53 protein-coding genes and 2 pseudogenes (1 of these 55 cut by a window edge) are annotated in these 56797 nt (G+C 60.4%); 22 read left to right on the plus strand and 33 right to left on the minus strand.

Going from position 1 to position 56797, the window contains the following annotated elements; translation table 11 throughout:
• Positions 1-81: 81 nt before the first annotated feature.
• From trmB to KGB21_RS23805, 4 genes are all read right to left on the minus strand, one after another.
• Positions 82-807 (minus strand): tRNA (guanosine(46)-N7)-methyltransferase TrmB, encoded by a 726-nt coding sequence (trmB, locus tag KGB21_RS23790; protein ID WP_223506906.1) that lies wholly within the window; start codon positions 805-807, stop codon positions 82-84.
• Positions 808-816: 9 nt separating this feature from the next.
• Positions 817-1611 (minus strand): thiazole synthase, encoded by a 795-nt coding sequence (locus KGB21_RS23795; protein WP_032884143.1) that lies wholly within the window; start codon positions 1609-1611, stop codon positions 817-819.
• A 60-nt stretch (positions 1612-1671) separates the two neighbouring features.
• Complete coding sequence (gene thiS / locus KGB21_RS23800) at positions 1672-1872, minus strand: sulfur carrier protein ThiS (protein ID WP_007953386.1); 201 nt, start codon at positions 1870-1872, stop codon at positions 1672-1674.
• Positions 1873-2060: 188 nt separating this feature from the next.
• The gene (locus KGB21_RS23805) at positions 2061-2432 is read right to left on the minus strand and encodes a DUF423 domain-containing protein (RefSeq protein WP_034147561.1); all 372 of its coding nucleotides are present in this window, start codon (positions 2430-2432) and stop codon (positions 2061-2063) included.
• A gap of 74 nt (positions 2433-2506) precedes the next feature.
• Between KGB21_RS23805 and mtgA the strand changes: the two genes are divergently transcribed.
• A complete protein-coding gene (gene mtgA, locus KGB21_RS23810; protein WP_034147562.1) occupies positions 2507-3229 on the plus strand; it encodes a monofunctional biosynthetic peptidoglycan transglycosylase in 723 nt (240 codons plus the stop codon).
• 175 nt (positions 3230-3404) lie between these two features.
• Here the strand turns inward: mtgA and rpoH are convergent, their stop codons facing one another.
• From rpoH to ftsY, 4 genes are all read right to left on the minus strand, one after another.
• Positions 3405-4259 (minus strand): RNA polymerase sigma factor RpoH, encoded by an 855-nt coding sequence (gene rpoH, locus KGB21_RS23815; RefSeq protein WP_007897890.1) that lies wholly within the window; start codon positions 4257-4259, stop codon positions 3405-3407.
• A gap of 112 nt (positions 4260-4371) precedes the next feature.
• Entirely contained in the window at positions 4372-5394 is a 1023-nt protein-coding gene (gene ftsX, locus KGB21_RS23820; RefSeq protein WP_034147563.1) for a permease-like cell division protein FtsX, read from the minus strand.
• Entirely contained in the window at positions 5391-6062 is a 672-nt protein-coding gene (gene ftsE, locus KGB21_RS23825; RefSeq protein ID WP_034147564.1) for a cell division ATP-binding protein FtsE, read from the minus strand. Before ftsE ends, ftsX begins: the two co-directional genes overlap by 4 nt.
• Complete coding sequence (ftsY, locus tag KGB21_RS23830; protein ID WP_223506907.1) at positions 6059-7561, minus strand: signal recognition particle-docking protein FtsY; 1503 nt, start codon at positions 7559-7561, stop codon at positions 6059-6061. Before ftsY ends, ftsE begins: the two co-directional genes overlap by 4 nt.
• Before the next feature lie 343 nt (positions 7562-7904).
• Between ftsY and KGB21_RS23835 the strand changes: the two genes are divergently transcribed.
• From KGB21_RS23835 to KGB21_RS23855, 6 genes and pseudogenes are all read left to right on the plus strand, one after another.
• Positions 7905-9260: a M16 family metallopeptidase gene (locus KGB21_RS23835; protein WP_034147566.1), complete on the plus strand. Its 1356-nt coding sequence runs from the start codon at positions 7905-7907 to the stop codon at positions 9258-9260.
• Positions 9253-10743 (plus strand): M16 family metallopeptidase, encoded by a 1491-nt coding sequence (locus tag KGB21_RS23840; RefSeq protein ID WP_034147567.1) that lies wholly within the window; start codon positions 9253-9255, stop codon positions 10741-10743. The genes KGB21_RS23835 and KGB21_RS23840 overlap by 8 nt, the downstream gene beginning before the upstream one ends.
• Positions 10743-11357, plus strand: coding sequence for a 16S rRNA (guanine(966)-N(2))-methyltransferase RsmD (rsmD, locus tag KGB21_RS23845; protein WP_223506908.1), 615 nt, complete (start codon positions 10743-10745; stop codon positions 11355-11357). The genes KGB21_RS23840 and rsmD overlap by 1 nt, the downstream gene beginning before the upstream one ends.
• A gap of 63 nt (positions 11358-11420) precedes the next feature.
• On the plus strand, positions 11421-12419 hold the full coding sequence (locus tag KGB21_RS23850; protein ID WP_223506909.1) for a hydrolase: 999 nt from the start codon (positions 11421-11423) through the stop codon (positions 12417-12419).
• Positions 12420-12422: 3 nt separating this feature from the next.
• A pseudogene (locus KGB21_RS29675) lies at positions 12423-12515 on the plus strand (AraC family transcriptional regulator); the annotation flags it as partial.
• A 40-nt stretch (positions 12516-12555) separates the two neighbouring features.
• Positions 12556-12843, plus strand: a pseudogene (locus KGB21_RS23855) (helix-turn-helix transcriptional regulator); the annotation flags it as partial.
• Between the two features lie 94 nt (positions 12844-12937).
• Here the strand turns inward: KGB21_RS23855 and KGB21_RS23860 are convergent.
• Positions 12938-13792, minus strand: a complete 855-nt coding sequence (locus tag KGB21_RS23860; RefSeq protein WP_223506910.1) for a sulfurtransferase — start codon at positions 13790-13792, stop codon at positions 12938-12940.
• Positions 13793-13824: 32 nt separating this feature from the next.
• Complete coding sequence (locus KGB21_RS23865; protein ID WP_223506911.1) at positions 13825-14496, minus strand: TetR/AcrR family transcriptional regulator; 672 nt, start codon at positions 14494-14496, stop codon at positions 13825-13827.
• A 146-nt stretch (positions 14497-14642) separates the two neighbouring features.
• On the opposite strand from KGB21_RS23865, the gene KGB21_RS23870 reads away from it, so the two are divergent.
• The 5 genes from KGB21_RS23870 to KGB21_RS23890 all read left to right on the plus strand — a co-directional run bounded on the left by KGB21_RS23870 (position 14643) and on the right by KGB21_RS23890 (position 19393).
• The gene (locus KGB21_RS23870) at positions 14643-16073 is read left to right on the plus strand and encodes a coniferyl aldehyde dehydrogenase (protein WP_223506912.1); all 1431 of its coding nucleotides are present in this window, start codon (positions 14643-14645) and stop codon (positions 16071-16073) included.
• Between the two features lie 28 nt (positions 16074-16101).
• Positions 16102-16647 carry a hypothetical protein gene (locus KGB21_RS23875; RefSeq protein WP_034147573.1) on the plus strand — a complete coding sequence of 182 codons (546 nt, stop codon included), beginning with the start codon at positions 16102-16104 and terminating at the stop codon, positions 16645-16647.
• Between the two features lie 121 nt (positions 16648-16768).
• Positions 16769-18364 (plus strand): GMC family oxidoreductase, encoded by a 1596-nt coding sequence (locus KGB21_RS23880; RefSeq protein WP_223506913.1) that lies wholly within the window; start codon positions 16769-16771, stop codon positions 18362-18364.
• Between the two features lie 115 nt (positions 18365-18479).
• On the plus strand, positions 18480-18959 hold the full coding sequence (coaD, locus tag KGB21_RS23885; RefSeq protein WP_007939322.1) for a pantetheine-phosphate adenylyltransferase: 480 nt from the start codon (positions 18480-18482) through the stop codon (positions 18957-18959).
• 182 nt (positions 18960-19141) lie between these two features.
• The gene (locus KGB21_RS23890; protein WP_003195146.1) at positions 19142-19393 is read left to right on the plus strand and encodes a YfhL family 4Fe-4S dicluster ferredoxin; all 252 of its coding nucleotides are present in this window, start codon (positions 19142-19144) and stop codon (positions 19391-19393) included.
• A gap of 120 nt (positions 19394-19513) precedes the next feature.
• Here the strand turns inward: KGB21_RS23890 and KGB21_RS23895 are convergent, their stop codons facing one another.
• Genes KGB21_RS23895 through KGB21_RS23905 form a run of 3 tightly spaced genes read right to left on the minus strand, consistent with a single transcriptional unit; the run spans position 19514 to position 21560 of the window.
• A complete protein-coding gene (locus tag KGB21_RS23895; RefSeq protein ID WP_223506914.1) occupies positions 19514-19834 on the minus strand; it encodes a multidrug transporter in 321 nt (106 codons plus the stop codon).
• 53 nt (positions 19835-19887) lie between these two features.
• Positions 19888-20700, minus strand: a complete 813-nt coding sequence (gene mutM, locus KGB21_RS23900; protein ID WP_034147576.1) for a bifunctional DNA-formamidopyrimidine glycosylase/DNA-(apurinic or apyrimidinic site) lyase — start codon at positions 20698-20700, stop codon at positions 19888-19890.
• A 44-nt stretch (positions 20701-20744) separates the two neighbouring features.
• Entirely contained in the window at positions 20745-21560 is an 816-nt protein-coding gene (locus KGB21_RS23905) for an HDOD domain-containing protein (RefSeq protein WP_223506938.1), read from the minus strand.
• Between the two features lie 336 nt (positions 21561-21896).
• Here KGB21_RS23905 and KGB21_RS23910 point away from each other — a divergent pair, with 336 nt between their 5' ends.
• From KGB21_RS23910 to ilvD, 3 genes are all read left to right on the plus strand, one after another.
• Complete coding sequence (locus tag KGB21_RS23910) at positions 21897-23093, plus strand: class I SAM-dependent rRNA methyltransferase (protein ID WP_034147578.1); 1197 nt, start codon at positions 21897-21899, stop codon at positions 23091-23093.
• 206 nt (positions 23094-23299) lie between these two features.
• Positions 23300-24502 carry an MFS transporter gene (locus tag KGB21_RS23915; RefSeq protein WP_223506915.1) on the plus strand — a complete coding sequence of 401 codons (1203 nt, stop codon included), beginning with the start codon at positions 23300-23302 and terminating at the stop codon, positions 24500-24502.
• Positions 24503-24760: 258 nt separating this feature from the next.
• Positions 24761-26602 (plus strand): dihydroxy-acid dehydratase, encoded by a 1842-nt coding sequence (gene ilvD, locus KGB21_RS23920; protein WP_008048311.1) that lies wholly within the window; start codon positions 24761-24763, stop codon positions 26600-26602.
• Positions 26603-26812: 210 nt separating this feature from the next.
• Here ilvD and KGB21_RS23925 read toward each other — a convergent pair whose 3' ends face one another.
• Entirely contained in the window at positions 26813-27868 is a 1056-nt protein-coding gene (locus tag KGB21_RS23925; RefSeq protein ID WP_223506916.1) for a haloacid dehalogenase-like hydrolase, read from the minus strand.
• Between the two features lie 240 nt (positions 27869-28108).
• Here KGB21_RS23925 and KGB21_RS23930 point away from each other — a divergent pair, with 240 nt between their 5' ends.
• Positions 28109-29500 carry an L-cystine transporter gene (locus KGB21_RS23930; protein ID WP_223506917.1) on the plus strand — a complete coding sequence of 464 codons (1392 nt, stop codon included), beginning with the start codon at positions 28109-28111 and terminating at the stop codon, positions 29498-29500.
• Between the two features lie 115 nt (positions 29501-29615).
• Here the strand turns inward: KGB21_RS23930 and KGB21_RS23935 are convergent, their stop codons facing one another.
• Positions 29616-30128, minus strand: coding sequence for a dihydrofolate reductase (locus tag KGB21_RS23935; RefSeq protein ID WP_223506918.1), 513 nt, complete (start codon positions 30126-30128; stop codon positions 29616-29618).
• Positions 30129-30213: 85 nt separating this feature from the next.
• Here KGB21_RS23935 and KGB21_RS23940 point away from each other — a divergent pair, with 85 nt between their 5' ends.
• Complete coding sequence (locus KGB21_RS23940) at positions 30214-31584, plus strand: DUF2868 domain-containing protein (RefSeq protein ID WP_223506919.1); 1371 nt, start codon at positions 30214-30216, stop codon at positions 31582-31584.
• Positions 31577-32941 (plus strand): GTPase/DUF3482 domain-containing protein, encoded by a 1365-nt coding sequence (locus tag KGB21_RS23945; RefSeq protein WP_034147584.1) that lies wholly within the window; start codon positions 31577-31579, stop codon positions 32939-32941. The genes KGB21_RS23940 and KGB21_RS23945 overlap by 8 nt, the downstream gene beginning before the upstream one ends.
• Before the next feature lie 124 nt (positions 32942-33065).
• Here KGB21_RS23945 and KGB21_RS23950 read toward each other — a convergent pair whose 3' ends face one another.
• The 7 genes from KGB21_RS23950 to KGB21_RS23980 all read right to left on the minus strand — a co-directional run bounded on the left by KGB21_RS23950 (position 33066) and on the right by KGB21_RS23980 (position 41538).
• A complete protein-coding gene (locus KGB21_RS23950; protein WP_223506920.1) occupies positions 33066-33533 on the minus strand; it encodes a hypothetical protein in 468 nt (155 codons plus the stop codon).
• A 43-nt stretch (positions 33534-33576) separates the two neighbouring features.
• Complete coding sequence (locus tag KGB21_RS23955; RefSeq protein WP_223506921.1) at positions 33577-34143, minus strand: phosphonate degradation HD-domain oxygenase; 567 nt, start codon at positions 34141-34143, stop codon at positions 33577-33579.
• Positions 34144-34304: 161 nt separating this feature from the next.
• The gene (locus KGB21_RS23960) at positions 34305-35330 is read right to left on the minus strand and encodes a putative 2-aminoethylphosphonate ABC transporter substrate-binding protein (protein ID WP_034147587.1); all 1026 of its coding nucleotides are present in this window, start codon (positions 35328-35330) and stop codon (positions 34305-34307) included.
• A gap of 38 nt (positions 35331-35368) precedes the next feature.
• Positions 35369-37093, minus strand: a complete 1725-nt coding sequence (locus tag KGB21_RS23965; RefSeq protein WP_223506922.1) for a putative 2-aminoethylphosphonate ABC transporter permease subunit — start codon at positions 37091-37093, stop codon at positions 35369-35371.
• A complete protein-coding gene (locus KGB21_RS23970; RefSeq protein ID WP_223506923.1) occupies positions 37093-38169 on the minus strand; it encodes a putative 2-aminoethylphosphonate ABC transporter ATP-binding protein in 1077 nt (358 codons plus the stop codon). The genes KGB21_RS23965 and KGB21_RS23970 overlap by 1 nt, the downstream gene beginning before the upstream one ends.
• A 227-nt stretch (positions 38170-38396) precedes the next feature.
• Positions 38397-39260, minus strand: coding sequence for a LysR family transcriptional regulator (locus KGB21_RS23975; RefSeq protein WP_223506939.1), 864 nt, complete (start codon positions 39258-39260; stop codon positions 38397-38399).
• Positions 39261-39276: 16 nt separating this feature from the next.
• Positions 39277-41538: a heavy metal translocating P-type ATPase gene (locus KGB21_RS23980; RefSeq protein WP_223506924.1), complete on the minus strand. Its 2262-nt coding sequence runs from the start codon at positions 41536-41538 to the stop codon at positions 39277-39279.
• An 85-nt stretch (positions 41539-41623) separates the two neighbouring features.
• Between KGB21_RS23980 and cadR the strand changes: the two genes are divergently transcribed.
• A complete protein-coding gene (gene cadR / locus KGB21_RS23985; RefSeq protein ID WP_223506925.1) occupies positions 41624-42073 on the plus strand; it encodes a Cd(II)/Pb(II)-responsive transcriptional regulator in 450 nt (149 codons plus the stop codon).
• Positions 42074-42210: 137 nt separating this feature from the next.
• On the opposite strand, the gene KGB21_RS23990 is transcribed toward cadR, so the two are convergent.
• The 3 genes from KGB21_RS23990 to KGB21_RS24000 form a co-directional block, all read right to left on the minus strand.
• Positions 42211-43182, minus strand: coding sequence for a thymidylate synthase (locus tag KGB21_RS23990; protein ID WP_223506926.1), 972 nt, complete (start codon positions 43180-43182; stop codon positions 42211-42213).
• A 48-nt stretch (positions 43183-43230) separates the two neighbouring features.
• Entirely contained in the window at positions 43231-44043 is an 813-nt protein-coding gene (gene lgt / locus KGB21_RS23995; RefSeq protein WP_034147593.1) for a prolipoprotein diacylglyceryl transferase, read from the minus strand.
• A gap of 76 nt (positions 44044-44119) precedes the next feature.
• On the minus strand, positions 44120-44902 hold the full coding sequence (locus tag KGB21_RS24000; protein ID WP_034147594.1) for a sulfite exporter TauE/SafE family protein: 783 nt from the start codon (positions 44900-44902) through the stop codon (positions 44120-44122).
• Between the two features lie 133 nt (positions 44903-45035).
• On the opposite strand from KGB21_RS24000, the gene KGB21_RS24005 reads away from it, so the two are divergent.
• Positions 45036-45782, plus strand: a complete 747-nt coding sequence (locus KGB21_RS24005) for an NRDE family protein (protein ID WP_223506927.1) — start codon at positions 45036-45038, stop codon at positions 45780-45782.
• 127 nt (positions 45783-45909) lie between these two features.
• Here KGB21_RS24005 and ptsP read toward each other — a convergent pair whose 3' ends face one another.
• Together ptsP and KGB21_RS24015 are read right to left on the minus strand one after the other, a co-directional pair.
• Entirely contained in the window at positions 45910-48189 is a 2280-nt protein-coding gene (ptsP, locus tag KGB21_RS24010) for a phosphoenolpyruvate--protein phosphotransferase (protein ID WP_034147596.1), read from the minus strand.
• Between the two features lie 22 nt (positions 48190-48211).
• On the minus strand, positions 48212-48691 hold the full coding sequence (locus KGB21_RS24015) for an RNA pyrophosphohydrolase (protein ID WP_007897732.1): 480 nt from the start codon (positions 48689-48691) through the stop codon (positions 48212-48214).
• Positions 48692-48834: 143 nt separating this feature from the next.
• Between KGB21_RS24015 and KGB21_RS24020 the strand changes: the two genes are divergently transcribed.
• Entirely contained in the window at positions 48835-49491 is a 657-nt protein-coding gene (locus KGB21_RS24020; protein WP_223506928.1) for an HAD family hydrolase, read from the plus strand.
• 112 nt (positions 49492-49603) lie between these two features.
• Here KGB21_RS24020 and KGB21_RS24025 read toward each other — a convergent pair whose 3' ends face one another.
• Both KGB21_RS24025 and ilvA read right to left on the minus strand, forming a co-directional pair.
• Entirely contained in the window at positions 49604-50029 is a 426-nt protein-coding gene (locus KGB21_RS24025) for a DUF2269 domain-containing protein (protein WP_034147598.1), read from the minus strand.
• A gap of 39 nt (positions 50030-50068) precedes the next feature.
• Complete coding sequence (ilvA, locus tag KGB21_RS24030; protein WP_034147599.1) at positions 50069-51583, minus strand: threonine ammonia-lyase, biosynthetic; 1515 nt, start codon at positions 51581-51583, stop codon at positions 50069-50071.
• Positions 51584-51909: 326 nt separating this feature from the next.
• Here ilvA and rpiA point away from each other — a divergent pair, with 326 nt between their 5' ends.
• Positions 51910-52584, plus strand: coding sequence for a ribose-5-phosphate isomerase RpiA (gene rpiA, locus KGB21_RS24035; RefSeq protein ID WP_034147600.1), 675 nt, complete (start codon positions 51910-51912; stop codon positions 52582-52584).
• A 123-nt stretch (positions 52585-52707) separates the two neighbouring features.
• Here rpiA and KGB21_RS24040 read toward each other — a convergent pair whose 3' ends face one another.
• The 4 genes from KGB21_RS24040 to KGB21_RS24055 form a co-directional block, all read right to left on the minus strand.
• Complete coding sequence (locus KGB21_RS24040) at positions 52708-53625, minus strand: SdiA-regulated domain-containing protein (protein WP_034147601.1); 918 nt, start codon at positions 53623-53625, stop codon at positions 52708-52710.
• A gap of 118 nt (positions 53626-53743) precedes the next feature.
• The gene (locus KGB21_RS24045; RefSeq protein ID WP_223506929.1) at positions 53744-54670 is read right to left on the minus strand and encodes an SdiA-regulated domain-containing protein; all 927 of its coding nucleotides are present in this window, start codon (positions 54668-54670) and stop codon (positions 53744-53746) included.
• A 250-nt stretch (positions 54671-54920) separates the two neighbouring features.
• Entirely contained in the window at positions 54921-55586 is a 666-nt protein-coding gene (locus tag KGB21_RS24050) for a fumarylacetoacetate hydrolase family protein (protein WP_008026071.1), read from the minus strand.
• Positions 55587-55622: 36 nt separating this feature from the next.
• On the minus strand, positions 55623-56797 hold the 3' portion of the coding sequence (locus tag KGB21_RS24055) for an FAD-binding oxidoreductase (RefSeq protein ID WP_034147603.1). The gene runs 220 nt beyond the window's last position; the window shows 1175 of its 1395 coding nt (coding positions 221-1395); the start codon falls outside the window, past its right edge — the gene reads right to left on this strand; its stop codon occupies positions 55623-55625.

Below are 56797 nucleotides of genomic sequence, written 5' to 3' on the forward strand. Positions count from 1 at the left end.
GGCGATGGTGTGTCAGTGGACATTGATGTGTCTGACACCCATCGCCAGCAAGCCGGCTCCTACAGGTTTGGATCGTGACGCTTAGGACTGTTTTTCGAACTTCAAATCCCACACGCCATGCCCAAGTCGTTCGCCACGGCGTTCGAACTTGGTGATCGGCCGCTCGGCCGGGCGTGGTACGCACTTGCCGTCTTCAGCCAGGTTGCGATAACCCGGCGCAACGCTCATCACTTCCAGCATGTATTCGGCATACGGCTCCCAGTCGGTGGCCATGTGCAGAATGCCGCCAACCTTCAACTTGCTACGCACCAGCTCAGCGAACGATGCCTGAACGATACGACGCTTGTGGTGACGGCTCTTGTGCCACGGGTCCGGGAAAAACAGCATCAGGCGATCCAGGCTGTTGTCGGCGATGCAGCGGTTAAGCACTTCAATCGCGTCGCAATCGTAGACCCGCAGGTTGGTCAGGCCCTGAGTCAGCACGCCATTGAGCAACGCACCCACGCCCGGACGGTGCACTTCCACGCCAATGAAATCCTGCTCCGGCGAAGCGGCGGCCATTTCCAGCAGCGAATGGCCCATGCCGAAACCGATTTCCAGCGAGCGCGGTGCCGAGCGACCGAACACCTGGTCGAAGTCCACCGGCGCGTCGGCCAATGGCAGCACGAACAGCGGCGTACCCTGCTCCAGGCCTTTTTGCTGGCCTTCGGTCATGCGCCCGGCGCGCATCACGAAACTCTTGATGCGGCGGTGTTGGCGCTCGTCGCCTTCTTCCGTCTGGATTGGCGTGTCGTTCGATTCAGTCATCAATGGCTCTTACTTGATCAGACCATCCAGCGGCGAAGAGGCGCTGGCATAGAGTTTTTTCGGCATGCGGCCGGCGAGGTAGGCCAGGCGGCCCGCGACGATCGCGTGTTTCATGGCTTCGGCCATCATGATCGGCTGCTGGGCGTGGGCGATTGCCGAGTTCATCAGCACCGCGTCACAGCCCAGTTCCATGGCAATGGTAGCGTCGGAAGCGGTACCGACACCGGCATCCACCAGCACCGGGATCTTGGCTTCTTCAAGGATGATCTGTAGGTTGTACGGGTTGCAGATTCCCAGGCCCGAACCGATCAGACCGGCCAGCGGCATCACCGCGATGCAGCCGATTTCCGCCAATTGACGAGCGATAATCGGATCATCACTGGTGTAAACCATCACGTCGAAGCCTTCCTTGACCAGCGTTTCAGCGGCCTTGAGGGTTTCGATCACGTTGGGGAACAGGGTTTTCTGGTCAGCCAGCACTTCCAGCTTCACCAGGTTGTGGCCATCGAGCAGCTCACGAGCGAGGCGGCAGGTGCGCACGGCTTCGATAGCGTCGTAGCAACCGGCGGTGTTCGGCAGGAAGGTGTAGCGATCCGGCGACAGCACTTCGAGCAGGTTCGGCTCGCCCTCGATCTGGCCAAGGTTGGTGCGACGCACGGCGAAGGTGACGATCTCGGCACCCGAGGCCTCGATGGCCAGACGGGTTTCTTCCATGTCACGGTACTTGCCGGTACCGACCAGCAAACGCGACTGGTAAGTACGACCGGCCAGGACGAAAGGCTTGTCGCTACGAACGATGCTCATGGGAAATCCTCTGTAGGGGTGAGGGTCTTGCAGAATTCTCGGCCCATACGGGCCAAACGGCTAGCCGCCGCCGATGGCGTGCACGACTTCCACGTTGTCGCCGTCGTTGAGCGTGGTGTCTGCATGCTGACTGCGCGGAACGATATCCAGATTGAGCTCGACCGCCACCCGGCGTCCGGTCAAGTCCAGACGGGTCAGCAGGGCCGCAACGGTTTCACCGTCGGGCAGTTCAAAGGATTCGCCGTTCAACTGAATGCGCATGCCGGATGCCGCCATCATTTTTAGGGGCTGGCATTCTAGCCCGATCAGTCAGGCCGACCCAAGCCATTCGTCTTGTAATGGTCGGACGCACGATGCTCTTGTAGAAGCCGGCTTGCTGGCGATGCAGGCAACTCGGCAGGTCTATATCACCGCGGCGCCTGTATCGCCAGCAAGCCGGCTCCTACAGATCAGGTCAGGCGCCAGGCGGCGAGGCCGAGGCAGAACCAGCCAATCAGGAATGCAAGGCCGCCGAATGGCGTGATGATGCCTAGCTTGCTGACACCGGTCAGCGTCAATACATAGAGGCTGCCGGAAAACAGCAAAATGCCAATGGCAAAGGATGCGCCGGCCCATGTGACCAGCCGACCCGGAATCTGTGTGGCCAGCAGCGCCACGCCAAACAACGCCAGGGTGTGCACCAGCTGATAGGTGACGCCGGTATGGAAAATCGTCAGGTATTCAGCGCTCAAACGGTTTTTCAGGCCATGGGCGGCGAATGCGCCAAGACCGACACCGGTGAAACCGAAAAAAGCGGCCAGCATCAAAAAGCCACGCAGCATGAAGAACTCCAGTCAGACTCGATCAACAGGGTCTGTATAATGGCCCGCTCAATGGGTTCGGCCAAGCCATCTCTATGCTGCGTATCTATTTCCGTCGTTTCACCAAGGCCGTGCTCTGGTTCATGGGCGGCAGCGTATTGCTGGTGCTGATTTTTCGCGTGGTGCCGCCTCCCGGGACAACGCTGATGGTCGAGCGCAAGATCGAATCCTGGATCGACGGCGAGCCTATTGACCTGCAACGCACATGGAAGCCATGGGATGAAATCTCCGACGACTTGAAAGTCGCGGTGATTGCCGGTGAAGACCAGAAATTTCCCGAGCATTGGGGCTTTGACTTCGGCGCGATCCAGAAAGCCCTGGCCCACAATGAGCTCGGCGGCACCATCCGCGGTGCAAGCACCCTGAGCCAGCAAGTCTCGAAGAACCTTTTCCTGTGGTCCGGCCGTAGCTGGATTCGCAAGGGTCTGGAAGCCTGGTTTACCGCTTTGATCGAAGTCTTCTGGCCCAAGCAGCGAATTCTTGAGGTGTACCTCAACAGTGTCGAGTGGGATGACGGCGTGTTTGGCGCCGAAGCCGCAGCGCGGCATCACTTCGGCGTTGGCGCCAGGTCATTGTCTCGGCAACAGGCCAGCTTGCTGGCAGCGGTGCTGCCTAACCCGCGAGTGTGGAGCGCGAGCCATCCGACCAATTACGTGGCCCGGCGCGCGGGCTGGATACGGCGGCAGATGAGTCAGTTGGGTGGTGACAGTTATCTGGTTGGCCTTAACGATTCGCGCCGGGCGCCTTGGGCGCAATAACATCGCCGCCCTGTAGGAGCTGGCTTGCCAGCGATTTCGATTTGTCTGATACACCGTGCCGCCTGGATCGCCAGCAAGCCGGCTCCTACAAAAAGCATCGCTGAACCCAAGTTTCGTACACAAACAAAAACGCCCCGATCGATGATCGGGGCGTTTTTTTTTGCTGCTTTGCCGGTTATGCGGCGATCGACAACTTGAGCTTGTTCATCGCGCTCTTCTCAAGCTGACGAATACGCTCGGCCGACACGTTGTACTTCTGCGCCAGGTCGTGCAGCGTGGCTTTCTCTTCAGCCAACCAGCGCTGATAAAGGATGTCACGGCTGCGGTCGTCCAGCACTTCCAGCGCTTCGTGCAGGTTGTGGTTGGAGTTGTCGCTCCAGTCGGCATCTTCCAGTTGACGGGCCGGGTCGTACCGGTGGTCTTCCAGATAGTTGGCCGGCGACTGGAAAGCACTGTCATCGTCAGCTTCTGCCGCCGGATCGAAAGCCATGTCATGGCCGGTCAGGCGACTTTCCATCTCACGCACTTCCCGAGGCTCTACGCCGAGGCTTTCCGCCACACGGTGGACTTCCTCGTTGTTCAGCCACGCCAGACGCTTTTTCTGGCTGCGCAGGTTGAAGAACAACTTGCGCTGGGCCTTGGTGGTTGCAACTTTCACGATGCGCCAGTTGCGCAGGATGAACTCGTGAATCTCAGCCTTGATCCAGTGCACCGCAAAGGACACCAGGCGTACGCCCATTTCCGGGTTGAAACGCTTCACAGCCTTCATCAGGCCGACGTTGCCTTCCTGGATCAGGTCAGCCTGAGCCAGACCGTAGCCGGAATAGCTACGGGCGATATGTACGACAAAACGCAGGTGGGCGAGCACCATCTGCCGAGCCGCCCCCAAATCCTGCTCATAATAGAGACTCTCGGCCAGTTCACGCTCCTGCTCCGGCGTCAGCAATGGAATGCTGTTGACGGTGTGCACATAGGCCTCCAGGTTCGCACCCGGGACCAGAGCATATGCAGGTTGCAAAGAATTGGTCATACGAAAAAACCTCCCACTTACAAACTCGTGCAGTTCAGCACTGCGAAAATTGACCGGAAACCGAAAGACAAGTTCCCAAAAACGCTGAAAGGTCAATACGAGCAAAATGATACTACTTAGGCGCAAGCTCCCTCAGGTGGCGTGCGACTGCAATCCATGCACCGATATACCCCAACAGCACCGCGCCAAGCAAGAGAGACAGACCGTCGGCAACTGGCACTCCAGCCAGCGCAAAATCACTGCCGTATAAACCGGCCAGACCAACCACCGCGTCGTTCAGCCAGTTGAGGCCGAACGCAAGCACACCCCAGGAAAGAATCCCCGCACCGAAGCCATACAGCGCGCCCATGTACAGAAAGGGCCTGCGCACATAACTGTCAGTGCCGCCGACCAGTTTAATCACTTCTATCTCGGTGCGGCGGTTTTCAATATGAAGACGAATGGTATTGCCTATCACCAAAAGTAATGCAGAAACCAGAAGCACGGTCAGACCGAAGACAAAACGATCACCCAGCTTGAGGATGGCTGCCAGACGCTCGACCCAGACTAGATCAAGCTGCGCCTGTTGTACCTTCGGCAGCTCGGAAAGTTTTTGTCTTAATGCTTCAAGCGCAGGCTTGTCGACTTCGTTCGGTGTCACCAGGACCACGCCGGGCAGCGGATTTTCCGGCAGTTCCTTGAGCGCTTCACCCAGGCCGGACTGTTGCTGGAACTCTTCCAGCGCCTGATCCCGACCAACGTATTCAGCCTCGGCCACGCCAGGCATGCCTTTGATCTGCTCGCGCAACGCTTCGCCTTGCGCAGGGCTTGCCTCGATTTCCAGATACAGGGAAATCTGCGCCGCTCGCTGCCAGGAACCGCCCAGGCGTTCGACATTACTTAGCAAAAGTGACAGCCCCATGGGCAAGCTCAGCGCTACTGCCATCACCATGCAGGTGAAAAAACTGCCGATGGGCTGTTTGCCCAAACGACGCAAGCTGTCCAGCAAGCTGGCGCGATGACTTTCGATCCAGGCGCGGAACAGCGTGGCGAAGTCCGGCCCGTCATCGTCGTCGCGTTTTTTCTTGGTCGGTTGCGGGTCGGCGGCTTTCGGCGCCACACGCTCGGACACTTTTGGACTGCGAGTTGCACTCATACCCCGGCCTCCCCGTCGCCGATCAGTCGGCCACGTTGCAGGGTCAGCATGCGGTGGCGCATGCGGGCGATCAGTGCCAGGTCGTGACTGGCGATCAACACGCTGGTGCCCAGACGGTTGATGTCTTCGAACACGCCCATGATTTCTGCCGCCAGACGCGGGTCGAGGTTACCGGTCGGTTCGTCCGCCAGCAGCAGGGCCGGGCGGTGAACGATGGCGCGGGCAATGCCGACACGCTGTTGCTGACCGGTGGACAGGTCGCCAGGGTACAAATCGGTCTTGTCCGAGAGCGCCACGCGCTCCAGCGCCGAATCCACGCGCTTGGCGATTTCAGCCTTGGACAGGCCAAGAATCTGCAACGGCAGCGCGACGTTGTTAAACACTGTGCGATCGAACAGCAGCTGATGGTTCTGGAACACCACGCCGATCTGCCGACGCAGAAATGGAATCTGTGCGTTGCTGATGGTGCTCAGATCCTGCCCGGCCAGCAGCAATTTGCCGGTGGTTGGACGCTCCATCGCCAGCAGCAGGCGCAACAGGGTGCTTTTACCGGCGCCAGAATGGCCGGTGACAAACAAAAACTCGCCCCGACGGACTCGAAAGCTCAGCTCATGCAAGCCGACGTGACCGTTCGGGTAGCGTTTACCGACCTGTTCGAAACGAATCATGAACGCTCCCGCTCGGCAAATAGTGCCTGGACAAAGGGTTCTGCTTCAAAGGTGCGCAAATCGTCGATGCCTTCGCCGACGCCGATGTAGCGGATCGGCAGACCGAACTGCTTGGCCAGGGCGAAAATCACCCCGCCCTTGGCGGTGCCATCGAGCTTGGTCAGCGCCAGACCGGTCAGTTCGACGGTCTGGTTGAATTGCTTCGCCTGGTTGATGGCGTTCTGGCCGGTGCCGGCATCGAGCACCAGCAGCACTTCGTGCGGCGCGTCGGCATCGAGTTTGCTGATGACCCGGCGAACCTTTTTCAGCTCTTCCATCAGGTTGTCTTTGGTGTGCAGGCGGCCGGCGGTATCGGCGATCAGTACATCGATGCCACGGGCCTTGGCGGCCTGCACAGCGTCGAAGATTACCGAAGCCGAGTCGGCACCAGTGTGCTGGGCAATGACCGGAATCTTGTTGCGCTCACCCCAGACCTGCAATTGCTCGACCGCTGCGGCGCGGAAAGTGTCGCCGGCAGCGAGCATGACTTTCTTGCCTTCCAGCTGCAGCTTCTTCGCCAGCTTGCCGATGGTGGTGGTCTTGCCGGCGCCGTTGACGCCAACCACCAGAATCACGAACGGCTTGTTCTGCGAGGAGATTTTCAGCGGCTGCTCGACGGGCTTGAGCATCGCCGCCAGCTCGGCTTGCAGGGATTTGTACAGTGCATCGGAATCGGCCAGCTCTTTGCGCGCGACCTTCTGGGTCAGGCGCTGAATGATCACCGACGTGGCTTCGACGCCGACGTCGGCGGTCAGCAGGCGGGTTTCGAGGTCATCGAGCAATTCGTCATCGATGGCTTTCTTGCCCAGAAACAGGCTGGCCATGCCTTCGCCGATGCTGGCGCTGGTCTTGGACAGGCCTTGCTTGAGGCGGGCGAAGAAACCGGCTTTGGTTTCTTCGGTGCGTACCGGTTCTACCGGGGCTTCGACGGGGGCGGCGACAACCGGGGTAATAACAGGTGCAGGTGCAGGTGCAGGTGCAGGCTCTGGCGCTTGAACAATCGGCGCAACGGGCGGAGAAACGAATGCAGGGACCGCCGGCTCAGGCGCAACTTCAACGACTGGCGCAACAACCGGTTCAACCACTGGCGCGTGAATCGGCTCCGGCGCCAAAACAGCCTGCGCAGGAATCGGCGGCGTCACATGCGGCGCCTGCTCTTCGACCAGCGCCACCGGCTCTTCCGCCACCGGCAACGTCAGCCAAGGCTCAGCGGCCGGGGTCAGCGGCAGTTCGGCCACGATTTCAGGTTCAGGCTCGGCTACCGGCTGCAGCACCGGCTCGGCGATTGGCAACACAACGGGCGCTGGCTCTGCATCTATTACCGGCGCGGGAGTCGGCTCAGGAAGTGGCTGTGGCTGTTCGACGACGGGTTCCTGCGGTTTTTTACGCAGCCATCCGAACAGGCTTTTCTTTTCGCCAGCCGCAGCTGGGGTCTTCTTGTCGTCGTTGGAACCAAACATGGAGGACGGCTATCTCACGGTAGCGACGCGCCAATGGCGCCCCGGCAAATAAAAATTCGATGCAGAACAGACTGCGATTGACCCAGCTTGTTCACGCGCAACATTTTGTCGAGGTACCAACAGCACCTCAAAGGTCGATTAATACGAAGGACTGGAACGGCATCGTCGGCGAAAACACAGAGTTTAGCTGACAAACTCAAAGCTTCTGCCGGTAACCCATACAACCTTCCGGCCGATCAAAGGCCTGATAGGCGTGGCCGCCAGTAAAACGGATCAGTATCCTAGCACCCTCTCGCCCGCTGACGCTAAGAACAAGCGGGCAGCCCCAAAGGTTTAAAAACGAATGAATGCTCTAGCCCGCCGCGCCGCAGGCCTGCTGCTCAGCACAGTTTGCCTGCCTCTTTCAGCCCTGGCTGCCGACCCGCAACCCACCCATGAATTCACCCTCGACAACGGATTGAAGGTCGTCGTGCGCGAAGACCATCGAGCGCCGGTGGTGGTTTCACAGGTCTGGTACAAAGTCGGCTCCAGCTACGAGACGCCGGGTCAGACCGGTTTGTCCCACGCACTGGAACACATGATGTTCAAGGGCAGCGAGAAAGTCGGCCCCGGCGAAGCCTCGCTGATCCTGCGCGACCTCGGCGCCGAAGAGAACGCTTTCACCAGCGACGACTTCACCGCGTATTACCAGGTGCTGGCCCGCGACCGTCTGGGCGTGGCCTTCGAGCTGGAAGCTGACCGCATGGCCAGCCTGCGCCTGCCGGCCGACGAGTTCGCCCGGGAAATCGAAGTCATTAAAGAAGAACGTCGCCTGCGCACCGACGACAAACCGATGTCCAAGGCCTATGAGCGCTTCAAGGCCATGGCTTACCCGGCCAGCGGCTATCACACGCCCACCATCGGCTGGATGGCGGATCTGGATCGCATGAAGGTCGAAGAGCTGCGCCATTGGTATCAATCCTGGTACGTGCCGAACAACGCCACGCTGGTGGTGGTTGGCGACGTGACCCCGGACGAAGTCAAAACCCTGGCCCAGCGCTACTTCGGCCCGATCGCCAAACGCGACGTGCCATCAGCGAAGATTCCGCTGGAATTGGCCGAGCCCGGCGAACGCCAGATCACCCTGCACGTGAAGACCCAATTGCCCAGCCTGATGCTGGCCTTCAACGTGCCGAGCATCGCCACCGCCGAAGACAAACGCTCGGTGAATGCCTTGCGCCTGATCTCGGCCCTGCTCGACGGCGGCTACAGCGCACGCATCCCGACGCAACTGGAACGCGGCGAAGAGCTGGTGTCCGGTGGATCGTCGAGCTACGACGCCTACACCCGTGGTGACAGCCTGTTCACCTTGTCGGCTTCGCCAAACACGCAGAAAAACAAAACCATCGACCAGGCGGAAGCCGGTTTGTGGAAGCTGCTCGAACAGCTGAAAACCACTGCGCCGTCCGCCGAAGAACTGGAGCGCGTGCGTGCACAGGTCATCGCCGGACTGGTCTACGAGCGCGACTCGATCACCAGCCAGGCCACCGCTATCGGCCAACTGGAGACCGTCGGCCTGTCCTGGAAACTGATGGACACCGAACTCGCCGATCTGGAAAGCGTGACACCGCAAGACATCCAGAACGCCGCCAAGCTGTATTTCACCCGCGAACGTCTCAGCGTCGCCCATGTACTGCCAGAGGAGACGACTCATGAGTGAGCGTAAAAAACCACGCCTGGCCCTGCTCGGCCTGATCGTCGTCGCCCTGATCGGGTCCGCCGCGTTCTATTTCTCGAAAACCGATGAGTCCAATGCCAGCGAAGCGCTGGACAAAGCCAAGGCCAGTCAGAAGCTGCAATCGCTGACCGAACTCAACGGCAAGGCGCCGAGCCATCGCAAACTCGACGTGCAGACCTGGAACACCGCCGAAGGCGCCAAGGTACTGTTTGTCGAAGCGCGTGAGTTGCCGATGTTCGACATGCGCCTGATCTTTGCCGCCGGCAGTAGCCAGGACGGCGACGCGCCCGGTTTGGCACTGCTGACCAACGCCATGCTTAACGAAGGCGTGGCCGGCAAGGACGTCAGCGTCATCGCCCAGGGCTTCGAAGGCCTGGGCGCCGATTTCGGCAATGGCGCTTACAAAGACATGGCCGTTGCGTCCCTGCGCAGCCTCAGCGCTGTGGATAAACGTGAACCGGCGTTAAAGCTGTTTACCGAAGTCGTCGGCAAACCCACCTTCCCTGCCGACTCGTTTGCCCGTATCAAGAACCAGATGCTCGCCGGTTTCGAGTATCAGAAACAGAACCCCGGCAAACTGGCCAGCCTGGAACTGATGAACCGCTTGTACGGCGATCATCCGTACGCGCATGCCAGCGACGGCGCCGCCAACACCGTTCCAGGCATAACCGTTGCGCAATTGCGGGCCTTCCACGAGAAAGCCTACGCAGCAGGCAACGTGGTGATCGCGCTGGTTGGTGACTTGTCCCGCGCCGAAGCCGAAGCCATTGCCGCGCAGGTTTCCGCTGGCCTGCCCAAGGGCCCGGCGCTGCCGAAGATCGCACAACCGGCCGAACCCAAGGCCAGCATCGGTCACATCGAATTCCCGTCGAAGCAGACCAACCTGATGCTCGCCCAACTGGGCATCGACCGTGACGATCCCGACTACGCGGCACTGTCCATGGGCAACCAGATTCTTGGCGGCGGCGGTTTCGGTACTCGACTGATGAGCGAAGTGCGCGAGAAGCGTGGCCTGGCTTACGGCGTGTATTCGGGCTTCACCCCGATGCAGGCGCGCGGCCCGTTCCTGATCAACCTGCAAACCCGCGCCGAAATGAGCGAGGGCACCCTGAAACTGGTGCAGGACGTTCTCGCCGACTACCTTAAAACCGGGCCGACCGAAAAAGAGCTCGACGACGCCAAGCGCGAACTGGCCGGCAGTTTCCCGCTGTCCACCGCCAGCAACGCCGATATCGTCGGCCAACTGGGCGCCATCGGCTTCTATAATCTGCCGCTGAGTCACCTGGAAGACTTCATGCAACAGTCCCAGAACCTGACCGTCGAGCAAGTCAAAGCTGCACTGAACAAACACCTGAGCACGGACAAAATGGTCATCGTCAGCGCTGGCCCGACCGTGCCGCAAAAGCCGTTACCGGCCCCTACTGATAAACCTGCCGAGCAACCGCTCGGGGTTCCGGAGCATTAATGGCTACTTCCCGTCCTAAAAAACCTGTTCACAACGTGCACAACGGCGTGAACCAATTGCGCATCATCGGCGGCGAATGGCGCAGCCGTAAGCTGAGCTTCCCTGATGCCCCGGGCCTGCGTCCGACGCCGGACCGCGTGCGTGAAACCCTGTTCAACTGGCTCGCGCCGTACGTGCCGGGCGCCAAGGTGCTCGATCCGTTCGCCGGCAGCGGCGCGCTGTTTCTCGAAGCCTTGTCCCGTGGCGCCGCCATGGGCCAGGCGCTGGATTCCAGCAGCCTTGCGGTATCCAGCCTCAAGGAACACCTGGGCACGCTGCGTTGCACCACAGGCCAGGTTCAGACCGCCGATGCGCTGCGCTATCTGGAAACCCAGCCAGCGGTTGCTTACGATCTGGTGTTCCTCGATCCGCCGTTCAACCAGAACCTGCTGCCCGCCGTTTGCACGTTGCTCGAAGAGCGCCAATGGCTGGCCGAAGAAGCGTGGGTGTACACCGAGAGCGAAAGCGCGCCGTCGACCCTCGGACTGCCAGGCAACTGGCGCCTGCACCGGGAGCAGAAATCCGGGCGGGTCTATTATTCGTTGTGGCAACGTATGGCAGAGATCACCGGCTGATCGACCTGCCTGAACAAGGCGCGTGCCTCATCGCAGGCAGGCGCCGCTGCTTCGAGAACAATCGTGTCCCATCCGTCAGAACGCTTCACCCCCGCCTTCGGCCTCGGCAACCCGCACTTGCAGACCTTGTGGGGGCCGCTGTGGCGCAAAACCACGCACATCGAGCGCGAGCGCGAACGCTTGTGGCTTGAGGATGGCGACTTCCTCGATCTCGACTGGCACGGCCCTCACACCGCCGACGCGCCATTGGTCCTGGTGCTGCATGGCCTAACCGGTTCATCGAATTCGCCGTACGTGGCCGGCATGCAAAAGGCGCTCGGGAATCAGGGTTGGGCCAGCGTCGCGTTAAATTGGCGCGGCTGCTCGGGCGAACCCAATCTGTTGCCGCGCAGCTACCATTCCGGCGCCAGTGAAGACCTGGCCGAAGCCATCAAGCACCTGCGGGCCAAACGGCCACTCGCCCCGTTGTATGCGGTTGGATATTCCCTGGGCGGCAATGTCTTGCTCAAGCATCTGGGCGAGACCGGCAGCGACAGTGGCGTGCTTGGTGCCGTGGCGGTGTCGGTGCCGTTTCGTCTGGACCAGTGCGCCGACCGGATCGGCCAAGGGTTTTCCAAGGTCTATCAGGCGCACTTCATGCGCGAGATGCTGGCCTATATCAAGAACAAGCAGCGGCAATTCCAGCATGACGGGCGTGAGGATGGCCTGGCGGCATTGGCCGCGCTCGGCTCGTTGGAAAACATGCGCACATTCTGGGACTTTGACGGCCGCGTGACCGCGCCACTGAACGGTTACGTGGATGCCGAGGATTACTACCGTCGCGCTTCCAGTCGCTACTTCCTTGGGGAAATACGTACGCCGACCCTGATCATTCAGGCAGCGGACGATCCCTTCGTTTTTCCCCACAGCCTGCCGCACGCCGATGAGTTATCCGCCTGCACGCAATTCGAGTTGCAGGCCAAGGGCGGGCATGTCGGGTTCGTCGATGGCTCGGTCCGGCAACCGGGCTACTACCTGGAACGGCGCATTCCTCAATGGCTGACCACCGCAGGTCGCGGGTAAGCAATGAGCAGCGATCAGGGCGAGTCCATTCACTTTTGGCAAACCGCACCGCTGGCCGGAGTCGAGTTGTTATCGGCGCGCTACATCGATCACCGTTTCGCGCCCCATGTGCATGACGGTTACGTGATCGGCCGCGCCACCCTCGCTGGAAGAACTGGCGGCGGCGGTGAACCTGTCGCCTTTCCATTTCGCCCGGGTGTTCCGCCGTGTTACCGGCATGCCGCCGCACACCTGGCTGATGCAGCAGCGCATCGCCCGGGCGCGGGCGTTGTTGCAGAGTGGTTGTTTACCGCTGGAAGTGGCGACGCAATTGGGTTTTGCCGACCAGAGTCATCTGAGTCGGCAGTTCAAGCAGGTGTATGGGGTGGGGCCGGGGGCGTATCGCAGTGCCGGGCAATCACTCAAGAAATCAATACGACTGTAGGAGCTGGCTTGCCAGCGATGAACGATAACGCGGTCATCCTGAAGTACCGCGTCGCTTCTATCGCTGGCAAGCCAGCTCCTACAGAAGCGTGCGTTTATTCGCCTGTTGCGATTGCGCGTGAAGGATCATTGATCCACTCACTCCACGATCCCGCATACAACGCCCCCAACGGATAACCCGCCAGACACAACGCAAACAGGTTGTGACAAGCCGTCACGCCTGAGCCGCAATACGCCACCAGATCATTCGGCGAGCGGACACCCAACTTCGCAGCAAAACGCTGCTTGAGCTGATCGGCCGGCAGAAAGCGTCCGTCGCTGCCAAGGTTGTCGGTGAACGCGGCACATTGCGCGCCGGGGATGTGTCCGGCAACCGGGTCGATCGGCTCCACTTCGCCCTTGAAGCGTGGCAAGGCGCGGGCGTCGAGCAAGGTCAGTTCGGGTTTGGCGAGACGCTTCTGCAACCGTTCTGCACTGAGCAGCAACGAATCGTCAGGCTTGCCGGTAAATGACCCGCGGGTGATCGACGGCGCATCCAGGCTCAACGGCAAACCGGCCGCGTGCCAGGCCTTGAGCCCGCCATCGAGGATGTACACGCCATCACGCTTGCCCAGCCACGCCAGCAACCACCAGGCCCGCGCCGCGAAGGCACCCGGGCCGTCGTCGTACAAAACCACTTCACTGTCGGCGTTGATACCCCAAGCTTGCAGTCGCTCGATCAAATCAGCAGGCTCGGGCAACGGATGACGCCCGGTCACGCCCTTGACCACCTTCCCGCTGAGATCACGCTCAAGATCGGCAAAACTCGACCCGGCGATGTGTCCTTCGGCATAGCTGCGCTGACCGTAATCCGGGTCTTCGAGGGCAAAACGACAATCCAGAATCACCAGCCCCGGCTGGTCCTTTTTCAGGTCCAGTGCTTGCGGGCTGATCAGTTGCGCAATGGGCATAACGGGCTCCTGTGATTGGGCGAAACCCGATCCTACTGCACTTCTTCCAGCGCTTGGGCCAGCGGCACGTAAAATTCTTCGAACAAGGCATTCACCTCGGCCCGGGACTGATCGGTGACGAACCCGGCCTCCAGCACCAGTACCTGATACACCCCGCGTTTAATCGCTTGCTCGCTGAGATGGGTGGAGTTTTCCCGCGTGGTGCACAGAAATCGCACCCAGGATGTGAGGATGATCCAGGCATTGAGCGTCAGGGATTCGATCTGCACCCGGTCCATCTTGAGGATACCGGCCGCAACGAAGCCTTCGTAGATGTGCGTGCCCTGGATCAGGCAACGCTGGGAAAACCGTCGGTAGCGCGCGGCCAGATCCGAATCGCTATCGAGCAAGTGCTCAAGATCGCGATGCAAAAACCGGTAGCGCCACATCGCCGAGAGCAATTCCTTGAGGTAGAAACGCTTGTCTTCCACCGTGGCGGCGCGGCCCTGGGGCGGGCGCAGGAAGCTGTCCACCAGGCTTTCGTATTCACTGAACAGCACGGCGATGATCGCCTGCTTGTTGGGGAAGTGGTAATACAGGTTGCCCGGAGAAATCTCCATGTGGGCAGCAATGTGATTGGTGCTGATGCTGCGCTCGCCCTGCTGATTGAACAGCTCCAGGCTGTTCTGCACGATGCGCTCGCTTGTTTTTATCCGTGGGGGCATGGCTTGAGCTTAACTTCAGAGTGCGTTGCCGGGCATCTTACGACCTATCCGCCAGGGGATAAAACAAAGCTGCGCCAGGATGGCATTTGACTTTCTAGAGCATAGACTCTAAAAAGTCCCTCATTACAATAAATCCGGAGCCGACCATGACTGCTGACATTTCCTACCTGCAGAACCTACAGCAGCCTTTGGAACAGCTCCAAACCCTGTTCGACGCGCAACGCGCGGCCTATGCCGCCAACCCGATGCCGCCCGCCGCTCAGCGCCAGCAATGGCTCAAGGCGCTGAAGGATTTGTTGAACACTGAGCGTCAGGCCTTGATCGACGCGATCAGCCAGGACTTCAGCCATCGCAGCGCCAACGAAACCCTGCTCGCCGAACTGATGCCCAGCCTGCATGGCATCCACTACGCCAGCCGGCATCTCAACGGCTGGATGAAGGCGTCGCGGCGCAAAGTCGGCGTAGCCTTCCAGCCAGCCTCGGCGAAAGTGATTTACCAGCCGCTGGGTGTGGTCGGGGTGATCGTGCCGTGGAACTACCCTTTGTATCTGGCCATCGGGCCTTTGGTCGGCGCGTTGTCGGCGGGCAATCGGGTGATGCTCAAACTCAGCGAATCGACGCCTGCCACCGGTTTGCTGATGAAGCAATTGCTGGCTCGAATCTTCCCCGAAGACCTGGTCTGCGTGGTGCTGGGCGAGGCCGATATTGGTGTGGCGTTTTCGCGCCTGCGCTTCGATCATTTGTTGTTCACCGGCGCCACCAGCATTGGCAAACATGTAATGCGCGCGGCGGCGGAGAACCTGACGCCAGTGACTCTGGAACTGGGCGGCAAATCCCCGGCTATCGTTTCTCACGATGTGCCCCTCAAGGACGCCGCCGAACGCATCGCTTTCGGTAAAACGCTCAACGCTGGCCAGACCTGCGTGGCCCCGGATTACGTACTCGTTCCGGAAGAGCGCATCGGCGATTTCGTCGAGGCTTATCGCTCGGCCGTTCGAGGGTTTTATCCGACCTTGGCAGACAACCCGGACTACACCGCGATCATCAACGACCGACAACTGGCGCGTCTCAACGGCTACATCAGCGATGCCACCGATAAAGGCGCGCAGCTGATTTCGCTGTTCGAGCAAGGTCAGGGACGCCGCATGGGGCATAGCCTGCTGCTCAATGTCAGCGACGACATGACCGTGATGCAGGACGAAATCTTCGGCCCATTGCTGCCGGTCGTGCCGTACAAGGATCTGGATCAGGCGTTTGCCTACATCAACCAGCGCCCTCGCCCACTGGCGCTGTACTACTTCGGCTACGACAAGCGCGAGCAAAATCGCGTCCTCCACGAAACCCACTCGGGCGGCGTGTGCCTCAACGACACCCTGCTGCACGTTGCCCAGGACGACATGCCATTCGGCGGCATCGGCGCCTCGGGCATGGGGCATTACCACGGCCACGAAGGCTTCCTGACCTTCAGCAAGGCCAAGGGTGTGCTGATCAAACAGCGCTTCAACGCGGCGAAGCTGATCTATCCGCCGTACGGCAAATCCATTCAGAAACTGATCCAGAAGCTGTTTATTCGCTAACGATCCACACCGTCGGGTAATAACAAGAATGAGCCCAAGCCTGTCCGAAACTCCCGCGCTGTCACGGCGCGGCCTGCTTAAATTCAGCCTCGGCGCCAGCGCCTTTCTCGCCACCGCCGGGTTGGGGGCCAGCCTCAGCGGTTGCTCGTCGAATGTTGCGGCTAGCGGTTTTACAGCCCTGCGCAGTGGCGATCTGTTGTTTCTGCGGGCACTGGTCCCGGTGATGCTTGAAGGTGCCGTGGCTGTTGAACGCATGCCCGACGCCATCGAAGGCACCCTCAAGAGCCTGGATTACAGCCTCGATCACCTGTCGCCGGAAATGCTCAAGCTGACCCGGCAATTGTTCGACGTGCTCGGCATGGCAGTGACCCGCGGGCCGCTGACCGGGATCTGGGGCAGTTGGGAAAACGCCAGCGCTGACGAGATCCGGCACTTTCTCGATCGCTGGGAAAACAGCTCGTTGAGCCTGCTGCGCATGGGTCACAGCTCGTTGCTGCAACTGGTGATGATGGCTTGGTATGGGCGCAAGGAATCGTGGGCGCATTGCGGGTATCCCGGGCCGCCCACGGTTTGAAATCGAGTCGCCCCATTCGCGAGCAGGCTCGCTCCCACAGGGGATCGCGTAACCCTCGTGCTCGCGATGGCGGCCTGATGATCACCACACCTCTAAAACATAAAAACAAGAGAACCAGAAGATGCCCGTACCCGACCCGTTCCGCGAAGGCATGGCCCGTGGCTGGAAAACCTACAACGGCTCGCAACTGAGCCAGGACCTGACCCTCGAAGCGGATGTGGCGATCATCGGCAGTGGCGCAGGCGGCGGGACCACAGCGGAAATCCTCAGCGCAGCCGGGTACAAAGTGCTGCTGATCGAGGAAGGCCCGCTCAAGACCAGCACCGACTTCAAGCTGCTTGAAGACCAGGCCTACGCCAGCCTCTATCAGGAAGGCATCGGCCGCATGAGCAAGGACGGCGCGATCACTATCCTCCAGGGGCGCGCCGTGGGCGGCACCACACTGATCAACTGGACCTCCAGCTTCCGCACGCCGCAGCCGACCCTTGAACACTGGGCCAAAGAACACAACGTGAAGGGCCACTCATCGACGGAAATGGCGCCATGGTTCGAGAAAATGGAACAGCGCCTGGGCGTCGCGCCGTGGATGGTCCCGCCCAACGCCAACAACGACGTCATCCGCAAAGGCTGCGAAAAACTCGGGTACAGCTGGCATGTCATCCCGCGTAATGTGCGCGGCTGCTGGAACCTCGGCTACTGCGGCATGGGCTGCCCGACCAACGCCAAACAATCGATGATGGTCACAACCATTCCCGCCACCCTGGAAAAAGGTGGCGAGCTGCTCTATCTGGCCCGTGCCGAAAAACTCGTGATCAGCGGCGATAAAGTCACCGGGCTGCAATGCGTGGCGATGGACGAGCGTTGCGTCGAACCCACAGGGCGCCGCATCACGGTGAAAGCGCGGCATTACGTGCTGGCCGGTGGCGGCATTAACAGCCCGGCGTTGCTGTTGCGTTCCGACGCACCGGATCCGCACAAACGCCTGGGCAAACGCACCTTTCTGCATGTGGTGAACATGTCCGCCGGTTTGTTCGACGAGGTGATCAACCCGTTCTACGGCGCGCCGCAGTCGATCTACTCCGACCATTTCCAATGGCAGGACGGCACCACCGGGAAAATGGCTTACAAACTGGAAGTGCCGCCGCTGCACCCGGCACTGGCGGCGACGCTGCTTGGGGGTTTCGGCCAGGAAAATGCCCAGCACATGGCCAACCTGCCACATACCCACGCCATGCTCGCGTTACTGCGCGACGGCTTTCACCCGGACAGCCCCGGTGGCAGCGTCGAGCTGCGCAGTGACGGCACGCCGGTGCTCGATTATCCGGTTTCGCCTTATGTCTGGGACGGTCTGCGCCGGGCATTCCACAGCATGGCCGAGATTCAGTTCGCCGGTGGCGCCAAGGCCGTCATGCCGATGCACGCCGATGCTCGTTATGTGAAAACCCTGGGCGAAGCGCGCACGTTGATCGATGGCTTGAGCCTGGAGTTGTACCGAACGCGGCTGGGCAGCGCGCATGTCATGGGCGGTTGCGCGATGGGTGAGGATGCGAAAACCGCCGTGACCGACAGCCTCGGCCGGCATCATCAACTGGGCAATCTTTCGATACACGACGGCTCGCTGTTCCCTACCAGCATTGGCGCAAACCCGCAGTTATCGGTCTATGGACTGACGGCGCAACTGGCGACTTCACTGGCCGAACGTTTAAGAAACTCATGAAAACGACGATTATTCCCATCGTCTATAGTGCTTTCTTACCCAACAGGCGACTTTCCCGACCGGGAAGGCTGCGATACCATCCGACTCCCCAACGCACTCCCGCCAGGACGCCGCGATGAACCGAGTGTTGTACCCAGGTACCTTCGACCCTATTACCAAGGGCCATGGCGATCTGGTCGAACGCGCCTCGCGCCTGTTCGATCACGTGATCATTGCCGTCGCCGCCAGCCCGAAGAAAAACCCGTTGTTTCCTCTGGAACAGCGTGTGGAGCTGGCCCGCGAGGTCACCAAACATCTGCCGAACGTTGAAGTCGTCGGCTTTTCGACGCTGTTGGCGCATTTCGCCAAAGAGCAGAATGCCAACGTGTTCCTGCGTGGTCTGCGCGCCGTGTCGGATTTCGAATACGAGTTCCAGCTGGCCAACATGAACCGCCAATTGGCGCCGGATGTGGAAAGCCTGTTTCTTACCCCGTCCGAGCGTTATTCGTTCATTTCCTCGACGCTGGTCCGTGAAATTGCGGCCCTGGGCGGCGATATCACCAAGTTCGTGCACCCTGTGGTGGCGGATGCCCTGACCGAACGTTTCAAGAAGTAATCCCGATCTGTAGGAGCCGGCTTGCTGGCGATCAATGCAACGCGGTGCACCTGACACACCGCCTTCGCCAGCAAGCCGGCTCCTGCAGTACGTCGCACCTGCGTGCAACGCAGGCGCCAATGCGGCACAATTACGCGCATTGATTTATTGCGCCCGGGCCTGCCGCCCCGGCTGGAGTTAGCATGTCCCTGATCATCACCGACGATTGCATCAACTGCGACGTCTGCGAACCCGAGTGCCCGAACGCCGCCATTTCCCAAGGCGAAGAGATCTACGTGATCGACCCGAACCTGTGCACGCAATGCGTCGGTCACTACGACGAACCGCAGTGCCAGCAGGTCTGCCCGGTGGATTGCATCCCGCTGGACGAAGCCCATCCGGAGACTGAAGAGCAGTTGATGGAGAAGTATCGGAAGATTACTGGCAAGGCCTGAATCTTCGATATCCGTTATGCAGCCTTCGCGGGCAAGCCCGCTCCCACAAGGCCCCCTAAACCCTGCGGGAGCGGGCTTGCCCGCGATGACGCCATCAGAGACACCAAAGAATCAACTGTCTTACTCCCGCTGCTCAAACCCCTCCCCGACACACCCCAGACACCGCACAAACGCCGCCTTCGCCGGATCAGCCACCAGCGCCTGCCCCGCATCGCCTACCCCGCCACCCATGGCAGTAAAAGGCAACGACACCACAAACACCCCGGCTCCAATCACCGTCGCCACGACCAGCAACGGCCGGGCAATCAGCAGGTCGCCAATCATCGCGTAAGCAGGCGGGTTCTGGATGGTGTAACGCGGATCGCCGCTGCCACTGTTGGCGACGGCTGACGCGCAGATGCTCAACAGAAATGCGGCGACAAGGGTTCGAAACAGGATCATGGCGCGGTCCTTCGGCTAGACAGTCAGAACACTGACTATAGACCGCAGGCGTTTCAGCTCTGGCAGCGCGGGCAAAAGACGCTGGCGCGCTGCCCGAGTTTCACTTCCCGCAATTGCGTGCCACAGACCTTGCACGGTTCAGCGCCGCGGCCGTACACGAACAATTCCTGCTGGAAATAGCCCGGCTGACCGTCACCACCGATAAAGTCCCGCAGCGTCGTACCGCCGCGCTCGATGGCGGCAGCCAGAATGCGTTTGATCTCGATCGCCAGTTTCAAATAGCGCGCCCGGGAAATGCTCTTGGCTTCCCGGCGCGGATCGATACCCGCGGCGAACAGCGCTTCGGTCGCATAGATGTTGCCGACGCCGACCACCACCGCGTTGTCCATGATGAACGGCTTGACCGCCATCGAACGCCCACGGGACTGCTGGAACAAGCGCTCGCCGTCAAACAGGTCGGTCAGCGGCTCCGGCCCCAGGCGAATCAGCAGTTCATGGTTGAGCGGGTCAAGGCTCCAGAGCATCGCGCCGAACCGTCGCGGGTCGGTGTAGCGCAGGGCCAGGCCCGACTCCAGTTCGATGTCCACGTGCTCATGCTTGGCCGCCGGCATGCCGACTTCCACCAGACGCAAATTCCCCGACATGCCCAAGTGGCTGATCAACGTGCCAACTTCGGCATTGATCAGCAGGTACTTGGCGCGACGCTCCACCAACACGATGCGTTGGCCGGACAACCGGATATCCAGGTCTTCGGGGATCGGCCAGCGCAGACGCCGATCACGCACGATCACCCGGCTGACGCGCTGGCCTTCCAGGTGCGGCGCGATGCCGCGACGGGTGGTTTCGACTTCTGGCAGTTCAGGCATGGCGCTCTCGAATCAGGCACTCGTATAAGAAGAAGGTCCGAGACTCAGCGGTGCGTGCCAAGGTCGCGGATCGTCTGTTTGAGCGTCTCGAAATCGTAATCCGAGAGGCCGACGTAATCGAGCACCAGATGCGCGATGCTGTTCCACTCGTGGTCCTCGGTCTGGTTGCCCAACACCCGGTAGGATGCACAAATGTGCTCGGCCATTTTCAGGATTGCCAACAGGTTCTTCAACGAGCTGTTGCGCGACGACTCATCGCTGAAAATCGCCAGGGCGTTGTGGTGATTGGCGATTGCCGCGGACACATGATCCGGCAGGCGCCAGGACTTGGCCGTGTAATAACCGACCACCGCGTGGTTGGTATTAAACACCTGGTTCTCCGTATCCACTACCCGGCATTCAGCGCTGGCACTGGCGTAAGCCTGCTCCAAAACGGTCATGTAGTTGGGGAAGCGCTGCAACATCAGCGGCACGCCACAGTCGTGGAACAGGCCCAGCGCGTAAGCCTCATCGCCATTCTGCACACCGATGCGCTTGGCCAGCGTCAGGCAGGTCATCGCCACATCCTGGGCGGTGTCCCAGAAACGGTTCAAGGTGACGATGGTGTCGTCGTTCATCTCGCCCTTGATCGATTGCGCGTTGATCAGGTTGATGATCGACCGGCTGCCGAGCAAATTCACTGCGCGCTGGATCGAAGCGATCTTGTTGCTCAGCCCGTAATAGGGCGAATTGACGATTTTCAACAACGAGCCTGAGAGACCTGGATCCTGGGAGATCAGCTTCGCGATCACCTCCAGATCCGGGTCGGGCATGTACTGCTCCATCTGCAGATCCACCATGATCTGCGGTTGGGCCGGCACACTGATGCCTTGCAGGGATTGCTGGATTTGTTCGGGAGTCAGCTCTTGGGACATAAGTACACACTCTGGGCCAGGCGCCGATTCTAGCTTTTATAAATTGGATCCGACACCTTGAGCCGCTGTCGCGCCCAAAGTTTTATCCAGTACCTTCGAGCTGAAAACACTCTCTGTGGCGAGGGAGCTTGCTCCCGCTCGCCTGCGAAGCAGGCGCACCTACTGATGATTGTGACGGCTTCGCCACCCAGCGGGAGCAAGCTCCCTCGCCGCATGTCCACTCGCCGGCCAATCCTTGAGCGCAACACGCTATACTCCCGCTCTTTTTTCCGGAGCGACGTCATGTCCCTGCCTAGCCTGCGCCTCAAAGCCAACGCCGACCGTCGCCTGCGCAACGGCCACTTGTGGGTCTACAGCAACGAAATCGACGTGGCCGCCACCCCGTTGCACGGCTTCAAGGCCGGCGATCAGGCGATCCTCGAAGCCGCTGGCGGCAAGCCACTGGGCATCGTTGCCATGAGCCCGAACAACCTGATTTGCGCCCGTTTGCTGTCGCGCGACATCAAGTTGCCGTTGGACAAGTCGCTGCTGGTGCATCGTTTGAACGTCGCCCTGTCGCTGCGTGATCGCCTGTTCGACAAGCCGTTCTATCGCCTGGTCTACGGCGATTCCGACCTGCTGCCAGGTCTGGTGGTCGACCGTTTCGGCGACATTCTGGTGGTGCAGATCGCCTCGGCGACCATGGAAGCTCATAAAGACGACGTGATTGCGGCGCTGACCCAAGTGCTCAAGCCAAGCGGCATTCTGTTCAAGAATGACTCCGCTGCCCGTGATGCCGAAGGCCTCAATCGCTACGTCGAAACCGTGTTCGGCCTGGTGCCGGAGTGGGTTGCGCTGGAAGAGAACGGCGTGAAATTCGAAGCCCCGGTCATCCAGGGCCAGAAAACCGGCTGGTTCTACGACCACCGCATGAACCGCGCCCGCCTGGCCCCGTATGCCAAGGGCAAACGGGTATTGGACCTGTACAGCTACATCGGTGGCTGGGGCGTGCAGGCTGCGGCGTTCGGCGCCAGCGAAGTATTCTGCGTCGACGCTTCCGCCTTCGCCCTCGACGGCGTTGAGCGCAACGCCGCGCTGAACGGCTTCGCCGACAAGATGACCTGCATCGAAGGCGACGTCTTCGAAGCCCTGAAAGAGCTGAAAGCCAGCGAAGAACGTTTCGACGTAATCGTTGCTGACCCACCGGCGTTCATCAAACGCAAAAAAGACATGAAGAACGGCGAAGGCGCCTACCGTCGCCTGAACGAGCAAGCCATGCGCCTGCTCAGCAAGGACGGCATCCTGGTCAGCGCTTCGTGCTCGATGCACCTGCCGGAAGACGATCTGCAGAACATCCTGCTGACCAGCGCCCGTCACCTGGACCGCAACATCCAGATGCTTGAGCGCGGCGGTCAAGGCCCGGATCACCCGGTGCACCCGGCCATCGCCGAAACCCGCTACATCAAGAGCATCACCTGCCGGTTGCTGCCTAACAGCTAACCCCTACCCCCTGTAGGAGCGAGCCTGCTCGCGATAAAACGCCAAGACACCGCGGACAACCAGATACACCGCGTAATCGTTGACGTTTTTCGCGAGCAGGCTCGCTCCTACAAAGGTTTCAGAAATCCCCCACGCTCGCCTGCATTGACTTGCCTTTCCATCAAATCAATCCTCGTTCACCCCTCACGGAACGAGTGCGTTGATTGATGTCCCATGCCGAAAGCACCCAGGAAAAGCCGTTAATCGTCCTGTTACTGATGACCATGACACTGCTGAGTGTCTTCCCGTTGGACGTGGTTCTTCCTTCCTTTCCCGACCTGTCGGACTTCTTTCAAATCCCGCCGCCCGACGTGGCCCTGTCTGTCAGCCTGTTCGCCGTCAGCCTGGCATTTTCCGTGATGCTGGTTGGGCCGCTGTCGGACATGTGGGGCCGCAAGAAGCTGTTGCTGGGTGGTATGGCCCTCGCGGTGATTGGCGCGATTGGGTGTGCAGTGTCCAGCGAGTACAGCTGGTTTCTAGGGTTTCGTGTGATCCAGGCAATCGGTTGCGGGGCCTTTTCGCTGTCACACGCGCTGGTGCAGGATTTGTTCACAGGTCATGCAAGGCAGCGACTCAGGATCTGGATGGTGACCGCGAGTGGCGTATTCATTTCAATTTCGCCGCTGCTGGGGACCTGGCTGCAATTGCAGTTGGGCTGGCAGGGCAGCTTTTATGTGTTTGTCACCCTCGCTGTTCTAGTCTGGTTAAGCGCCTGCCGGCTGCTCAAGGAGTCCTCGTCTATCCGCACAGCATCCCGTGGGGGATTTTTCCGCGCTTACTGGCATGTCTGCTCAGGTGTTCGCTTTATGAGTTACTGGCTGATTTCCGCCCTCGCCTTCGCCTGTCATTTTTCGTTCATCGTCACATCACCCATTATTTTCATGGAACATCTGGCCCTTTCACCCTACGAATACGCCTGGGCGTTGTTGCTGTACGGCGTTGCGTATGTAGGCGGCGGCGCAATAGCCAACGTCCTGCATCAGCGTCTGCAGGCCAACACTCAGATCATTGTTGGCCTGGGGTTGATCGCGGTTTCGGGTGCGGTGCTGCTGTGGCTGACCCGCCACTTCGGTCTCTCTGCCGCGACGGTGCTGATGTCCATGCTGATTTGTACGATCGGCACAACGATTACCAGACCCATCGTCAACTCCAAGGCCATGAGCATTCATCCGGAATATGCCGGGACCTCGACCTCGGTCGGCGGTGTGCTGATGTTCCTTAGCGGTGGCGTGATCAGCACGGTGATCAACCGGGTACCTGAGGACCTGATTACCGCTCTGGCCATTGGCTTCCTGACATTGAGCGTCGCAGGCCTTGGACTGAATGCAATGATCAACCAACGGAATAAACAGGCACTCGATATCGGCTGACACCTGCCAGTCGTCATCCCGCACGCTCCGTCAACACGGGATCAACGCTTCCCGGCATTCCCTCCAGCCGCCAGCCGTGTAGAATCGCGAGATTCATCGCCAGTCATCCCCCGGCGGGTTTATGAGCTCAAGCTGAAGCGCGCGGCGATCCCGCAAAGTTATCGGCAACTTCCGGACACACGGCCATTTCTGAGTGTTCCAGACGTCAATAGAAGCTCACTTCCCTTTTGATACCTGATTAGCCGCCCGGAGTGCTTCATGCCTGATTACCGCTCGAAAACATCCACCCATGGCCGCAACATGGCCGGTGCCCGCGCACTGTGGCGCGCCACGGGGATGAAAGATGACGACTTCAAAAAGCCGATCATCGCCATTGCCAACTCCTTCACCCAGTTCGTACCGGGCCACGTCCACCTCAAGGACCTGGGCCAACTGGTCGCCCGCGAAATCGAACGCGCCGGCGGTGTGGCAAAAGAATTCAACACCATCGCTGTCGACGACGGTATCGCCATGGGCCACGACGGCATGCTGTATTCGCTGCCGAGCCGCGAGATCATCGCCGACTCCGTCGAGTACATGGTCAACGCCCACTGCGCCGACGCCATCGTCTGCATCTCCAACTGCGACAAGATCACCCCTGGCATGCTGATGGCGTCCTTGCGCCTGAACATTCCGGTGATCTTCGTCTCCGGCGGCCCGATGGAAGCCGGCAAGACCAAACTCGCTTCCCACGGCCTCGACCTGGTCGACGCCATGGTGATCGCCGCCGACTCCAGCGCTTCTGACGAGAAAGTCGCCGAGTACGAGCGTAGCGCCTGCCCGACTTGCGGTTCGTGCTCCGGCATGTTCACCGCCAACTCGATGAACTGCCTGGTCGAAGCACTGGGCCTGGCATTGCCGGGCAATGGTTCGACCCTGGCCACCCACAGTGACCGCGAGCAGCTGTTCCTGCAGGCCGGCCGCACCATCGTCGAGCTGTGCAAGCGTTACTACGGCGAGAACGATGAGTCGGTGTTGCCGCGCAACATCGCCAACTTCCAGGCCTTCGAAAACGCCATGACCCTGGACATCGCCATGGGCGGTTCCACCAACACCATCCTGCACTTGCTGGCCGCTGCGCAGGAAGCCGAGATCGATTTCGACCTGCGCGACATCGACCGTCTGTCCCGTCACGTGCCACAGCTGTGCAAGGTTGCGCCGAACATTCAGAAGTACCACATGGAAGACGTGCACCGTGCCGGCGGGATCTTCAGCATCCTCGGCTCGCTGGCCCGTGGCGGCTTGCTGCACACCCAGCTGCCGACCGTGCACAGCCGCAGCATGGAAGAAGCCATCGCCAAGTGGGACATCACCCAGACCAACGACGAAGCGGTGCACCACTTCTTCAAGGCCGGCCCTGCGGGCATCCCGACCCAGACCGCGTTCAGCCAGTCGACCCGCTGGGAAACCCTGGACGACGACCGTGAAAACGGCTGCATCCGCAGCGTCGAGCACGCTTACTCGCAAGAAGGCGGCCTGGCCGTGCTGTACGGCAACATCGCGCTGGACGGTTGTGTAGTGAAAACCGCGGGCGTCGACGAGTCGATCCACGTGTTCGAAGGCAACGCGAAGATCTTCGAAAGCCAGGACAGCGCCGTGCGCGGCATCCTCGCCGACGAAGTGAAGGAAGGCGACATCGTCATCATTCGCTACGAAGGCCCGAAAGGCGGCCCGGGCATGCAGGAAATGCTCTACCCGACGTCCTACCTGAAATCCAAAGGCCTGGGCAAAGCCTGCGCCCTGCTCACCGACGGCCGCTTCTCCGGCGGTACTTCGGGTCTGTCCATCGGCCACGCTTCGCCTGAAGCGGCCGCTGGCGGTGCGATCGGTCTGGTGCAGGACGGCGACAAAGTGCTGATCGACATCCCGAACCGCTCGATCAACCTGTTGGTCAGCGACGAAGAACTCGCAGCACGCCGGGTAGAGCAGGACAAGAAAGGCTGGAAACCGGTTGAAGTGCGTCCACGTAAAGTGACCACCGCCCTGAAGGCCTACGCCCTGCTGGCGACCAGCGCCGACAAAGGTGCTGTGCGGAACAAAGCGATGCTCGACGGGCTGTAAGGCTTAACCGTCGAACAAAAAAATACCCCGCCAAGTGCGGGGTATTTTGTTTCCACAGATCCCCTGTTGGAGCTGCCGCAGGCTGCGATCTTTTGATCTTGTTTCTTGAAATCAAAGTCAAAAGATCGCAGCCTGCGGCAGCTCCTACAGGGGATTGTGTCGTCGCTCGGTTGTAGGAGCCGGCTTGCTGGCGATGCAGGCACCTCGGTGTTACTGAATCTCTTGCGGTGTGACGATCACCCAGTTCTTGTCCGCCGTCACCGGCAACCCTTCCTTGGCCTGCGCCGCAGCGTGCTTGGCCATCATGCCCTGGATCTGGGTCATGTACTTGTCCTTGCGGTTGACCCACAAATGGATGCCGCCCTTGGCCACGTCGACATCGTGAAACAGCATGTAGCCGTCGCTGGTTGGCGTATCACCGCCCACCAGCACCGGTTTCTTCCACTCATCGATGTAGGTCAGGATCGCCGCGTGCTTGCCGGCCATCCAGGTCGCCGGGGTCCACAGGTACGGGGTCAGTTCGAGGCCGAGGTTGGCCTTCTCGTCATACTTGCCGGCAGTGATTTGCTTGCGTGCGGTGGTCAGCTCGCCAGTCTTTTGGTCCTTGAGCAGCAGCGACACGCCGATCACGTTCTGCGGTTTGACGTTGTAGCCGTACTTCGGATCGGCCGCGACCATGCGCACCAGTTCTTCGGAGGCGGCGGTCATCACGTAGACCTCGATGCCGTTTTCCATCAGCTTGTTGTACAGCTCTTGCTGGCCGGTGAAGATTTTCGGCGGGTTGACGTCCAGCTTCTTGACCACATCGCCTTCGTAATACGTGGCAGGCACCGGTTTGCCGGACGCCATCAACTCGTCGACATAGCCCTTGAGTTCCTGGAGCGTGAAGCCGGAGAACACTTGGGCCACCCATGGATAACACACCATGTCGTCGACTTCACACAGGCGGTAGTAATAGCTGAACAGGCTTTCCTTGTGGTCGGCGGTGTCCTTGAACGGCATCAGCTTCAGGGAGGGGTCGAGTTTGTCACGGGTGATCAGGCCCTTGTTCTCCATGAAGGGCAGCAAAGACTCTTCGAGGTCGTAGCGGTAACTGGTGTTGTCCATGTCGAACACCGCGTAGTTACCCTTGTTGGCGTTGGCCGCGATCATCACGTCCAGCGCCTTGGCCTGATCGGCTGGCCAATGTTTCAAATCCGTAGCAAATACCTGCCCGGCGAGGCCAAGACAAATCGCAGCAGCCAAAAATTTCGGTGCGAACCTCATTGGCATATCTCCCTGAATGAAAGACATCGACGCTAACAAATTAGTGTGACAGTCCTCGTCTGTCAGCGACCGCCAGCGTGCCTTTCGCGCCAGCTGCATCCCCCACAGCGACATTGGCTTATTCCAAAAACGACAGTCATCAGACGTTTTTGATATTAATTCATTGGAAATCAAGCTGTTAGGCTTGCCGGTTCGCGGTTGCCCAAGGGTGCAACCGGCACAAGTCTTATCGGAGTCTTCATGAATCTGCCGCTGATCCTCAATCTGCTGGTATTCCTCGCGTTACTTTTTGGTCTCGCACAAACCCGCCACACCACCTGGAGCCTGGCGAAAAAAGTCCTGCTCGCTTTGGTGCTGGGCGTGGCGTTCGGTGTGGCGCTGCACACTGTCTACGGTGCCGGCAGCCCGGTGCTGAAAGCCTCGATCGGCTGGTTCGATCTGGTGGGCAACGGTTACGTGCAGTTGCTGCAAATGATCGTGATCCCGCTGGTGTTCGCCTCGATCCTCAGCGCTGTGGCTCGTCTGCACAACGCCTCGTCGCTGGGCAAGATCAGTTTCCTGACCATCGGCACGCTGCTGTTCACCACCGCCATCGCGGCGCTGATCGGCATCGGCCTGACCAACCTGTTCGGCCTGACCGCCGAAGGCCTGGTCGCCGGCACCCAGGAAATGGCGCGCCTGCAAACCATCCAGACCGATTACGCCGGCAAGGTCGCCGACCTCAATGTGCCGCAGCTGCTGCTGTCGTTCATCCCGCAAAACCCGTTCGCCGACCTGGCGCGGGCCAAGCCGACGTCGATCATCAGCGTGGTGATCTTCGCTGCGTTCCTCGGTGTCGCGGCGCTGCAATTGCTGAAGGATGACGCGGAAAAAGGTCAGAAAGTGATCAACGCCATCGACACTCTGCAAGCCCTGGTGATGCGCCTGGTGCGTCTGGTGATGAAGCTGACGCCCTACGGCGTGCTGGCGCTGATGACCAAAGTGGTCGCCGGTTCCAACCTGCAGGACATCATCAAGCTCGGCAGTTTTGTCGTGGTTTCCTACATCGGCCTGGGGCTGATGTTTGTAGTCCATGGCCTGTTGGTGTCGGCGGCCGGGATCAATCCGCTGCGTTTCTTCCGCAAGATCTGGCCGGTGCTGACGTTTGCGTTCACCAGCCGTTCAAGCGCCGCGACGATCCCGTTGAGCATCGAAGCGCAGACCAGCCGCTTGGGCATTCCACAGTCCATCGCCAGTTTCGCCGCTTCGTTCGGCGCGACGATTGGCCAGAACGGCTGTGCCGGTCTGTACCCGGCGATGTTGGCGGTGATGGTTGCGCCGACCGTGGGCATCAACCCGCTGGACCCACTGTGGATCGCGACGCTGGTGGCGATTGTCACGCTGAGTTCGGCCGGTGTGGCCGGTGTTGGTGGTGGCGCGACGTTTGCTGCGTTGATCGTGCTGCCGGCGATGGGCTTGCCGGTGTCACTGGTGGCGTTGCTGATTTCGGTTGAACCGCTGATTGATATGGGGCGCACGGCGTTGAACGTGAGTGGTTCGATCAGCGCGGGGGCGATTACCAGTCAGCTGATGCAACAGACGGATAAAGAATTGCTTGATGCGGATGAGCATTCGGCCTTGGCGCACGCTTAAGTAGCGCCTGATAGACCGCTATCGCTGTCAAGCCAGCTCCCACAAGGATCATGGTGTTCACACAATTTGTGTTTCACCTTCGACACTGTGGGAGCTGGCTTGCCAGCGATGCTTTTTAAGCCTTTTCCCAGACTTCGAAGTTGTACGCCGGCTTATCCCCTTCTGCCGGATTCGGCACATTGGAAACCAATTTCCATTGGCCCAAATCAAACTCCGGAAACCACGCATCCCCTTCCGGGCCCAACGCCACGCGCGTCAGGTACAAACGATCCGCATGGGCCATCCCTTGCGCATACAACTGCGCGCCGCCAATCAGCATCAGCTCATCGACGCCTTGTTCCTTCGCCCATTCCTCGGCGCGTACCACCGCGGCTTCCAGCGACGGATAAACCTCTGCGCCTTCGAGCACCAGGTCCGCCTGACGGCTGACCACGATGTTCAAGCGCCCCGGCAGCGGGCGACCGAGGGAATCCCAGGTCTTGCGCCCCATGATGATCGGCTTGCCAAGCGTGGTGGCCTTGAAGTATTTGAAGTCCCCCGGCAAGTGCCAGGGCATGCTGTTGTCGACGCCGATCACACGGTTTTCACCGAGGGCTGCGATCAGGCTGAGGGGGAGTGATTTAGTCATGTTGGCGAGGATACCAGAGCCTCGCTTTCGCCGATAAGCGCCACAACGGTTATGCTCACAGCTCATTTGAGCGACGGGATGCCGCGTGACTGAACTGAATAACCTCTGGCTGACAGAAACCATCCGCCTGCGCGAAGAACACGCAGGTCCCCTGGAGGATCTGGAAGCCAACCGACTGGCCCGCAGCGCTGGCGGCGATTTGCCGTCGCGCATTCAACGCCGCGCCCTGTGGCTGGCGGACCGCGATGGCCTGAGCGATGCGCTCAAACACTGGCTGCAAGGTGCACGACTGGCGCTGCTCGTCATGGCGGTGCTGGCCGTGGTCAGCGGCGCCGGCCTGGCGTTTGCCGCACTCGGCGACGGCCAAACACCGGTGAACGTGTTCTGGGCTTTGGGCAGTCTGCTCGGGCTGAACCTGATTCTGCTGCTGAGTTGGGCCTTGGGCCTGGTGTTTGCCGGCGAACACGGCGCAACACTGGGACGCTTGTGGCTGTGGCTCAGCGAGAAACTCGCCCGCGACGCCAAAGCCGCGCAATTGGCGCCGGCGCTACTGCTGCTGTTGCAGCGTCAGAAACTCAATCGCTGGGCCATCGGCGTGCTGGTCAACGGCTTGTGGCTGCTGGCGATGCTCAGTGCGCTGGTGATGTTGCTGACGTTGATGGCGACCCGGCGCTACGGTTTCGTCTGGGAAACCACCATTCTCGGCGCCGATACTTTTATCGCCCTGACCCAAGCCCTCGGCGCGCTGCCGGCAACGCTTGGCTTCAGCGTTCCAACCGTGGACATGATCCGCGCCAGTGGCGATGCCGCGCTAAACATCGAAAGCGCTCGCCAGGCCTGGGCGGCGTGGCTGGTGGGCGTGTTGCTGGTCTACGGGGTTTTGCCGCGCCTGCTGTTGGCGCTGTTTTGTCTGTGGCGCTGGAAATCCGGGCAAGCTGCGTTGCATCTGGACTTGAACCTGCCCGGTTACGCGCAACTGCGCGAACGGTTGATGCCCACCAGCGAACGTCTGGGGATCAGTGATGCGGCGCCTGAGCAACTTCATCGGGTCGAAAGTGGCGTCAGCGAACAGCAAAGCGACGGTGCGCTGTTGGTCGCCATCGAACTGGACGACGACCGCCCGTGGCCGCCGCAATTGCCGAACAACGTGAGCAACGCGGGCGTTCTCGACAGCCGCGAATCGCGGCACAAATTGCTCGAACAACTGAGCCGCTTCCCTCCGGCGCGTCTGGCGATCGCCTGCGATCCACGGCGCTCGCCGGATCGCGGCAGCCTCGCATTGATTGCCGAACTGGCTCGCAGCGCCAGCGCCACCCGCGTCTGGCTGCTGCAAGCGCCGCCCGGTGAAGCGCTGGACGCCGACCGCCTCGGCGATTGGCATGCGGCGCTGCAACAGCTTGAGTTGCCGTTCGCCGATTGCGCACCGTTGAACTGGCTGGAGACGGGTCATGACTAAGCCGTTGAAACTTGCCGTGGTCGGTCACACCAATGTCGGCAAAACCTCGTTGCTGCGTACCCTGACCCGCGATGTCGGATTCGGCGAAGTGTCCCATCGCCCCAGCACCACGCGGCACGTCGAAGGCGCACGCCTGTCGGTGGACGGCGAACCGCTGCTCGATCTCTACGACACGCCGGGCCTGGAAGACGCCATCGCCCTGCTCGATTATCTCGAACGCCTGGAACGGCCCGGCGAAAGACTGGACGGCCCGGCGCGACTGGCCCGCTTCCTCGATGGCAGCGAAGCGCGGCAGCGTTTCGAACAGGAAGCCAAAGTCTTGCGCCAGCTATTGGCTTCGGACGCCGGTCTCTATGTGATCGATGCCCGGGAGCCGGTGCTGGCCAAGTATCGCGATGAGCTGGAAGTGCTCGCCAGTTGCGGCAAACCGCTGCTGCCGGTGCTGAATTTCGTCAGCAGCGCCAACCATCGCGAACCCGCGTGGCGTGAAGCGCTGGCGCGGCTGGGTTTGCATGCTCTGGTGCGTTTCGACAGCGTCGCGCCCCCGGAAGATGGTGAGCGTCGACTCTATGAAAGCCTCGCGCTGTTGCTGGAAACCGCGCGGCCGCAACTGGAACGTTTGATCGCCGATCAGCAAGCCCAACGCCTGGCGCGTGAACAAAGTGCCGCGCGGCTGATTGCCGAATTATTGATCGATTGCGCAGCCTGTCGACGCAGCGTGGTCAGCGAAGCCGAGCAGGAACAGCAAGCCATTAGCGAACTGCGCAAAGCGGTGCGCCAACGGGAACAGCGCTGCGTCGAGTCCCTGCTCAAGCTTTACGCGTTCCGCCCGCAGGATGCTGCCGCCAGCGATCTGCCGCTGCTTGATGGCCGCTGGGGCGATGACCTGTTCAACCCCGAAACCCTAAAACAATTGGGCGTGCGAGTCGGTGGCGGCATCGCTGCCGGGGCCGCCGCCGGAGCCGGAGTCGATCTGCTGGTCGGCGGCATCACCCTCGGCGCCGCCGCACTGGCGGGTGCCATCGCCGGCGGTGCCCTGCAAACCGCCCGCAGTTATGGCAGCCGCTTGCTCGGCAAGCTCAAGGGCCAGCGCGAGCTGACCGTCGATGACAACGTGCTGCGACTGTTGGCCCTGCGGCAACGGCAACTGTTGCAAGCGCTCAATGCTCGCGGGCACGCGGCGATGGACAGCATTCAGGTGGCCACGCCCCAGGACAAGACCTGGCGCGAAGGCAAGTTGCCCGAGGCCCTGAACAAGGCCCGGGCGTATCCGCAGTGGTCGTCGCTCAACCCGCATCCGAAGCTGAATCAGGCGGAGCGGCAGGAGCAGATCGAGGTTCTGGCGCAGCAGTTGTAGAGGTCGGACTGTTTGTATTGTCTGGACTGGCCCCATCGCGAGCAGGCTCACTCCCACATTGGAATGCGTTCCCCTGTAGGAGTGAGCCTGCTCGCGATGGCCGTGACGCGGTTTCGAACATTGATCACTGCCGATCCAACTTCAGGTATTCCCGCACCAACGCATTGACCCGAGTCCGATCCGTGCGATTGGCACGGCCGTCGTTGTCCACATCGGTGCACAGCACATTCTCGAAAGCGCCATCGTTGTCGAGGTCATGAACAGCAGCCTTGTAGGCAATGTTCGAACCTTCATGGAAATGCAGCCGCACCGAGTCCGGCGATCCGTCGGCGGTGGGGTTCAGCGAAAACATACGCAGATGCCGTTCCTCACCTTCACCGTCGTTGAACCATCTGCACTTGAAGTAATGAGCGCCGAAGGTTTTCAGCCGCAGAACTTCATCGTCCGTCGCTTCACGCAGCCATTGTTCATCTTGAAAAAACTGCAACCGCAGCGTATCTGCAACCCCTTTTCCGCTTCGATCCTGTGCAATCACCTTCAAAAAACGCATCCATTCGCCTCCTTGGGAAAAGCTCAGCTTGAGCGCTGCCAACAAGGCGAACCATGCGCGTTTTCTCTATCCGCCGTCAGACTCTTCAGCAGACCTCGCGGGACAAGACGGCGACGGCCTTGCGCTTCAACACGCCAAGATCAATCACCGGCACATGCATCTCCTTGGCCAGCTCATCCCACTGCCGCATGCGCAAACTGACCTCACACAACGGGTCCTTTTCAAACACCTGCGCCTCAGCCTCAGTCATCACCCCTCCCTGATATTCCAGGGTTCGGCGACTGGCTTCGCTCAAGCGCTCGTAATAACCAGGCTCCCTGAGCGTCAGATAACGCTTGGCCTGAACGTGGTACTCCACCAGACGCGCCATGCGCTCACTGAATCCAATGTTGCGCAGGTAGTCGGCGCCCAGACGCTCATGGCTGACCACACCGAAACCGCCCATGTTTTCGGCGTTCTCGGCGCAGATATGCCCGATGTCGTGAAAGAACGCCGCCAGGACCACTTCGTCATCGAAGCCCTCGGCCATCGCGTATTGCGCGGCTTGGGACATGTGTTCGATTTGCGACACTGGCTCGCCGATGTAGTCGCTGGCGCCAAAGCGTTCGTACAGGGCGAATACCTCGGCGATCACTTGTTCGTTGCGGCCCATCGAAAATCCCCCAATCAGTGAAATTTGTGGTGAAGGGTAGACCGCTATCGCTGGCAAGCCAGCTCCCACAGGGTTCACTGGTGTTCACACATTTTGCGTTTAACCTCGTCCATTGTAGGAGCTGGCTTGCCAGCGATGAGGCCCGTCAGCCAATAAAGAGCTTACTTGGCCGCCACTTTCTCGGACTTGCCGTCATAGCGCTTGCGCCATTCGGTCAGGATTTCATCGCGGTTCTTCGAGGCCCAGGCAAAGTCGTTCTTGATCAAACGTTGCTCATAGTCCGCCGGCAATTCGGTCTGCGGCTTGGCGATGCCGGGTTGAGCGAGGACGGCGAAGTTTTCTTTGTACAACTCCATCGCCTCGGGGCTGGCAGAGAAGTCAGCCAGTTTCTTCGCTGCGTCTTCGTGTGGCGTGCCTTTGATCACAGCCGTCGCTTCGATCTCCCAACCCAAACCTTCTTTCGGCAGGATGATGTCCAGCGGCGCACCCTGGCGTTTCAGCTGAACGGCCGGGTACTCGAAGGAAATACCGATCGGGAACTCGCCCGCCGCTGCCAGTTTGCAAGGCTTGGAACCGGAGTGAACGTACTGGCCGATGTTCTGGTGCAGGCCATCCATGTACGCCCAGCCCTGTTTCTCGCCGAAGGTTTGCAGCCAGGCGCTGACGTCGAGGAAACCGGTACCGGACGACGCCGGGTTGGGCATGACGATCTTGCCTTTGTACTCAGGCTTGGTCAGGTCCTGCCAGCTCACCGGTTTGCTCAGTCCCTGCTTCTCCGCTTCGACGGTGTTGAAGCAAATGGTCGCGGCCCAGACGTCCATGCCGACCCAGGCTGGCGGGTTGGCGGCGTCGCGGTAGTTGCCGCCGATCTTGCCCAGGTCTTTCGGCGCGTAGCTTTGCAGCATGCCTTGCTGGTCGAGGATCGCCAGGCTCGAAGCGGCCAGGCCCCAAACGGCATCAGCTTGCGGGCGTTCTTTTTCGGCCAGCAGTTTGGCGGTGATGATGCCGGTGGAGTCGCGTACCCATTTGATCTCGACGTCCGGGTTGGCCTTTTCGAAGGCTTCTTTATAGGTCTTCAGTTGTTCGGCTTCGAGGGCGGTGTACACCGTCAACTCGGTTTTCGCCGCGAAGGCGTTCAGGCTGAAAGCGGTGAGGACAGCAGCGGCCAGGGCCAGGGGCTTGAACATGATCTTTTCCTGTTTTGAGTTGAGGGGTTATACGGAAATCAATGACCGGGCGCGGTCTGCCGCCAGGCCTGTGAGCGGCGCAACAAACCGCGCGAAGCCCAGGCCAGCAGCAGCGAGACGCCCGCCGAGGTGAACAGAATCAGGGTCGACATCGCCGCCGCGCCGCCGACGTTACCGGCGTCGTCCATGTTCAGCACCGCCACCGCCGCGAGGATGGTGTCGGGGCTGTAGAGGAAGATCGCCGCCGAAACGGTGGTCATGGCCGAGACGAACAGGTAGCGCACGATGTCCAGCAGCGCCGGCAGGCAGATCGGCATGGTGACGCGCAGGTAGTGTCGGTACAGCGGCGCCTTGAGCGACAACGCGGCAGCTTCGAACTCGGCATCGAGCTGGCGCAACGCAGTGGTGGCGGTCATTTGCGCGGTGGTCAAATAATGAGCAATGGTGCAGACCACCAGCAGGGTCATGGTCCCGTAGAGCACGTGCAGCGGGTTGCCGGTGAGGTTGAAGAAGAAAACGTAGCCCAGCCCCAACACCAGACCCGGCACTGCCATCGGCACGAAACTGAGCATGCGCAGGGTCAGGTTCAGTCCGCGTTGGCCCCTGGTTTTTTCCATCAGGTAGGCGCCGGTAAAAATCAGCACGCTACCGATCAGCGCCGTGCACAAGGCCATCTTCACGCTGTTGCCGTAGGCCAGCCAGCCACCGCCTGCGGTGTCGTTGAATTGGTAATGGTTAAGCGACAACGACAGGTTGTACGGCCAGAACTTCACCAGCGACGAGAACACCGCCATGCCGAACACCAGCAGCAACGCTGCACTGATCAACAGGACGATGACCAAGTAGCAACCGTCGCGCAGCGTCGACGGCACCGGTTTGAACACTTGCGCCCGGCCGCTCATGGAATCGCCGTGTCGGCGACGCAACCAGGCATCGACACCGAAGCTGAACAGCGCCGGCAGCAACAGCACCATGCCGATCAACGCACCGCGACCGAATTGCTGTTGGCCGACCACGGCTTTGTAAGCCTCCAGCGCCAGCACTTGGTAGTCGCCACCGACCACCACCGGCACACCGAAGTCGGTGATGGTCAGGGTGAACACCAGACAGAACGCGGCGAACACCGCCTGACGGGTCGCTGGCCAGGTGATGCTGCGGAAGGCTTTCGCCGGACTGGCGCCCATGCTGGAAGCGGCATCGAACAGTCGCGCATCCGCTAGAGACAATGCCGACAGCAAAATCATCAAAGCGTGTGGGAAGGTGTAGATGACCTCACCCAGAACAATGCCCCAGAAGCCGTAGATATTGTCCGAGAGCAAACCGCGCAGCATGCCCTGGTTGCCGAACAGGTAAACCAGTGCAATCCCCGGCAGCATCGATGGCGCCATCAGTGGCAGCAACGAGATGCCGCGCCAGATGCCCTTGCCCGGAATCATTGTGCGTTGCAGGGCGTAGGCAAACAGGTAAGCCAGCGGTACGACGATGGCCGCAACGCTGAGGGAAACCTTCAAACTGTTGCCCAGCAACCAGTGGAAGTTTTCACTGGTGACCAACTCACGAGCAGCGACCCAACCACCGCCCTGCCCGGCCTCGGAACTGAAACCTCGCCAGAAAATCGCCAACAACGGCATCAGCACCGCGACGCCGAGCAACACCAGCAAAAGCACTTTGCCGCCCACCACAAAGATCCGGTCGCCGATCTCGGCGCGAGAAACCTGCCGAACCTGCTTGTGCGGAATCGGCAGCGCGATGTTCGCGCTCATCAGGCAAACACCTGCAGGCTGCGCGGCGGCAAGGCGACCATGATTTGCTGCGAGCCCAGGCGCGGCATGGCTTCCGGCGCCAGTTCGGCCAGCAAGGCATGGCCCGGCAGTTGATCGAGTTCAAAGCTCATGCGGCAGCGGTTGCCGAGGAACGTGATCTCGCGAACCTTGGCCGGGAACAGGTTTTCTTCGTGCACCGGCGGGTTGACGTTGATCGCTTCGGGGCGGCAGAACAAACGGCCCGAAGCGTTCTTGGCGCTGCCGTCAGGCAGGCGCAGGTTCATCCCGCCGACCTGAGCGTGACTCTCGCTGTTGCGCTGGAACGGCAGCCAGTTGCCCTGGCCGACGAACTCCGCCACGAACGGCGTGGCCGGGCGGTTGTAGATTTCCTGCGGCGTGGCGTATTGCTCGACCTTGCCGTTATTCATCACGGCGATGCGGTCGGCCATCAGCATGGCCTCGTCCTGATTGTGCGTGACCATCAGGGTGGTGACGCCGAGGTTGCGTTGCAGTTGACGCAATTCGGTGCACAGATGCTCGCGGACCCGAGCATCGAGGGCCGACATCGGTTCGTCCAGCAACAGCAGCGAAGGTGCCGGTGCCAGGGCGCGCGCCAGTGCTACACGTTGCTGCTGACCGCCGGACAACTGGCCGGGATACTTTTTCTCACTGCCGCTCAGGCCGACCAGTTCCAGCATCTGACCAACACGCAGGCGCACTTCATCGCGACCGCTGCCGGTGAGGCCGTAGGCAATGTTCGCCTCGACGGTGAGATTGGGGAACAACGCGTAGGACTGAAACAGAATCCCGTAGTCCCGGGCCTGCGGCGCCAAATGGGAAACGTCTCGATCACCGAGGTACAGCTCGCCGCTGTCCTGCTTTTCCAGACCGGCGATGCAGCGCAGCAAGGTGGTTTTACCGCAGCCCGAAGGGCCGAGCAGGCACACCAGTTCGCCAGCCGCCACGTCGAGGGACACGTTGTCCAGCGCAGTGAAGGCGCCGAAGCGTTTCTGCACGCCGCGCACTTTCATCGGCGCACCGGGGTTGGTCAGGGCAGTTGCGATCGCGTTGTTCATGGACAGGCCTCATCTAGCAGATTAAGCCATCCTAGGGTTGTAATGAGTCCGTCATATGGCAGTAAGGCAAAAACGGCTGATAGTGGTATTCGAGGATTTTGGATGAGCACGTCAAGCAATGATTAATCTGTGGCGAGGGAGCTTGCTCCCGCTGGACTGCGCAGCAGGCCCGATTTTTGGGGCCGCTTCGCGACCCAGCGGGAGCAAGCTCCCTCGCCACAAAAGATCTATGCCGGAGACATTTCCTGGGCCAACCCCAGAAACGCCGCCGGCAACCGCGCGCCTTTTCGCTCCTTGAGGCAGTACAAATACTCCGGCAGCAAAGGCGCATTCTCGATGGTCAGCACCCGCAACTGCGGATCGTGCGGCACTTCCTGGCGGGCTATGAGGCTGATGCCGATGTTGCGCAGCACCGCCTCGCGGATCGACTCGCGACTGCCGATCTCCAGCAACGGCCCGATACTGACTCCGGCGCCAGCCAGCAACTCTTCGGTCATGCGCCGGGTGGTCGAACCCGATTCACGCATCAACAAGGTATGCCCCGCCAACGCGCTGAGCGGCACATGGTCGTGCACCGCCAATGGATGATTGCGATGCACCGCCAGCACCAGCGGATCGCTGCCGAGCACCCGCCGGATCAGCCGCGCATCCTCTAGCAACTGCGAGGACGCCGCGACATCCACCCGGTATTCCTCCAGCGCTTCGAGCACCTGCTGGGAATTGCCGATCTCCACCGACACTTCCACCTGCGGCAGGCGCTCGCGAAAGGTCTTCACCAGGTCGAGGATGTAATAAGGAGCCGTGGCCGCGATGCGCAACGTGCCCTGGACCTGACCGCTGTTACGCAGGAAAAACTCGATGTCGGCTTCCTGCTGCATCAGCGCCTTGACCATCGGCAACAGCCGCGCACCTTCATCACTGACACTGAGGCGACGACCGCCGCGGTAGAACAGTTCAACCGAGTACTGACTTTCGAGATTGCGAATCTGCGTCGTCACCGTGGGTTGGCTCAAGCCGAGCTTCTTCGCCGCCAGGGTGATGCTGCCCAGGCGGGCCACCATGTAAAACGCCTTCAGCTCGGCACTCAGCACAACCATCCCTCATCGTCTATTTACGCAACAGGCGCAAACCGTTGAACACCACCAACAGGCTAACGCCCATGTCGGCAAACACCGCCATCCACATGGTAGCGAGCCCGGCGAAGGTTACCCCAAGAAAGATCGCTTTGATCACCAAGGCCAATGCGATGTTCTGTTTGAGGATGCTCGAGGTCTGGCGCGACAGACGAATGAAAGCCGGAATCTTGCGCAGATCGTCGTCCATCAAGGCGACATCCGCGGTTTCGATGGCGGTATCGGTGCCCGCAGCGGCCATGGCGAAACCAATTTCTGCGCGTGCCAGTGCCGGCGCATCGTTGATGCCGTCTCCGACCATGCCGACGTGATGGCCCTGTGCATAAAGTGCTTCGATGGCTTGCAGCTTGTCGGTCGGCAGCAGATCGCCTTGCGCCTGATCGATACCGACTTGCGCGGCAATCGCCTGGGCGGTGTGGACGTTGTCACCGGTCAGCATCAGGGTTTTGATACCCAGGTCATGCAGTTGCTGGATCGCCTCGCGGCTGGATTCTTTCACCGTATCGGCCACGGCGAACAGCGCCAGCGGGCCGGATGAGTCGAGCAGCAGCACCACGGATTTGCCCTGTTTTTCCAGGGCGAAGAGCTTCTCTTCCAATTCCGGCGAGCACAGGTTCAGCTCTTCCACCAGCCGATGGTTGCCCAAGTGATAGGTCTGACCGTTTATTTCACCGCGCACCCCGCGACCGCCCAGTGCTTCGAAGTTATCCACAATCAACGATGCGTGTTGTTTATCCACAGCCGCATTGGCGATAGCCAGCGACACCGGGTGATCCGAGCGAGCGGCCAGTGCTGCGGCAATCGCCGGAACCGTTGCTTCGGTTGCGGGATCGAGTGACAGGTAATCGGTCTGCACCGGTTTGCCGTGGGTGATGGTTCCAGTTTTATCCAGCGCCAGAAAATCGAGCTTGTAACCGCCCTCCAGATAGACGCCGCCCTTCACCAGAATGCCTTTGCGCGCCGCTGCGGCGAGACCGCTGACGATGGTCACTGGGGTGGAAATCACCAGCGCGCATGGGCACGCCACCACCAGCAACACCAGTGCGCGATAAATCCAGTCGAACCACAATGCGCCCATCAACAGCGGCGGAATCACCGCCACTGCGAGGGCGAGGATGAACACCGCCGGGGTATAGATTTTCGAAAACTGGTCCACGAATCGCTGGGTCGGCGCCCGCGCGCCTTGGGCCTGTTCGACGGCGTGAATGATCCGCGCCAGAGTCGAATTGCTCGCCGCAGCCGTCACGGTAAATTCCAGAGAACCGGCCTGGTTGATGGTGCCCGCGAACACCTTGTCGCCGATGCTCTTCTCCACGGGCAGGCTTTCACCGGTGATCGGCGCCTGATCAATGGTTGAACTGCCTGACACAACTTCGCCGTCCAGACCGACGCGCTCACCGGGCCGTACCCGCACCCGCGCACCGAGATCGATAGTCTTAACGTCTTGCGCCATCCAGCTGCCGTCGGCCTGCAACACCGTGGCCTGCTCTGGCGTCATCTGCATCAGGCCGCTGATGGCGTTGCGCGCCCGGTCCAGGGATTTGGCTTCGATCAATTCGGCAACAGTAAACAGGAACATCACCATCGCCGCTTCCGGCCACTGACCGATCAGGATCGCGCCGGTGACCGCGATGCTCATCAAGGCGTTGATGTTCAGATTGAGATTTTTCAGGGCGATCCAGCCCTTCTTGTAAGTACCGAGGCCACCGCTGAGGATCGAGATCAGTGCGATGACCGCCACCACCCAATTCGGCGCGGCGCCGGTGAAGTGGATCACCTCGGCCAGCAGTGCGCCGACACCGGACAGCGCCAGTGGCCACCAGTGTTTTTTCTCCGGCGCCGGGGCGGGCGTTTCAATGCCCTGCTCCAGCGGCTCGGCGTGCATGCCGAGGGACTTGATGGCGTCGATGATCGGCGAGGTGCTCGGCAAGTCGTGGGTCACGCCCAGTACCCGGTTGATCAGGTTGAATTCCAGTTGCTGCACGCCCGCCAGTTTGCCGAGCTTGTTCTGGATCAGTGTTTGCTCGGTCGGGCAGTCCATGGCCTCGATGCGGAAACTGCTCAGCTGCGCGCCGGCGGTCGGCGTTTCGCTCAACTTGATCAACGACGGCGCCGCCGCTTTGGCGGAACAGCAGGAATCCCCGTGGCCGCCATGCGCGTGTTTCTGCACAGGCTGCAGTTTGTGGCTGTGATCGTGATCAGCCTCGGGTTTGTGGATGTGAAGGGAATCGCTCATCGGGTCGCGTCCTTGAAGGTGCCTGTTGCCAAGTAAAGACCCTGTAGCCACTATAGGGTCAAGCACCCATTTGGAGACTGCCGTCATGAAGATTGGAGAACTGGCCAAAATCACCGACTGCGCCGTGGAGACCATCCGCTACTACGAGCGCGAAAACCTGCTGCCCGAGCCGGCCCGCAGCGACGGCAATTACCGCGTCTACACCCAGGCCCACGCCGAGCGCCTGACCTTCATCCGCAACTGCCGCACCCTCGACATGACCCTCGAAGAAATCCGCAGCCTGCTGGCGTTTCGCGACAGTCCGCAGGATCAATGCGAGAGCGTGAATGCGCTGATCGATGAGCACATTCACCACGTCAGGGCGCGGATCGATGGTTTGCTGGCATTGCAGGCACAACTGCTCGACCTGCGCCAACGTTGTGGCGAAGGGCCGGATGTCGATCAATGCGGGATTTTGCAGCGGTTGGAAGTCAGTGGCGGAGTTGTGGCGACAGAAGTAGAACACTCCCATGTGGGCCGCAGTCACGGCCATTAAAAACACCGCATCACACTGTAGGAGCTGCCGAAGGCTGCGATCTTTTGATCTTGATCTTCGGTCGCGTCAACGTTGCACAAGATCAAAAGCCTAAGATCAAAAGATCGCAGCCTTCGGCAGCTCCTACAGGGGGTGTGTCAGACCGCCATTGGCGCGGTCATGGGTGCGTGGTGCTCGTAGCCTTCCAGCGAGAAATCGCTCGGCTCCACCAACTCCAGCCACTCCGGCTGATATACACCCGTCTCGGCAAACGCCGGCACACGATCACTGATCACCAGTTTCGGCATCGGGAACGGCTCGCGCTTGAGCTGTTCATTGAGCATGTCCAGGTGGTTTTCGTAGACGTGGGCGTCGCCGATGAAATAGGTGAACCAGCGCGGCGTGTAGCCGGTCAGGCGACCGATCAGGCTCAGCAGCGCCGCGCCTTCGGTGAGGTTGAACGGCGTGCCCAGTCCCAGGTCGTTGGAACGGATGTAGAGGGTCAGGGAAATTTCCTTGGTCTCGACATTCGGGTGGAACTGGTACAGCAGATGGCATGGCGGCAGGGCCATTTCATCGAGTTGGGCGACGTTCCAGCCGTGGAACAGAATACGACGGCTGCCCGGGTCCTTGATGATGGTGTCGACGCACTGGCGCACCTGGTCGATGGCTTTGTAGAGCACCACGTAGGCCTGGCCGTCTTCTTCGCCTTCGGCGATCTGGCGGTAGCCTTGCTTCAGGGTCTGCTCGATGGCGGCCGGGTTGCTGACCGGGATCTGCTTGTACGCCGGCCACTTGCGCCATTGCACGCCGTAGATCTCGCCGAGATCATCCTCGCCCTGGCGGAACGGGTTGGCCAGCCACTGGGCATTTTCGTTGGCGTTCTGATCCCAGACTTTGCAGCCCAATGCGCGGAATTCAGCGGCATTGTTCACGCCACGCAGGAATCCACACATTTCGCCGATGGCGGATTTGAAGGCCATCTTGCGGGTGGTGATCGCCGGAAAACCTTCCTGCAGGTCATAACGCAGCATCGCGCCGGGAAAGCTGATGGTGTTCACGCCGGTGCGGTTGGCCTGTTTGGTGCCGTTCTTGATGACGTGGGCGACCAGTTCGAGATATTGCTTCATGAGTTACCTGTGTCCTTGAACCCGCAGCCGTCGCTGCGGGATTCGAATTTATACGGCGGCCGCTGGAGTCGCCGGGGCGCGGTGATACGCCAGCCAGATCAGGAACAGCCCGCCAACGATCATCGGTACGCACAGCACCTGACCCATGGTCAGCCAGTTCCAGGCCAGATAGCCCAGTTGCGCGTCCGGTACGCGGACGAATTCGACGATGAAACGGAAGATGCCGTAGAACAGCGCGAACATCCCCGACACCGCCATGGTTGGCCGCGGCTTGCGCGAGAACAGCCAGAGGATCAGGAACAGCGCGACGCCTTCCAGGGCGAACTGATACAGCTGCGACGGGTGACGCGGCAACTGCGCCGGATCGCTGAACGGCGGGAAGACCATCGCCCACGGCACGTCGGTCGCCTTGCCCCACAACTCGGCATTGATGAAGTTGCCGATGCGCCCGGCGCCCAGGCCAATCGGCACCATCGGTGCAACGAAGTCCATCAGCTGGAAGAACGACTTGTTGTTCTTTTTGCCGAACCACAACGCCGCCAGCATCACGCCAATGAAACCGCCGTGAAACGACATGCCGCCCTTCCACACTTCGAAAATCAGCGTCGGGTTGGCCAGGTAAGCGTGCAGATCGTAAAACAGCACATAACCCAAGCGGCCGCCGACAATCACCCCCATCGACATCCAGAACACCATGTCGGAGAGTTTCTCCTTGGTCCAGGTCGGGTCGAAGCGGTTCAACCGGCGGGACGCCAGCAGCCAGGCGCCGCCGATACCGATCAGGTACATCAGGCCGTACCAGTGGATTTTCAGCGGACCGATGGCCAGGGCCACCGGGTCGATCTGCGGGTAAGGCAGCATTGCGACTCCTCATGAGTTCAAATCAATTCCCGGGCGACGCTGCCACCTCAGGATTAAGCCAGGATTGTGTTGCGCGTCAGAGCAGGAAACTCAGGCCGACGCAGAACAGCAAAGCGGCAAACAGTCTTTTCAGCAACTTCGGCGACAACCGGTGGGCCAGCTTCGCGCCGAGACGGGCAAAAACCATGCTGGTCAGGGCAATGCCCAGCAGCGCCGGCAAATAAATAAAACCGAGACTATGGGCCGGCAGCAACGGATCGTGCCAGCCCAGAATCATGAAACTTAATGCACTTGCCAAAGCGATCGGCAAGCCGCAGGCCGATGAGGTCGCCACGGCTTGCTGCATCGGCACGCTGCGCCAGGTCAGGAACGGCACGGTCAGCGAACCGCCGCCAATACCGAAAATTGCCGACGCCCAGCCAATCACACTGCCGGCCAGGGTCAGACCGACTTTACCCGGCACCGTTCGGCTGGCCTTGGGCTTGACGTCCAGCGCCAGTTGCGCGGCGATGACCAAGGCGAACACACCGATGATTTTCTGCAAATTCGGCCCGGAGATCGCTTCGGCGGTCAGTGCACCAAAACCGGCACCGATCAGAATGCCCACGGTCATCCAGACGAAAATCGGCCAGCGGACCGCGCCGCGACGGTGATGCTCGCGCACGGCGTTGACCGAGGTGAAGATGATCGTCGCCAGGGACGTGCCGACGGCCAGGTGGGTCAGGATCGACGCATCGAAACCTTGCAGGGTAAAACTGAACACCAGCACCGGGACAATGATGATCCCGCCGCCCACGCCGAACAGCCCAGCCAGCACCCCGGCACAAGCGCCGAGCGCCAGATAGAGCAGAAATTCCATGCTGTTTCCCCACCCATCCCCAAAACCGGAGCGGCATGGTAACGGATGCATGGCCTTGCGCTCCACTGGATGGCGATGGATACCCGCACGATGACTGCGTAGAGTGGGTAAAAAAACACACAAGGACAGCCTTATGTGCCTGATTGTTTTCGCTTGGCGACCGGGTCACGCCCAGCCGCTGATTGTCGCGGCCAACCGCGATGAATTCTATGCCCGCCCCAGCCTGCCACTGGCGCAATGGCCCGAAGCGCAGCATGTGCACGCCGGTCGTGACCTGGAGGCGGGCGGTACCTGGCTTGGCGTCGGCGCCAACGGGCGCTTCGCCGCGCTGACCAACATCCGTGATCCGCTTCAGCCGCCGGGGCGCCGTTCTCGAGGTGAATTGGTCGCGGGTTTTCTCAGCAAAGACATGCCCATTGACGACTATTTAGACGACGTTGTCGCCCGTTCGCCCGAATATGGCGGTTTTAACTTGCTGATCGGCAACAACAACGAGCTGTGGCATTTCAATGCGCGGGAATCGGAAGCGGTGATGTTGCCACCGGGGGTTTACGGGCTGTCGAACGCCGGGCTGGATACGCCGTGGCCGAAACTGCTGAAGGCTCGGGCCGCGTTGAGCGAAGTGCTGGATGATCCACAACCTCAAGCGCTGTTGGCCTTGCTAAACGATCCGCAGACCGCACCGTTCGCCGAACTGCCGGACACCGGCGTGGGGCTGGCGACCGAGACGCTGTTGTCGAGTGTGTTCATTGCCAGCCAGAGCTATGGAACGCGGGCGAGTACGGCGTTGATTGTTCAGGCAGATGGCACGCGGCATTTGGTCGAACGGAGTTTCGGGCCGTATGGCGGGCATTTGGGGGAAGTGGAAATTTTAGTTTAGGCGGTGGCTGGACTGGCCCCATCGCTGGCAAGCCAGCTCCCACAGGGATCTTTGGTGTGAATGCGATTTATGCTACACAGCAGGACCTTGTGGGAGCTGGCTTGCCAGCGATGGAGCCATCAGCGTTTCAGAGAGGTTTGATCGCCGCCGGATTGATCATCCGCGACAACCCAAGGTTTTTCAGCGCCAGTTGCAGCGAGCTGTGGATCACTTGCGGGTTGTCGATGGTCATCAGCTCGGCCAGCAACTCCTTGGCCTTGCTCAGGTTGATCTGACGCAGCATCCACTTCACTTTCGGCAAGTTGGTGGCGTTCATCGACAGGCTGTCGAAACCCATCGCCATCAACAACACCGCCGCCGCCGGATCACCGGCCATCTCGCCGCAGATGCTCACCGGTTTGCCTTCGGCATGGGCGTCGCGCACCACGTTTTGCAGCGCTTGCAGCACCGCCGGGTGCAGGTAGTCGTAGAGATCGGCCACCCGTGGGTTGTTACGGTCCACAGCCAGCAGGTACTGGGTCAGGTCGTTGGAGCCCACCGAAAGGAAATCTACCTGGCGCGCCAGTTCCTTGGTTTGGTATACCGCCGCGGGAATCTCGATCATCACGCCAATCGGCGGCATCGGCACGTCGCAGCCTTCGTCGCGTACTTCGCCCCAGGCGCGGTGGATCAGATGCAGCGCTTCTTCCAGTTCATGAGTACCGGATATCATCGGCAGCAGAATGCGCAGGTTGTTCAGGCCTTCGCTGGCCTTGAGCATGGCACGGGTCTGCACCAGGAAGATTTCCGGGTGGTCGAGGGTGACACGAATGCCGCGCCAGCCGAGGAACGGGTTGTCTTCCTTGATCGGGAAGTACGACAACGACTTGTCGCCGCCGATGTCCAGGGTGCGCATGGTCACTGGTTGCGGGTGGAACGCGGCCAGTTGCTCGCGATAGATCGCCAGTTGTTCCTTTTCGCTCGGGAAGCGCTGGTTGATCATGAACGGCACTTCGGTGCGGTACAGGCCAACGCCTTCGGCACCGCGCTTCTGTGCCCGCGCCACATCCGCCAGCAGGCCGGTGTTGACCCACAGTGGCATGCGATGGCCGTCGACCGTGATGCACGGCAGATCGCGCAGCGCATCGAGCCCGAGGGCCAGTTGTTTCTCTTCCTCGACCACTTCAGCGAACTGCTTGCGCAGGACGTCGCTCGGGTTGGTATAGACCTCGCCGTGGTAGCCATCGACGATCATCTGAATGCCGTCGACTTTGGAATACGGCAGGTCGACCAGGCCCATCACCGTCGGGATGCCCATGGCACGCGCCAGGATCGCCACGTGGGAGTTGCCGGAGCCGAGTACCGAAACCAGACCCGCCAGCTTGCCTTCCGGCACCTCGCCGAGCATCGCCGGCGTCAGTTCTTCGCTGATCAGAATGGTGTTGTCGGGGTAGACCAGGGTTTGCTGGCGCTCTTCCTGCAAATAGGCGAGCAGACGGCGACCGAGGTCTTTGACGTCCGAGGCGCGCTCACGCAGGTAGGCGTCGTCCATCAATTCGAAACGGTTGACGTGATCGGTGACCACCTGACGCAACGCGCCCTGGGCCCACTGACCGGTCTTGATTACAGTGGTCACTTCACTGCCAAGCGCGGCGTCGTCGAGCATCATCAGGTAGACGTCGAACAAGGCGCGCTCTTCGGGGCGCAACTGCGAGGCTAGCTTGGTGGACAACGCGCGCATGTCGGCGCGCACGCCTTCGATGGCGGTCTTGAACAGCCCGAGTTCGGCGTCGATGTCGGTGATGGTCTTGTCCGGCACCACGTCCAGATCGGCCGGTGGCAACATGACCACCGCGGTACCGACCGCCGCACCCGGCGAGCCCGGCACACCGACGAACTTGGCTTCCTGGATGCCTTTGCCCTGACGGCCCAGGCCACGGATCGAACCGGTGGCTTCGGCGTGGGCGATAACACCGGCGAGCTGCGCGCTCATGGTCACGAGGAAGGCTTCTTCACCTTCGTCGAACTGGCGGCGTTCTTTTTGCTGAATGACCAACACGCCGACGACGCGGCGGTGGTGAATGATCGGCGCCCCGAGGAACGAAGCGTAGCGCTCTTCACCGGTCTCGGCGAAGTAGCGGTAGCGCGGGTGATCCGCAGCGTTTTCGAGGTTCAGGGGTTCTTCACGCGTGCCGACCAGGCCGACCAGACCTTCATTGGGCGCCATGCTGACCTTGCCGATCGAGCGCTTGTTCAAGCCCTCGGTGGCCATCAGCACGAAACGGTTGGTCTCGGGATCCAGCAGGTAGACCGAGCAGACCTGGCTGCCCATGGCCTCTTTGACGCGCAACACAATAATCCCCAACGCCGCCTTGAGATCCTTGGCGGAGTTAACTTCCTGGACGATCTTGCGCAGCGTATTGAGCATGGCTCGGGGTCGAACTCCGTCGTCAGTCGCGCGCTAAAAGGCGCGGGGCAAGCTCTTTGAGAGCGCGGCGATAAACCTCGCGCTTGAATGTCACCACCTGGCCCAACGGATACCAATAGCTGACCCAGCGCCAGCCATCGAATTCCGGTTTACCGGTCAAATCCATCCGCACCCGCTGCTCGTTGGAGATCAGGCGCAGGAGAAACCATTTCTGTTTCTGGCCGATGCACAGCGGTTGGCTGTGGGTACGGACCAGACGTTGCGGCAAACGATAGCGCAACCAGCCCCGGGTGCAGGCGAGAATTTCAACATCTTCGCGCTCCAGGCCCACTTCTTCGTTCAACTCGCGGTACAAGGCGTCTTCCGGCGTCTCCTGGGGGTTGATCCCGCCTTGAGGAAACTGCCAGGCATCTTGATTGATACGGCGAGCCCATAGCACCTGTCCGGCATCATTCGTGAGAATGATCCCGACATTAGGACGGAAACCATCGGGGTCGATCACGGCAACAACCTCGCAAACGCATGTCGCCGCATTGTTCCACAAAGGTTGTGAAGGCAGCAACGCGCCGGCCTACCTTATGTGCACTCTTGTGAAAAGTCCGTATTCTGGACGCCTTTCTACAGACTTTTCAGCGAGTAACTGCAATGCGGCTGGCTTTATTCGACTTGGACAACACGCTTCTGGGCGGCGACAGCGACCACGCCTGGGGCGATTACCTTTGTGAGCGCGGCTTCCTCGACGCCGTCGCCTACAAGACCCGTAACGACGAGTTCTATCAGGACTACCTGGCCGGCAAGCTGGATAACGCCGCCTACCTGAACTTCTGCCTGGAAGTGCTCGGCCGCACCGAAATGGCCACGCTGGATCAGTGGCACAGCGACTACATGCGCGACTGCATTGAGCCGATTGTGTTGCCCAAGGCCATCGAACTGCTGGCCAAGCACCGCGATGCCGGCGACAAACTGGTGATCATCACCGCCACCAACCGCTTCGTGACCGGCCCGATTGCCGTGCGCCTGGGCGTCGAAACCCTGATCGCCACCGAATGCGAAATGCAGGACGGTCGCTATACCGGGCGCAGCACTGATGTGCCGTGCTTCCGTGAAGGCAAGGTGACGAGGTTGAATCGTTGGCTGGAAGAGACCGGGTTTTCGCTGGAAGACAGCTACTTCTATAGCGACTCGATGAATGATTTGCCGTTGCTGGAGCAGGTGGCGAATCCGGTGGCGGTTGATCCTGATCCGAATTTGCGGGCCGAGGCCGAGAAGCGTGGGTGGCCGGTGATCAGTCTGCGCGATTGAAGACGCCATCGCTGGCAAGCCAGCTCCCACAGGTTTCTCGGGTGTTCACAAAATCTGTGTTCACTGAAGCTCACTGTGGGAGCTGGCTTGCCAGCGATTGCAGCAACGCGGTCTAAACCGGCTTGGCACCCATCAACCCGGCAATCGCGATAAAGCAGACAAAGCTGAACACCGCCAAGGCCAAGGTAAATTTCCCCGCCCCACCCGGCGCCTTGCGCAATTTGTTGAGCCGCACCAGCAACCAGAACCACGCCAGGGCCGCCACGGTGTAAAGCACGCTCGACGCCAAAAGCCAGGTCTGCCCCAGCGGCCAGCCCACCAGGTGCACCATCCCCCAGCCGGTAAACGGCATGCTCAGCAGCGCCAACCCCATCAACAGCCAGACGAACACCCGCGGCCTCTGCAGGGTTCGGCTTCCTGCCGTCGCATCGCCAGTGCGCCGCGTTTGCCAGACCCATATGCCCAAGCCCAGCGCACAGCCCAACAATATTGCCGTCGCCGCGGTGTGCGCCATTTTCAGGGCCGTTAACGTTTCCATGGTTCGAATTCCTTATGCCTTGCCCATCAGCGTAGCCGTTCAGCCAAGAAACAGCTGATAGGCCGGGTTGTCGGTTTCGTCCCAGTACGGGTAGCCGATTTCTTCCAGCGCTGCGGGCACCAGATGACGTTCATCGTGGGGCACTTGCAGGCCCGCGACCACGCGCCCATCCGCCGCGCCATGGTTGCGGTAGTGGAACATCGAGATGTTCCAGCGCCCGCCGAGCTTGTTGAGGAAGTTGAACAACGCCCCCGGACGCTCCGGGAATTCGAAGCGCAGGATCACTTCATCGACCACATGCGCCGCACGGCCACCGACCATGTGACGAATGTGCAACTTGGCCAGTTCGTTGTCGGTCAGGTCGACGACCGGGAAACCCTGCTCGCCGAGGCTGGCAATCAGCGCACTGCGCGGGTCGGTATCCGGATGCGTCTGCACGCCAACGAAGATGTGCGCTTCGCTGCCGGTGTTGTAGCGGTAGTTGAATTCAGTGATCTGACGCTTGCCGATGGCTTCGCAGAACGCCTTGAAGCTGCCCGGTTTCTCGGGGATGGTCACGGCGATGATCGCTTCACGGCCTTCGCCCAGCTCGGCGCGCTCGGCCACGTGGCGCAAGCGATCGAAATTGACGTTGGCGCCGGAGTCGATGGCCACGAAGGTGTGACCGGTAACACCGCGCTGCTCGACGTACTTCTTGATCCCGGCTACACCCAGGGCGCCGGCCGGCTCAGTGATTGAGCGGGTATCGTCGTAGATGTCCTTGATCGCGGCGCAGATCTCATCGGTGCTGACCGTGATCACTTCGTCGACATAATCTTTGCAGATATCGAAGGTGTGCTGGCCGATCTGCGCCACGGCCACGCCGTCGGCGAAGATGCCTACGGTCGGCAGCACCACGCGCTCACCCGCGGCCATGGCGACTTGCAGGCAGTTCGAGTCGTCCGGTTCGACGCCGATGATCTTGATGTCCGGGCGCAGGTATTTGACATACGCCGCGATGCCGGCGATCAGCCCGCCGCCGCCCACCGGGACGAATATCGCATCCAGACGCCCAGGGTGCTGACGCAGAATCTCCATGGCCACCGTGCCCTGCCCGGCAATGGTGTGGGGATCGTCATAGGGGTGAATGTAGACGTAGCCTTTTTCGTCGACCAGTTTCAGCGAGTAGGCCAGGGCTTCCGGGAACGAATCGCCGTGAAGCACCACTTTGCCACCGCGCGAACGCACGCCTTCGACTTTGATTTCCGGCGTGGTCTTGGGCATGACGATGGTCGCTTTCACGCCCAACACCTTGGCCGCCAGGGCCAGGCCTTGCGCATGGTTGCCCGCCGACGCGGTGACCACGCCACGGGCGCGTTCTTCATCGCTCAGCTGCGTGAGCTTGTTGTAAGCGCCGCGAATCTTGAACGAGAACACCGGCTGCAAGTCTTCGCGCTTGAGCCAGATTTCATTGCCCAGCCGCTCAGAGAGCTGACGGGCAGTCTGCAATGGGGTTTCTACGGCAACGTCATAAACGCGCGAGGTGAGGATCTTTTTGACGTACTGTTCAAGCATCGGAAAGCATCACTGAGCGAGTTGGGCAGGGCCAAGGAGTCTAACCCGGCTTTTGGGCGGGCGACCACACTAAACAGGTGGTTTTAAGGCCGGCACGCACACTGTGACGAGGGAGCTTGCTCCCGCTGGAGCGCGAAGCGGTCCCCCCCATTCTTTCAGACACACCGCATGCACAGGGTTTACGACTGCTGCGCAGCCGAGCGGGAGCAAGCTCCCTCGCCACAAAAGCCAATCTATGCCGCCCGCCAATCGGGCAATGACCTTCCCACCCCTGAAGCCTATAATGCTGGCCTTTCGTTTCCCCTCTTCGGCACCTCGGAGCCCGCATGACCCAGGATCAACTCAAACAGGCAGTGGCTCAGGCCGCCGTCGACTTCATCCTCCCGAAACTCGACGACAAGAGCATCGTCGGTGTCGGCACCGGCTCCACCGCCAACTGCTTCATCGACGCCCTGGCCCAGCACAAGGGTGCATTCGATGGCGCGGTTGCCAGTTCCGAAGCCACCGCCGCGCGCCTCAAGGGCCACGGGATTCCGGTGTACGAACTGAACACCGTCAGCGACCTGGAGTTCTACGTCGATGGCGCCGATGAAAGCGACGAGCACCTGAACCTGATCAAGGGCGGTGGCGCAGCCCTGACCCGCGAGAAGATCGTTGCGGCCGTGGCCAAGACTTTCATTTGCATCGCCGACGCCAGCAAACTGGTGCCGGTCCTCGGCGCGTTCCCGCTGCCGGTGGAAGTAATCCCGATGGCCCGCAGCCACGTGGCTCGCCAACTGGTGAAGCTCGGCGGCGACCCGGTCTACCGCGAAGGCGTGCTGACCGACAACGGCAACATCATCCTCGACGTGTTCAACCTGCAGATCACCAACCCGGTGGAGCTGGAGACGCAAATCAATGCGATCGTCGGCGTGGTCACCAATGGTTTGTTCGCGGCGCGTCCGGCGGATTTGTTGTTGCTGGGGACCAGTGAAGGGGTGAAGACCCTGCGCGCTCAGTAACGAACACGCAAATCCACTGTGGGAGCGGGCTTGCCCGCGATGGCGGCCTACGAGTCAACATTGATGTTGAATGTGATGGCCTCATCGCGGGCGAGCCCGCTCCCACAGGATTTTGTGGTGCTGTCAGTTTTGCAGTGGTTTTTTGAAGACGTAAAACAGATTCGGCTCGCTCACCAGATACATCGTTCCATCGTCATCCATGGCGATGCCTTCCGCTTGCGGCACGGTCTTTTGCAATCCTTGACGCCCCTTGTTCAGCGACATGGTGCTCAACGGTCGCCCGTCCACATCCAGCTCCAGAATCAGCCGCGACTCGTCGGACAGCGCCAGCAAGTGGCCGCTGCGCTCGTCGTATTGCAGGCTCGACAGGTCGCGCACGAACATCCCCGCGTCACGCTTGGGGTTGTTGATCACGTGCACCGCGTAGGATTTTTCCGGATTGAAATGCGGAAACCCGTGCACTTCGTAGATCAGCATCGGGTCGCGCTCCTTGGCGACGAACAGGCGCTTGCCCACCGAATCGTAGGCCAAGCCTTCGAACCCCTTGTTGCTGCTCATGTGCACGCCGAGGGTCATTTGCTCGGCGTCCGCCGCGTCGAGGAAAGTGGTGTCATGTTCCAGATGAATCTTGATCAGGCGCTGCTGATACTCGTCGGTGATGACGTAGGTGTCGGCGCTGATGAATTCAACGGCTTCAGGGTCGCCAAAACCAACCAGGGCGACACGGCGCAAGATCTTGCCGTCGAGGGACAACTCGATCAGCTCGGAATTTTGATTGGTGACGGTGAACAGGCTTTTGCGCACCGGGTCGTAGGTCAGTGCTGAAACATCGTCGTCCAGACCTTCGATGACTTGCGCCTCCACGGTCACCTGATACTGGTCCAGGCCAATGGACTGCGTGCTCAACGGCTGCCAAAGCGTGTGCAAATTGAACCAGGCTCGCTCAAACAGGCGCAGGTATTGGCCGATCGCAATCAACACGATCAGGGCAATCACCGCAAAGATGAGCATCAGGGGTTTGGGACGGGCAAGTCGACGCATTCGGGCGGGCTCGGAATCAAAACAGGCGGATGAAATATCACGCCTGTCTGAATTGAAGCTTAATGGCCATTCGCCCGTTCCTACAACCAATGGCCAAATCACCTACAACCGACGACGACTATTTCTGTTTTTCGAAACGGTAAAACAGGTTTGGCTCGCTCACGAAGTACAGCGTACCGTTTTCATCCATGGTCACGCCTTCGGCGCGGGGGATGGTCTTTTTCAGGCCATTCAAGCCACCGAGCAGGGCCATGAAACTGACCTGCTCGCCCTTCTCGTCCAACTCCAGCAACAGGTGTGAATCGGCGGACAACACCAGGGTGTGACCGGTCCGGGGATCGATGGCCAAGGCTGACAGGTTGCGGATGTCCAGCTCATCGCTGGCAAGCTTTTGCTTGTCTCCGGTCAGCATTTGGCTACCGTCACTTTTCCAGGTGAAGAGCGCCGGTGGACGCTCTTCACCCAGCAGCAGTTGCTGATTGCGCGGGTCAAAGGTGATGGCTTCGAAGGCCTTGTTCTGGTCTTTCGACGGGCCGAGATCGTATTTAGGGAAGTCGGCGATATTCAGCTCACGGGTATCGGCATCAACTTTGACGATCGAGATAAAGTGTTCGCGCTCATCGACAATCGCCAGCAAACCGTTGCCCAGCACAGTCACCCCTTCCGGGTTGCTCCATCCCACCAGTGGCATCTTGCGCAACACATCGCCCTGCAAAGACAACTCGGCGAGGAACGGATTCTTGCCCATGACCGAAAACAGGGTCTTGGTCTGAGAGTCGTAGGCAATGTCCGACGCCTCGTCTTTTTCCATGCCCGGGAGTGGCTTGGCGTCGATCACCACCTGGTAATCCGGCAACCAGACACTCTCCTGACGCTCGGCAGGGCTTTCAAAACGCTCCTTCACCCAGAGCACGCCACGGTCATCCCAATGCATGGCAAACGCGAGGCCGTATGCGGCGGCGACCAGCAAAAGCCAGGAATACCAACGCATGGCGAAGCGCGAGCGGCGGGCAGTTTTAAGCGTGGGCAGGGGTTGGGTGGCCATCGAGGGAACGCTTCCAGAAATTCAGGCTATGGGTAATAGCACAATTGAGGTCGGCTCAGACGCCGAAAGCGCGAGAATTATCCAGACTCGATGTGAAAAAAACGGGAAATGGCGGGATTGCCCTGTGCAGGCAGAACAACAACCCTGTAGGAGCTGGCTTGCCAGCGATGGCGGTGTAACAGTCAACGTGAATGTTGAATGTAAGGGCCTCATCGCTGGCAAGCCAGCTCCTACAGGGTTTTGTATTGGCTTAGCGAACGCTGCTGGTGAAGCTGCTGGCGCCTGGCAGTTCCAGAACGATTTCATCACCGACATTCAGCGGGCCAACGCCCACTGGCGTACCGGTGAGAATCACGTCGCCGGCCTGCAGCGAGAAGCAGCCGGCCATGTGCTGGATCATCGGCACGATCGGGTTGAGCATCGCGCTGCTGTTACCGTCCTGGCGCACTTCGCCGTTGATGGTCAGGCGAATGCCGATGTCGGTCAGGTCAGCGAAGGTGCTGCCGGACACGAACGGGGCAATCACTGCTGCACCGTCGAAGGACTTGGCGATTTCCCACGGCAAACCCTTGGATTTCAGCTCGGCTTGCTTGTCGCGCAGGGTCAGGTCCAGGGCCGGAGCGAAACCGGAGATGGCATCCAGCACTTCTTCACGGCTCGGTTTGGTCGACAAAGGTTTGCCGATCAACACCGCGATTTCCGCTTCGTAATGCACCGAACCGCGCTCGGTCGGAATGCTGAAACCACCTTCCAGCGGCACCACACAACTGCCTGGCTTGATGAACAGCAGCGGCTCGGTCGGCACCGGATTGTCCAGTTCCTTGGCGTGTTCGGCGTAGTTACGGCCAATGCACACCACTTTCCCCAACGGGAAGTGAATACGCGTACCGTCGACATACTGGTGCTGATAGCTCATTACCGACTCCTGCTTTCCTGCACTTAAGTTAGAAAATCAAACAGCGAAAATCTTGCCCGGGTTCATGATGCCGTTCGGGTCGAACACCGCTTTGACGGCTTTCATGTACTCGATCTCAACCGGCGAACGGCTGTAGGTCAAGTAATCACGCTTGGTCATGCCCACGCCGTGTTCGGCGGAAATCGAACCGTTGTACTTCTCGACGGTTTCGAACACCCACTTGTTGACGGTGGCACACTTGGCGAAGAACTCGTCCTTGCTCAGGTTATCCGGCTTGAGAATGTTCAAGTGCAGGTTGCCGTCGCCGATGTGGCCGAACCAGACAATTTCGAAGTCCGGGTAATGTTCGCCGACAATCGCGTCGATTTCCTTCAGGAACGCCGGGACTTTCGATACGGTGACCGAAATGTCGTTTTTGTACGGCGTCCAGTGGGAAATGGTTTCGGAGATGTATTCGCGCAGCTTCCACAGGTTTTGCAGTTGGGTTTCGCTCTGACTCATCACGCCGTCAAGTACCCAGCCCTGCTCGACGCAGTGCTCGAAGGTTTCCAGGGCATGGTTGGCCACTTCTTCGGTGGTCGCTTCGAATTCCAGCAGCGCGTAGAACGGGCAATCGGTTTCGAACGGCGCCGGAACGTCGCCGCGCCCCATGACCTTGGCCAGGGCCTTGTCGGAGAAAAATTCGAAGGCCGTCAGGTCAAGCTTGCTCTGGAAGGCATGCAGCACCGGCATGATCGAGTCGAAATCGGCGGTGCCGAGGACCATGGCGGTGAGGTTTTTCGGCGCGCGGTCGAGGCGCATGGTCGCTTCAACGACGAAACCGAGGGTACCTTCGGCGCCGATGAACAGCTGACGCATGTCGTAACCGGTGGCGTTCTTGATCAGGTCGCGATTCAGTTCCAGCACGTCGCCCTTGCCGGTGACGACTTTCATGCCGGCGACCCAGTTACGGGTCATGCCGTAGCGAATGACCTTGATCCCGCCGGCATTAGTGCCGATATTGCCGCCAATCTGGCTCGATCCGGACGAGGCGAAGTCAACCGGGTAGTACAAGCCTTTTTCTTCAGCGACGTTCTGCAACTGCTTGGTGACCACGCCCGGCTGACAAACGGCGGTGCGGTCGGTGAGGTTCACGTCGAGGATCTGGTTCATGTAGTCGAACGACACGACCACTTCGCCATTGGCGGCCACAGCAGCGGCAGAAAGCCCGG

This window comes from Pseudomonas sp. GL-RE-29 (assembly GCF_019947275.1).
In the GTDB taxonomy this organism is placed as follows: Bacteria; Pseudomonadota; Gammaproteobacteria; order Pseudomonadales; family Pseudomonadaceae; genus Aquipseudomonas; species Aquipseudomonas fluorescens_A.

Coding starts and splice junctions, on each gene's coding strand:
- trmB (WP_223506906.1), bottom strand. CDS start 807: ATGACTGAATCGAACGACACGCCAATCCAGACGGAAGAAGGCGACGAG.
- KGB21_RS23795 (WP_032884143.1), bottom strand. CDS start 1,611: ATGAGCATCGTTCGTAGCGACAAGCCTTTCGTCCTGGCCGGTCGTACT.
- thiS (WP_007953386.1), bottom strand. CDS start 1,872: ATGCGCATTCAGTTGAACGGCGAATCCTTTGAACTGCCCGACGGTGAA.
- KGB21_RS23805 (WP_034147561.1), bottom strand. CDS start 2,432: ATGCTGCGTGGCTTTTTGATGCTGGCCGCTTTTTTCGGTTTCACCGGT.
- mtgA (WP_034147562.1), top strand. CDS start 2,507: ATGCTGCGTATCTATTTCCGTCGTTTCACCAAGGCCGTGCTCTGGTTC.
- rpoH (WP_007897890.1), bottom strand. CDS start 4,259: ATGACCAATTCTTTGCAACCTGCATATGCTCTGGTCCCGGGTGCGAAC.
- ftsX (WP_034147563.1), bottom strand. CDS start 5,394: ATGAGTGCAACTCGCAGTCCAAAAGTGTCCGAGCGTGTGGCGCCGAAA.
- ftsE (WP_034147564.1), bottom strand. CDS start 6,062: ATGATTCGTTTCGAACAGGTCGGTAAACGCTACCCGAACGGTCACGTC.
- ftsY (WP_223506907.1), bottom strand. CDS start 7,561: ATGTTTGGTTCCAACGACGACAAGAAGACCCCAGCTGCGGCTGGCGAA.
- KGB21_RS23835 (WP_034147566.1), top strand. CDS start 7,905: ATGAATGCTCTAGCCCGCCGCGCCGCAGGCCTGCTGCTCAGCACAGTT.
- KGB21_RS23840 (WP_034147567.1), top strand. CDS start 9,253: ATGAGTGAGCGTAAAAAACCACGCCTGGCCCTGCTCGGCCTGATCGTC.
- rsmD (WP_223506908.1), top strand. CDS start 10,743: ATGGCTACTTCCCGTCCTAAAAAACCTGTTCACAACGTGCACAACGGC.
- KGB21_RS23860 (WP_223506910.1), bottom strand. CDS start 13,792: ATGCCCATTGCGCAACTGATCAGCCCGCAAGCACTGGACCTGAAAAAG.
- KGB21_RS23865 (WP_223506911.1), bottom strand. CDS start 14,496: ATGCCCCCACGGATAAAAACAAGCGAGCGCATCGTGCAGAACAGCCTG.
- KGB21_RS23870 (WP_223506912.1), top strand. CDS start 14,643: ATGACTGCTGACATTTCCTACCTGCAGAACCTACAGCAGCCTTTGGAA.
- KGB21_RS23875 (WP_034147573.1), top strand. CDS start 16,102: ATGAGCCCAAGCCTGTCCGAAACTCCCGCGCTGTCACGGCGCGGCCTG.
- KGB21_RS23880 (WP_223506913.1), top strand. CDS start 16,769: ATGCCCGTACCCGACCCGTTCCGCGAAGGCATGGCCCGTGGCTGGAAA.
- coaD (WP_007939322.1), top strand. CDS start 18,480: ATGAACCGAGTGTTGTACCCAGGTACCTTCGACCCTATTACCAAGGGC.
- KGB21_RS23890 (WP_003195146.1), top strand. CDS start 19,142: ATGTCCCTGATCATCACCGACGATTGCATCAACTGCGACGTCTGCGAA.
- KGB21_RS23895 (WP_223506914.1), bottom strand. CDS start 19,834: ATGATCCTGTTTCGAACCCTTGTCGCCGCATTTCTGTTGAGCATCTGC.
- mutM (WP_034147576.1), bottom strand. CDS start 20,700: ATGCCTGAACTGCCAGAAGTCGAAACCACCCGTCGCGGCATCGCGCCG.
- KGB21_RS23910 (WP_034147578.1), top strand. CDS start 21,897: ATGTCCCTGCCTAGCCTGCGCCTCAAAGCCAACGCCGACCGTCGCCTG.
- KGB21_RS23915 (WP_223506915.1), top strand. CDS start 23,300: ATGTCCCATGCCGAAAGCACCCAGGAAAAGCCGTTAATCGTCCTGTTA.
- ilvD (WP_008048311.1), top strand. CDS start 24,761: ATGCCTGATTACCGCTCGAAAACATCCACCCATGGCCGCAACATGGCC.
- KGB21_RS23925 (WP_223506916.1), bottom strand. CDS start 27,868: ATGAGGTTCGCACCGAAATTTTTGGCTGCTGCGATTTGTCTTGGCCTC.
- KGB21_RS23930 (WP_223506917.1), top strand. CDS start 28,109: ATGAATCTGCCGCTGATCCTCAATCTGCTGGTATTCCTCGCGTTACTT.
- KGB21_RS23935 (WP_223506918.1), bottom strand. CDS start 30,128: ATGACTAAATCACTCCCCCTCAGCCTGATCGCAGCCCTCGGTGAAAAC.
- KGB21_RS23945 (WP_034147584.1), top strand. CDS start 31,577: ATGACTAAGCCGTTGAAACTTGCCGTGGTCGGTCACACCAATGTCGGC.
- KGB21_RS23955 (WP_223506921.1), bottom strand. CDS start 34,143: ATGGGCCGCAACGAACAAGTGATCGCCGAGGTATTCGCCCTGTACGAA.
- KGB21_RS23960 (WP_034147587.1), bottom strand. CDS start 35,330: ATGTTCAAGCCCCTGGCCCTGGCCGCTGCTGTCCTCACCGCTTTCAGC.
- KGB21_RS23965 (WP_223506922.1), bottom strand. CDS start 37,093: ATGAGCGCGAACATCGCGCTGCCGATTCCGCACAAGCAGGTTCGGCAG.
- KGB21_RS23970 (WP_223506923.1), bottom strand. CDS start 38,169: ATGAACAACGCGATCGCAACTGCCCTGACCAACCCCGGTGCGCCGATG.
- KGB21_RS23980 (WP_223506924.1), bottom strand. CDS start 41,538: ATGAGCGATTCCCTTCACATCCACAAACCCGAGGCTGATCACGATCAC.
- cadR (WP_223506925.1), top strand. CDS start 41,624: ATGAAGATTGGAGAACTGGCCAAAATCACCGACTGCGCCGTGGAGACC.
- KGB21_RS23990 (WP_223506926.1), bottom strand. CDS start 43,182: ATGAAGCAATATCTCGAACTGGTCGCCCACGTCATCAAGAACGGCACC.
- lgt (WP_034147593.1), bottom strand. CDS start 44,043: ATGCTGCCTTACCCGCAGATCGACCCGGTGGCCCTGGCCATCGGTCCG.
- KGB21_RS24000 (WP_034147594.1), bottom strand. CDS start 44,902: ATGGAATTTCTGCTCTATCTGGCGCTCGGCGCTTGTGCCGGGGTGCTG.
- KGB21_RS24005 (WP_223506927.1), top strand. CDS start 45,036: ATGTGCCTGATTGTTTTCGCTTGGCGACCGGGTCACGCCCAGCCGCTG.
- ptsP (WP_034147596.1), bottom strand. CDS start 48,189: ATGCTCAATACGCTGCGCAAGATCGTCCAGGAAGTTAACTCCGCCAAG.
- KGB21_RS24020 (WP_223506928.1), top strand. CDS start 48,835: ATGCGGCTGGCTTTATTCGACTTGGACAACACGCTTCTGGGCGGCGAC.
- KGB21_RS24025 (WP_034147598.1), bottom strand. CDS start 50,029: ATGGAAACGTTAACGGCCCTGAAAATGGCGCACACCGCGGCGACGGCA.
- ilvA (WP_034147599.1), bottom strand. CDS start 51,583: ATGCTTGAACAGTACGTCAAAAAGATCCTCACCTCGCGCGTTTATGAC.
- rpiA (WP_034147600.1), top strand. CDS start 51,910: ATGACCCAGGATCAACTCAAACAGGCAGTGGCTCAGGCCGCCGTCGAC.
- KGB21_RS24040 (WP_034147601.1), bottom strand. CDS start 53,625: ATGCGTCGACTTGCCCGTCCCAAACCCCTGATGCTCATCTTTGCGGTG.
- KGB21_RS24045 (WP_223506929.1), bottom strand. CDS start 54,670: ATGGCCACCCAACCCCTGCCCACGCTTAAAACTGCCCGCCGCTCGCGC.
- KGB21_RS24050 (WP_008026071.1), bottom strand. CDS start 55,586: ATGAGCTATCAGCACCAGTATGTCGACGGTACGCGTATTCACTTCCCG.